51 protein-coding genes and 4 pseudogenes are annotated in these 57173 nt (G+C 59.5%); 33 read left to right on the plus strand and 22 right to left on the minus strand.

The features are described from left to right. The first annotated feature begins 110 nt into the window (after positions 1 to 110). From CES87_RS14115 to CES87_RS14155, 9 genes are all read left to right on the plus strand, one after another. The gene (locus CES87_RS14115; protein WP_128606585.1) at positions 111 to 1373 is read left to right on the plus strand and encodes an ATP-binding protein; all 1263 of its coding nucleotides are present in this window, start codon (positions 111 to 113) and stop codon (positions 1371 to 1373) included. Continuing rightward, positions 1366 to 1926 (plus strand): response regulator transcription factor, encoded by a 561-nt coding sequence (locus CES87_RS14120; RefSeq protein WP_095193936.1) that lies wholly within the window; start codon positions 1366 to 1368, stop codon positions 1924 to 1926. Before CES87_RS14115 ends, CES87_RS14120 begins: the two co-directional genes overlap by 8 nt. A gap of 97 nt (positions 1927 to 2023) precedes the next feature. Continuing rightward, positions 2024 to 3751, plus strand: coding sequence for an ABC transporter ATP-binding protein/permease (locus tag CES87_RS14125; RefSeq protein WP_128606586.1), 1728 nt, complete (start codon positions 2024 to 2026; stop codon positions 3749 to 3751). A 183-nt stretch (positions 3752 to 3934) separates the two neighbouring features. After that, complete coding sequence (locus CES87_RS14130; RefSeq protein WP_178081422.1) at positions 3935 to 4684, plus strand: FadR/GntR family transcriptional regulator; 750 nt, start codon at positions 3935 to 3937, stop codon at positions 4682 to 4684. A gap of 379 nt (positions 4685 to 5063) precedes the next feature. After that, on the plus strand, positions 5064 to 5975 hold the full coding sequence (kdgD, locus tag CES87_RS14135) for a 5-dehydro-4-deoxyglucarate dehydratase (RefSeq protein WP_007981458.1): 912 nt from the start codon (positions 5064 to 5066) through the stop codon (positions 5973 to 5975). A gap of 74 nt (positions 5976 to 6049) precedes the next feature. Continuing rightward, entirely contained in the window at positions 6050 to 7495 is a 1446-nt protein-coding gene (locus CES87_RS14140; RefSeq protein WP_128606588.1) for an aldehyde dehydrogenase family protein, read from the plus strand. A gap of 190 nt (positions 7496 to 7685) precedes the next feature. Then, on the plus strand, positions 7686 to 9056 hold the full coding sequence (locus tag CES87_RS14145) for an MFS transporter (RefSeq protein WP_128606589.1): 1371 nt from the start codon (positions 7686 to 7688) through the stop codon (positions 9054 to 9056). Between the two features lie 11 nt (positions 9057 to 9067). Continuing rightward, complete coding sequence (garD, locus tag CES87_RS14150; protein WP_128606590.1) at positions 9068 to 10621, plus strand: galactarate dehydratase; 1554 nt, start codon at positions 9068 to 9070, stop codon at positions 10619 to 10621. A 168-nt stretch (positions 10622 to 10789) separates the two neighbouring features. Next, a complete protein-coding gene (locus CES87_RS14155; RefSeq protein WP_128606591.1) occupies positions 10790 to 11731 on the plus strand; it encodes an AEC family transporter in 942 nt (313 codons plus the stop codon). Between the two features lie 111 nt (positions 11732 to 11842). Here the strand turns inward: CES87_RS14155 and CES87_RS14160 are convergent, their stop codons facing one another. The 6 genes from CES87_RS14160 to gatC all read right to left on the minus strand — a co-directional run bounded on the left by CES87_RS14160 (position 11843) and on the right by gatC (position 17057). Next, a complete protein-coding gene (locus CES87_RS14160) occupies positions 11843 to 12223 on the minus strand; it encodes a carboxymuconolactone decarboxylase family protein (RefSeq protein ID WP_007976475.1) in 381 nt (126 codons plus the stop codon). Further along, entirely contained in the window at positions 12220 to 13281 is a 1062-nt protein-coding gene (locus tag CES87_RS14165; RefSeq protein ID WP_128606592.1) for a calcium/sodium antiporter, read from the minus strand. The genes CES87_RS14160 and CES87_RS14165 overlap by 4 nt, the downstream gene beginning before the upstream one ends. Before the next feature lie 50 nt (positions 13282 to 13331). Next, a complete protein-coding gene (locus CES87_RS14170; protein ID WP_128606593.1) occupies positions 13332 to 13703 on the minus strand; it encodes a septal ring lytic transglycosylase RlpA family protein in 372 nt (123 codons plus the stop codon). Between the two features lie 142 nt (positions 13704 to 13845). After that, positions 13846 to 15291, minus strand: coding sequence for an Asp-tRNA(Asn)/Glu-tRNA(Gln) amidotransferase subunit GatB (gene gatB, locus CES87_RS14180; protein WP_128606595.1), 1446 nt, complete (start codon positions 15289 to 15291; stop codon positions 13846 to 13848). A 10-nt stretch (positions 15292 to 15301) separates the two neighbouring features. Beyond that, positions 15302 to 16753 (minus strand): Asp-tRNA(Asn)/Glu-tRNA(Gln) amidotransferase subunit GatA, encoded by a 1452-nt coding sequence (gatA, locus tag CES87_RS14185; RefSeq protein WP_128606596.1) that lies wholly within the window; start codon positions 16751 to 16753, stop codon positions 15302 to 15304. A gap of 16 nt (positions 16754 to 16769) precedes the next feature. Then, complete coding sequence (gene gatC, locus CES87_RS14190; RefSeq protein ID WP_007901429.1) at positions 16770 to 17057, minus strand: Asp-tRNA(Asn)/Glu-tRNA(Gln) amidotransferase subunit GatC; 288 nt, start codon at positions 17055 to 17057, stop codon at positions 16770 to 16772. 211 nt (positions 17058 to 17268) lie between these two features. Here gatC and mreB point away from each other — a divergent pair, with 211 nt between their 5' ends. From mreB to tldD, 8 genes and pseudogenes are all read left to right on the plus strand, one after another. After that, complete coding sequence (gene mreB / locus CES87_RS14195; protein ID WP_002555108.1) at positions 17269 to 18306, plus strand: rod shape-determining protein MreB; 1038 nt, start codon at positions 17269 to 17271, stop codon at positions 18304 to 18306. Between the two features lie 143 nt (positions 18307 to 18449). Next, entirely contained in the window at positions 18450 to 19580 is a 1131-nt protein-coding gene (mreC, locus tag CES87_RS14200) for a rod shape-determining protein MreC (protein ID WP_128606597.1), read from the plus strand. Beyond that, complete coding sequence (gene mreD, locus CES87_RS14205) at positions 19580 to 20071, plus strand: rod shape-determining protein MreD (protein WP_128606598.1); 492 nt, start codon at positions 19580 to 19582, stop codon at positions 20069 to 20071. The genes mreC and mreD overlap by 1 nt, the downstream gene beginning before the upstream one ends. Before the next feature lie 39 nt (positions 20072 to 20110). Continuing rightward, positions 20111 to 20706 (plus strand): annotated as a pseudogene (locus tag CES87_RS14210) (nucleoside triphosphate pyrophosphatase). 57 nt (positions 20707 to 20763) lie between these two features. Beyond that, positions 20764 to 22221 carry a ribonuclease G gene (rng, locus tag CES87_RS14215; RefSeq protein ID WP_128606599.1) on the plus strand — a complete coding sequence of 486 codons (1458 nt, stop codon included), beginning with the start codon at positions 20764 to 20766 and terminating at the stop codon, positions 22219 to 22221. 75 nt (positions 22222 to 22296) lie between these two features. Further along, positions 22297 to 26097, plus strand: a pseudogene (locus tag CES87_RS14220) (YhdP family protein). 178 nt (positions 26098 to 26275) lie between these two features. Further along, entirely contained in the window at positions 26276 to 27130 is an 855-nt protein-coding gene (locus tag CES87_RS14225; RefSeq protein WP_128606600.1) for a carbon-nitrogen hydrolase family protein, read from the plus strand. Between the two features lie 12 nt (positions 27131 to 27142). Further along, positions 27143 to 28585, plus strand: coding sequence for a metalloprotease TldD (gene tldD, locus CES87_RS14230; protein WP_128606601.1), 1443 nt, complete (start codon positions 27143 to 27145; stop codon positions 28583 to 28585). Positions 28586 to 28678: 93 nt separating this feature from the next. Here tldD and yjgA read toward each other — a convergent pair whose 3' ends face one another. Continuing rightward, on the minus strand, positions 28679 to 29203 hold the full coding sequence (yjgA, locus tag CES87_RS14235; protein ID WP_008018722.1) for a ribosome biogenesis factor YjgA: 525 nt from the start codon (positions 29201 to 29203) through the stop codon (positions 28679 to 28681). 108 nt (positions 29204 to 29311) lie between these two features. On the opposite strand from yjgA, the gene pmbA reads away from it, so the two are divergent. Continuing rightward, positions 29312 to 30658 carry a metalloprotease PmbA gene (gene pmbA, locus CES87_RS14240; protein WP_128606602.1) on the plus strand — a complete coding sequence of 449 codons (1347 nt, stop codon included), beginning with the start codon at positions 29312 to 29314 and terminating at the stop codon, positions 30656 to 30658. A gap of 372 nt (positions 30659 to 31030) precedes the next feature. Here pmbA and CES87_RS14245 read toward each other — a convergent pair whose 3' ends face one another. From CES87_RS14245 to CES87_RS14290, 10 genes and pseudogenes are all read right to left on the minus strand, one after another. Further along, positions 31031 to 31306 (minus strand): HPr family phosphocarrier protein, encoded by a 276-nt coding sequence (locus CES87_RS14245; protein WP_008018720.1) that lies wholly within the window; start codon positions 31304 to 31306, stop codon positions 31031 to 31033. Positions 31307 to 31321: 15 nt separating this feature from the next. Then, positions 31322 to 32179 carry an RNase adapter RapZ gene (gene rapZ, locus CES87_RS14250; protein ID WP_128606603.1) on the minus strand — a complete coding sequence of 286 codons (858 nt, stop codon included), beginning with the start codon at positions 32177 to 32179 and terminating at the stop codon, positions 31322 to 31324. A gap of 2 nt (positions 32180 to 32181) precedes the next feature. Beyond that, complete coding sequence (gene ptsN / locus CES87_RS14255; protein ID WP_128606604.1) at positions 32182 to 32646, minus strand: PTS IIA-like nitrogen regulatory protein PtsN; 465 nt, start codon at positions 32644 to 32646, stop codon at positions 32182 to 32184. Between the two features lie 12 nt (positions 32647 to 32658). Continuing rightward, on the minus strand, positions 32659 to 32967 hold the full coding sequence (gene hpf, locus CES87_RS14260; protein ID WP_128606605.1) for a ribosome hibernation-promoting factor, HPF/YfiA family: 309 nt from the start codon (positions 32965 to 32967) through the stop codon (positions 32659 to 32661). 74 nt (positions 32968 to 33041) lie between these two features. Further along, entirely contained in the window at positions 33042 to 34535 is a 1494-nt protein-coding gene (locus CES87_RS14265) for an RNA polymerase factor sigma-54 (RefSeq protein ID WP_128606606.1), read from the minus strand. 185 nt (positions 34536 to 34720) lie between these two features. Continuing rightward, positions 34721 to 35446 carry an LPS export ABC transporter ATP-binding protein gene (gene lptB / locus CES87_RS14270; protein WP_128606607.1) on the minus strand — a complete coding sequence of 242 codons (726 nt, stop codon included), beginning with the start codon at positions 35444 to 35446 and terminating at the stop codon, positions 34721 to 34723. After that, positions 35446 to 35993, minus strand: a pseudogene (gene lptA / locus CES87_RS14275) (lipopolysaccharide transport periplasmic protein LptA). Before lptA ends, lptB begins: the two are co-directional and overlap by 1 nt. Continuing rightward, positions 35980 to 36552: an LPS export ABC transporter periplasmic protein LptC gene (gene lptC / locus CES87_RS14280; RefSeq protein WP_128606608.1), complete on the minus strand. Its 573-nt coding sequence runs from the start codon at positions 36550 to 36552 to the stop codon at positions 35980 to 35982. The pseudogene lptA and the gene lptC overlap by 14 nt, the downstream one beginning before the upstream one ends. Before the next feature lie 7 nt (positions 36553 to 36559). Further along, a complete protein-coding gene (locus CES87_RS14285) occupies positions 36560 to 37084 on the minus strand; it encodes an HAD family hydrolase (RefSeq protein WP_128606609.1) in 525 nt (174 codons plus the stop codon). Further along, on the minus strand, positions 37085 to 38059 hold the full coding sequence (locus tag CES87_RS14290) for a KpsF/GutQ family sugar-phosphate isomerase (RefSeq protein ID WP_128606610.1): 975 nt from the start codon (positions 38057 to 38059) through the stop codon (positions 37085 to 37087). A 274-nt stretch (positions 38060 to 38333) separates the two neighbouring features. Here CES87_RS14290 and CES87_RS14295 point away from each other — a divergent pair, with 274 nt between their 5' ends. From CES87_RS14295 to hisC, 10 genes are all read left to right on the plus strand, one after another. Further along, complete coding sequence (locus tag CES87_RS14295) at positions 38334 to 39143, plus strand: ATP-binding cassette domain-containing protein (protein WP_128606611.1); 810 nt, start codon at positions 38334 to 38336, stop codon at positions 39141 to 39143. After that, positions 39143 to 39940: a lipid asymmetry maintenance ABC transporter permease subunit MlaE gene (gene mlaE / locus CES87_RS14300; protein ID WP_128606612.1), complete on the plus strand. Its 798-nt coding sequence runs from the start codon at positions 39143 to 39145 to the stop codon at positions 39938 to 39940. The genes CES87_RS14295 and mlaE overlap by 1 nt, the downstream gene beginning before the upstream one ends. Then, on the plus strand, positions 39940 to 40407 hold the full coding sequence (gene mlaD / locus CES87_RS14305; RefSeq protein ID WP_128606613.1) for an outer membrane lipid asymmetry maintenance protein MlaD: 468 nt from the start codon (positions 39940 to 39942) through the stop codon (positions 40405 to 40407). The genes mlaE and mlaD overlap by 1 nt, the downstream gene beginning before the upstream one ends. A gap of 10 nt (positions 40408 to 40417) precedes the next feature. After that, positions 40418 to 41071 (plus strand): phospholipid-binding protein MlaC, encoded by a 654-nt coding sequence (locus tag CES87_RS14310; protein WP_128606614.1) that lies wholly within the window; start codon positions 40418 to 40420, stop codon positions 41069 to 41071. Then, complete coding sequence (locus tag CES87_RS14315) at positions 41068 to 41373, plus strand: lipid asymmetry maintenance protein MlaB (protein ID WP_128606615.1); 306 nt, start codon at positions 41068 to 41070, stop codon at positions 41371 to 41373. Before CES87_RS14310 ends, CES87_RS14315 begins: the two co-directional genes overlap by 4 nt. A 114-nt stretch (positions 41374 to 41487) precedes the next feature. Beyond that, positions 41488 to 41727 (plus strand): BolA family protein, encoded by a 240-nt coding sequence (locus tag CES87_RS14320; RefSeq protein ID WP_128606666.1) that lies wholly within the window; start codon positions 41488 to 41490, stop codon positions 41725 to 41727. 22 nt (positions 41728 to 41749) lie between these two features. Further along, a complete protein-coding gene (gene murA / locus CES87_RS14325; protein WP_128606616.1) occupies positions 41750 to 43015 on the plus strand; it encodes a UDP-N-acetylglucosamine 1-carboxyvinyltransferase in 1266 nt (421 codons plus the stop codon). A 129-nt stretch (positions 43016 to 43144) separates the two neighbouring features. Further along, the gene (hisG, locus tag CES87_RS14330) at positions 43145 to 43780 is read left to right on the plus strand and encodes an ATP phosphoribosyltransferase (protein WP_008018703.1); all 636 of its coding nucleotides are present in this window, start codon (positions 43145 to 43147) and stop codon (positions 43778 to 43780) included. 126 nt (positions 43781 to 43906) lie between these two features. Beyond that, positions 43907 to 45232, plus strand: a complete 1326-nt coding sequence (gene hisD, locus CES87_RS14335) for a histidinol dehydrogenase (protein ID WP_128606617.1) — start codon at positions 43907 to 43909, stop codon at positions 45230 to 45232. A gap of 2 nt (positions 45233 to 45234) precedes the next feature. Then, positions 45235 to 46287: a histidinol-phosphate transaminase gene (gene hisC, locus CES87_RS14340; protein WP_128606618.1), complete on the plus strand. Its 1053-nt coding sequence runs from the start codon at positions 45235 to 45237 to the stop codon at positions 46285 to 46287. A 122-nt stretch (positions 46288 to 46409) separates the two neighbouring features. Here the strand turns inward: hisC and CES87_RS14345 are convergent, their stop codons facing one another. Further along, complete coding sequence (locus CES87_RS14345; protein ID WP_128606619.1) at positions 46410 to 47171, minus strand: DUF4198 domain-containing protein; 762 nt, start codon at positions 47169 to 47171, stop codon at positions 46410 to 46412. An 87-nt stretch (positions 47172 to 47258) separates the two neighbouring features. Next, a complete protein-coding gene (algW, locus tag CES87_RS14350; RefSeq protein ID WP_128606620.1) occupies positions 47259 to 48419 on the minus strand; it encodes a Do family serine endopeptidase AlgW in 1161 nt (386 codons plus the stop codon). A gap of 102 nt (positions 48420 to 48521) precedes the next feature. Between algW and CES87_RS14355 the strand changes: the two genes are divergently transcribed. The 3 genes and pseudogenes from CES87_RS14355 (at position 48522) to cysN (ending at position 52367) form a co-directional block, all read left to right on the plus strand. Further along, positions 48522 to 49280, plus strand: a complete 759-nt coding sequence (locus CES87_RS14355; protein WP_128606621.1) for a Nif3-like dinuclear metal center hexameric protein — start codon at positions 48522 to 48524, stop codon at positions 49278 to 49280. Between the two features lie 263 nt (positions 49281 to 49543). Next, positions 49544 to 50461 (plus strand): sulfate adenylyltransferase subunit CysD, encoded by a 918-nt coding sequence (cysD, locus tag CES87_RS14360; protein WP_010463281.1) that lies wholly within the window; start codon positions 49544 to 49546, stop codon positions 50459 to 50461. A gap of 8 nt (positions 50462 to 50469) precedes the next feature. Beyond that, positions 50470 to 52367 (plus strand): annotated as a pseudogene (gene cysN / locus CES87_RS14365) (sulfate adenylyltransferase subunit CysN). 155 nt (positions 52368 to 52522) lie between these two features. Here the strand turns inward: cysN and CES87_RS14370 are convergent. Genes CES87_RS14370 through CES87_RS14380 form a run of 3 tightly spaced genes read right to left on the minus strand, consistent with a single transcriptional unit; the run spans position 52523 to position 55911 of the window. Next, entirely contained in the window at positions 52523 to 53425 is a 903-nt protein-coding gene (locus tag CES87_RS14370; RefSeq protein ID WP_128606622.1) for an acyltransferase, read from the minus strand. Beyond that, positions 53426 to 55564, minus strand: coding sequence for a phosphate acetyltransferase (gene pta / locus CES87_RS14375; protein ID WP_128606623.1), 2139 nt, complete (start codon positions 55562 to 55564; stop codon positions 53426 to 53428). A gap of 20 nt (positions 55565 to 55584) precedes the next feature. Beyond that, positions 55585 to 55911 carry a DUF3565 domain-containing protein gene (locus CES87_RS14380; RefSeq protein WP_128606624.1) on the minus strand — a complete coding sequence of 109 codons (327 nt, stop codon included), beginning with the start codon at positions 55909 to 55911 and terminating at the stop codon, positions 55585 to 55587. Between CES87_RS14380 and CES87_RS14385 the strand changes: the two genes are divergently transcribed. Continuing rightward, positions 55880 to 56365, plus strand: a complete 486-nt coding sequence (locus tag CES87_RS14385; protein ID WP_128606625.1) for a peptidylprolyl isomerase — start codon at positions 55880 to 55882, stop codon at positions 56363 to 56365. The genes CES87_RS14380 and CES87_RS14385 overlap by 32 nt on opposite strands. A 124-nt stretch (positions 56366 to 56489) precedes the next feature. Next, entirely contained in the window at positions 56490 to 56972 is a 483-nt protein-coding gene (locus tag CES87_RS14390; RefSeq protein WP_128606626.1) for a glutathione peroxidase, read from the plus strand. Positions 56973 to 57173: the final 201 nt, after the last annotated feature.

Below are 57173 nucleotides of genomic sequence, written 5' to 3' on the forward strand. Positions count from 1 at the left end.
GGACGTGTTTCGCCGATGACCATGTGGCGGTTTGCCGCACTTTTGCCTGTCAGCCCTTGTGCTTGGTTATACTCCCTGCGATCCGCCTGGAGCGCTCATCAGGAGAGCTCATGCTCGCCCCCGTTCAAATCACTTCCGCCACTCGCCAGAATCTCTGGCGGCTGACGTTCATCCGCACGTTGGTGCTGGCCGCCCAGGCCGGTTCCGTGGGCCTGGCCTACTGGCTCGAACTGCTGCCACTGCCCTGGTTTCAACTGGCCGCGACCCTCGGTTGCTCGATGTTGCTGTGTGCTTTCACAGCGATTCGCCTGCGTACTACGTGGCCGGTCACCGAACTTGAGTACGCCGTGCAACTGGCTTGCGATCTGTTTATCCACAGCGCCTTGCTGTATTTCTCCGGCGGTTCGACCAACCCCTTCGTCTCCTACTATCTGGTGCCGCTGACCATTGCAGCGGTGACGCTTCCGTGGCGTTATTCGGTGGTTCTGTCGGGCATCGCGCTAACGATGTACACCCTGCTGCTGGCGCGGTTCTATCCGTTGCAAACCTTCCCGATCGCCCGGGAAAATTTGCAGGTGTACGGGATGTGGCTGAGTTTCGCCCTGGCGGCGGCAGTCATAACGTTCTTCGCCGCGCGCATGGCTGAAGAACTACGCCGTCAGGAAGAATTGCGGGCGATCCGCCGCGAAGAAGGCCTGCGCGATCAGCAATTGCTGGCCGTCGCCACACAGGCGGCGGGCGCCGCCCATGAGCTGGGGACGCCGCTGGCGACGATGAGCGTACTGCTCAAGGAAATGCGCCAGGATCATCACGACCCGATGTTGCAGGACGACCTCAGCGTGCTGCAGGATCAAGTCAAACTGTGCAAGCAGACGTTGCAGCAACTGGTACGCGCCGCCGAGGCCAATCGCCGATTGGCGGTAGAGATGCAGGACGTCACCGATTGGCTCGATGAAGCGCTCAATCGCTGGCACCTGATGCGCCCGGAAGCCAGTTATCGCTTCCAGCGCCTGGGCCAAGGCACGGTGCCGCGCATGGCGCCCCCGCCGGACCTGACCCAAGCGCTGCTGAATTTGCTGAACAACGCGGCGGATGCCTGTCCTGAAGGACTGCAAGTGACCCTGGACTGGAATGCCGAAGATTTGACCATCAGCATCCGCGACCACGGTGCCGGTGTGCCGCTGGCCATCGCCGAGCAGATCGGCAAGCCGTTTTTTACCACCAAGGGCAAAGGTTTCGGCCTGGGCCTGTTTTTGAGCAAGGCCAGCGTGACACGCGCCGGCGGCTCAGTGAAACTCTATAGTCATGAGGAAGGCGGCACGCTCACCGAGCTGCGCCTGCCCCACGGCGCCCGAGGAGACCAACATGAGTGACGAAATCCAGGTTGAAGGCGAAGAACTGCCGCATTTGCTGCTGGTCGACGACGATGCGACCTTTACTCGGGTGATGGCCCGCGCCATGGCTCGCCGTGGCTTTCGCGTCAGCACCGCAGGTTCCGCCGAAGAGGGGCTGACCATCGCCCAGAATGATCTGCCGGACTACGCTGCGCTGGATCTGAAAATGGACGGCGATTCGGGCCTGGTGCTGTTGCCAAAGCTGCTGGAAATGGACCCGGAAATGCGCGTGGTGATTCTCACCGGTTATTCGAGCATCGCAACCGCCGTGGAAGCGATCAAGCGCGGTGCCTGCAACTACCTGTGCAAACCGGCCGACGCCGACGACGTGCTGGCCGCGCTGCTGTCCGAACACGCCGACCTCGACAGCCTGGTGCCGGAAAACCCGATGTCCGTGGACCGCTTGCAGTGGGAGCACATCCAGCGCGTACTGACCGAGCACGAAGGCAACATCTCCGCCACGGCCCGCGCCCTGGGCATGCACCGCCGCACGCTGCAGCGCAAACTGCAGAAGCGTCCGGTTCGTCGCTGAACCTGCGCTGAACGAATGCGGGCCGTTCCTCGCGACAATCCGAACCGATCATCTATGATCGGTTCGTGCGTGTACTTTTCTTTATTGAGCCTTATCCATGAATCAGAACGCTGAATATTCCGCGGTCAACGATGCTGTGCGCGGGCAGTTTTTTCGAAAAGTCTGGGCGATGACCACGCCTTACTGGCGCAGCGAGGAGAAGGGCAAGGCCTGGACGCTGCTGATCGCGGTGATTGCATTGTCGCTGGTCAGCGTAGGGATCTCGGTGTGGTTCAACACCTGGTACAAGGATTTCTACAATGCCCTGCAGAAGAAAGACGAAGCGGCGTTCTGGCAGTTGATTCTGTATTTCTGCGCGATCGCAGCCGTCGCGATTGTCGGTGCGGTGTATCGGCTCTACCTGACGCAGATGCTGACGATTCGCTGGCGGGCGTGGCTCACCGAGAAATATTTTTCCCGCTGGCTCGGCGACAAGAATTACTACCAGCTGGAGCAGGGTGGCTACACCGATAACCCGGACCAACGGATTTCCGAAGACCTCAACAACTTCACCTCGAACACGCTGGAACTGGGCATTGGTTTACTTCGCAACATTGTCAGCCTGGTATCGTTCTCGATCATTCTGTGGGGCGTGTCAGGCAGTATCGAAGTATGGGGTTTCACCATTCCCGGCTACATGTTCTGGTGCGTACTGGTTTATGCCGTTGTGGGCAGTTGGCTGACGCATTTGATCGGTCGTCGCTTGATCGGCCTGAACAACCAACAACAACGCTTCGAAGCCGATTTGCGTTTCTCCATGGTGCGGATTCGCGAGAATGCCGAAAGTATCGCGCTGTACAACGGCGAACCCAACGAACATCGTCGGTTGAGCAGTCGCTTCGGGATGGTCTGGCATAATTTCTGGGACATCATGAAGGTGTCCAAGCGCCTGACATTCTTCACTGCCGGTTACAGTCAGGCCGCCATCATCTTTCCGTTCATCGTCGCTTCCCCGCGTTACTTGTCCGGCAAAATCGAACTCGGCGAGCTGATGCAGATCAGCTCGGCGTTCGGCAACGTGCAGGAAAGTTTCAGCTGGTTCATCAGTGCATACCAGAGCCTCGCCTCCTGGCGCGCCACCTGTGATCGTTTGCTGAGCTTCCGTCAGGCCATGAGCGACAACGAAGAACGTGCGCCAGCCATTGACGTGCAGAATCAGGGGGATGCGTTGAAAGTGCACAACCTTGGCCTCGATCTCGCGGACGGTCGTCACTTATTGACCAATGCCGACATGACCGTAGAAGAGGGCGAGCGGGTCATGCTCAGCGGTCGTTCCGGCAGCGGCAAGTCGACCCTGCTACGGACAATGGGGCACCTGTGGCCGATGGGACACGGCAGCATTCGCTTGCCAGCGGCGCGTTATCTGTTCCTGCCGCAAAAACCTTATTTGCCCATTGGCACCCTGCGTGAAGCGCTGAGTTATCCACAGGCCAGCGACACCTATCAGACCGAGCGATACGTGCACGTACTGGAAACCTGCCGCTTGCCGCATCTGGTAGCGCGTCTGGACGAAGCCAATCACTGGCAGCGCATGCTCTCGCCGGGTGAGCAACAACGCCTGGCCTTTGCCCGCGCGCTGCTTTACGCACCGCAATGGCTATACATGGACGAAGCGACATCGGCGATGGATGAAGAAGACGAGGCGTCGCTCTATCAGGCGCTGATCGATCAGCTGCCAGGGCTGAGCATCGTTAGCGTCGGCCATCGCAGCAGCCTCAAGCGTTTCCATCCGCGGCATGTTCGAATCGACAACGGCCATCTGGTGGATCAGACCGTGACCGCATAAACCCCACAGCCCCAGTAGGAGCGGGGCTTGCCCGCGAAGAACGATAACGCGCTCATAAATAGAGACCGCGTAACGGCCTTCGCGGGCAAGCCTCGCTCCTACGAGAGGGAGGTGGTGGTGATCGTACAACCGCGTTGAGCTATGATGCGGTTTCAGCCGAATTTTTCGAGACAGATGTTCACCATGGAAAACCCGATCGACGCACCACGCCTCCCTCGCAAGCGCCGCAGCCTCGCTCAGGAACTGGTGACGGTGCTGTCCGAGCAGATTCGCGACGGTCACCTCAAGCGTGGCGACAAATTGCCCACCGAGTCGGCAATCATGGACGCCCATGGCGTTAGCCGCACGGTGGTGCGCGAGGCGATTTCCCGTTTGCAGGCGGCCGGCCAGGTTGAAACCCGCCACGGCATCGGCACCTTCGTGCTCGATACCCCGAGCCCGAGCGGTTTTCGCATCGACCCGGCGACCGTGGTCACCTTGCGTGACGTGTTGGCGATTCTGGAACTGCGCATCAGCCTGGAAGTGGAGTCCGCAGGCCTCGCCGCGCAACGCCGCAGCGCCGAGCAGCTTGGTCTGATGAGGGCTGCACTGGATGCGCTGAATGAAAGTGTCTCCCACGCCAGCGATGCCGTGGCCTCGGACTTCCAGTTCCACCTGCAGATTGCGCTGGCCACCGGCAACCGTTACTTCACAGACATCATGACTCACCTGGGTACCAGCATCATCCCGCGCACCCGTCTCAACTCCGCGCGGCTGGCCCATGACGATCAGCAGCACTACATGAATCGCCTGAGCCGTGAGCACGAGGAGATCTACGACGCGATTGCCCGCCAAGACTCCGACGCCGCCCGCGCGGCCATGCGCCTGCACCTGACCAACAGCCGGGAACGGCTACGTCATGCCCATGAAGAGGCTGAGGCGCAGCGGGGGTAAGATTTCAGGCGAGGTCATTTGTCGCCTTTCAGATTGCCTTCGCGGGCAAGCCTCGCTCCTACAGGTTTGCGCCGTTCCTGTAGGAGCGAGGCTTGCCCGCGAAGGGGTCATACGTCATCCACAAAACCGTCAGCCACTCCACTGATTGTCTGGCCGAATCTCCCGACAACGTATCTCTGTAGAGCCGTTTGTCGCACCAACTCCGCCCCCCCCACTCAAAGGCCATGAAACCCGGTCTTCAAACGTTCTTGTCGAACAATTTTCACCCACAGCGATGAAATGCAGTTGACGGTTGTATTTTAAGTTGTACGATGACCTACAACTTCAGCGCAGGCTGATCAGTCTTCTCACAAACGTCGCTACCCAGGGTGTTCGAATAATGAATCCACAAGAACTGAAGTCCATCCTTTCTGCCGGTCTGCTGTCTTTCCCGGTCACCGATTTCAATGCTCAGGGCGATTTCAACCGCGCGGGCTACATCAAACGTCTGGAATGGCTGGCCCCATACGGCGCCTCGGCCCTATTCGCCGCAGGCGGCACCGGTGAGTTCTTCTCCCTGGCGGCCAGCGAATATTCGGAAATCATCAAGACCGCCGTCGACACCTGCGCTACCAGCGTGCCGATTCTGGCCGGCGTTGGCGGTTCGACCCGTCAAGCCATCGAATACGCTCAGGAAGCCGAGCGTCTGGGCGCCAAAGGCCTGTTGCTGCTGCCGCACTATTTGACCGAAGCCAGCCAGGACGGCGTTGCCGCCCACGTTGAAGCCGTGTGCAAATCGGTCAACATCGGTGTTGTGGTTTACAACCGAAACGTCTGCCGCCTGACCGCGCCGCTGCTGGAACGCCTGGCCGAGCGCTGCCCGAACCTGATCGGCTACAAGGATGGCCTGGGTGATATCGAATTGATGGTGTCGATCCGTCGCCGCCTCGGTGATCGCTTCAGCTACCTGGGCGGTTTGCCAACCGCCGAAGTCTACGCCGCGGCCTACAAGGCACTGGGTGTGCCGGTCTACTCCTCGGCGGTGTTCAACTTCATCCCGAAAACCGCGATGGATTTCTACCACGCGATCGCTCGCGAAGATCACGCCACCGTCGGCAAGATCATCGATGACTTCTTCCTGCCGTACCTGGACATCCGCAACCGCAAGGCCGGCTACGCCGTGAGCATCGTCAAGGCCGGGGCAAAAATCGCCGGCTATGACGCAGGCCCTGTGCGTGCACCGCTGACCGACCTGACCGGCGAAGAGTACGAAATGCTCGCCGCGTTGATCGACAAGCAAGGTGCGCAGTAACACATCAAATTGAACGAGGCCGCTGAGTATTCAGCGGCCTTTTGCGTAAGGCTTTTTGTTTCGAGGGCAGTCCCGTGACAGATGCAAAACGTTACGACAACTACATCAACGGTGAATGGGTCGCCGGTGCCGATTACTCGGCCAACATCAACCCGTCGGAATTGAGCGACACCATCGGCGACTACGCCAAGGCTGACCTGGCCCAGGTCAACGCTGCCATCGACGCTGCCCGTGCCGCATTTCCAGCGTGGTCCACGTCCGGTATCCAGGCACGTCACGACTCCCTGGATAAAGTCGGCACCGAAATCCTCGCCCGTCGCGAAGAGCTCGGCACCCTGCTGGCCCGGGAAGAGGGCAAGACCCTGCCCGAAGCCATCGGCGAAGTGACCCGCGCCGGTAACATCTTCAAATTCTTCGCCGGTGAAACCCTACGTCTGTCCGGCGACTATCTGCCGTCGGTGCGTCCGGGTGTGAACGTCGAAGTGACACGTGAAGCATTGGGTGTGGTTGGCCTGATCACTCCGTGGAATTTCCCGATTGCGATCCCTGCGTGGAAAATCGCCCCGGCTCTGGCCTACGGCAACTGCGTCGTGCTCAAGCCTGCGGATTTGGTACCGGGTTGCGCCTGGGCACTGGCCGAAATCATCTCTCGCGCAGGCTTCCCGGCCGGCGTGTTCAACCTGGTGATGGGCAGCGGTCGTGTGGTCGGTGAAGCGCTGGTCAACAGCCCGAAAGTCGATGGCATCAGCTTCACCGGTTCCGTTGGCGTCGGTCGTCAGATCGCCGTTAGTTGCGTGTCGCGTCAGGCCAAGGTCCAGCTGGAAATGGGCGGCAAGAACCCGCAGATCATTCTCGACGATGCCGACCTCAAGCAAGCGGTCGAGTTGTCGGTGCAGAGCGCGTTCTACTCCACCGGCCAACGTTGCACCGCTTCGAGCCGCTTTATCGTCACTGCCGGCATCCACGACCAGTTCGTTGAAGCCGTGGCCGAGCGCATGAAATCGATCAAGGTCGGCCACGCGCTGAAAGCCGGCACCGACATCGGCCCGGTGGTTTCCCAAGCGCAGCTTGAACAGGACATGAAGTACATCGACATCGGCCAGTCCGAAGGTGCACGTCTGGTCAGCGGTGGTGGTCTGGTGACCTGCGACACCGAAGGTTACTTCCTTGCGCCAACCCTGTTTGCCGACAGCGAAGCATCGATGCGCATCAGCCGCGAAGAGATCTTCGGTCCGGTGGCCAACGTCGTCCGCGTGGCTGACTACGAAGCTGCATTGGCCATGGCCAACGACACCGAGTTCGGTCTGTCGGCAGGCATCGCCACCACATCGTTGAAGTACGCCAACCACTTCAAACGCCACTCCCAGGCCGGAATGGTGATGGTCAATCTGCCGACCGCCGGCGTGGATTACCACGTTCCGTTCGGCGGGCGTAAAGGTTCATCCTATGGATCACGTGAGCAAGGCCGTTATGCGCAAGAGTTCTACACAGTCGTAAAAACCAGCTACATCGGCTCGTAATGCAACACCGCGGTATCGGCATCGATACCGCGATTCCTGTAGGAGCGAGCTTGCTCGCGAAGGTCTTGAGGTCGCGGCGGTCAACCTGATGCCCCGCGTCATCGTTGACTCCCATCGCGAGCAGGCTCGCTCCTACAAGGAGCGATAAAGATTCACCCCGCATAAAAATAATCAGTGGGAGTACATCTACATGCAATCGACCCAGAAGCCGACTCACGTCCGCTATTTGATCCTGCTCATGCTTTTCCTGGTGACCACGATCAACTACGCCGACCGGGCGACCATCGCAATCGCTGGCTCCAGTCTGCAAAAAGACCTCGGCATTGACGCGGTCACTCTCGGTTACATCTTCTCCGCATTCGGTTGGGCCTACGTGGCCGGGCAAATTCCCGGTGGCTGGCTGCTTGACCGTTTCGGTTCGAAAAAAATCTACGCGCTGAGCATCTTCACCTGGTCGGTGTTCACCGTGCTGCAGGGTTATGTCGGCGAGTTCGGAATGTCCACGGCGATCGTTGCGTTGTTCATGCTGCGCTTCCTGGTGGGGCTGGCCGAAGCACCGTCCTTCCCCGGCAACGCACGCATCGTCGCGGCCTGGTTCCCGACCGCTGAACGCGGTACGGCCTCGGCGATCTTCAATTCGGCGCAATACTTTGCCACGGTATTGTTCGCACCACTGATGGGCTGGATCGTCTACAGCTTCGGCTGGCAGCACGTGTTCATCGTCATGGGCGTGATCGGCATCATCTTCTCGCTGATCTGGCTGAAAGTTATCCACAGTCCGCGCCAGCACCCGAGGATCAATGACGCCGAGTTCAAGCACATCGCCGACAACGGCGGCATGGTCGACATGGACCAGGACAAAGGCAAAGGTAAAAAGGTCGACGGTCCGAAGTGGGACTACATCCGCCAGCTACTGACCAACCGCATGATGCTTGGCGTGTACCTGGGTCAGTACTGCATCAACGGCATCACCTACTTCTTTCTGACCTGGTTCCCGGTGTACCTGGTGCAAGAGCGCGGCATGACCATTCTCAAGGCCGGGTTCATTGCCTCGTTGCCGGCGATCTGCGGCTTTATCGGTGGTGTGCTTGGCGGCGTGATTTCCGATTACCTGCTGCGCAAGGGCCATTCCCTGACCTTCGCCCGCAAGGCGCCGATCATCGCCGGTCTGTTGGTCTCCAGCAGCATTGTGGCCTGTAACTACGTCGACATCGAATGGATGGTCGTGGGCTTCATGGCCCTGGCGTTCTTTGGCAAAGGCGTGGGCGCACTGGGCTGGGCCGTGGTGTCCGACACATCGCCGAAACAGATCGCCGGTTTGAGCGGTGGCCTTTTCAACATGTTCGGTAACCTCGCCTCGATCACCACCCCGATCGTCATCGGTTACATCATCAGCTCCACCGGTTCGTTCAAATGGGCGCTGGTGTTTGTCGGTTGCAACGCACTGGTCGCGGTGTTCAGCTATCTGGTCATCGTGGGTCCGATCAAGCGTGTGGTGCTCAAAGAGCCACCGCTCAATGGTCCAGAAACCAACAATAAATTGTCTCAAGCGCATTCCTGAGGAGCGGCGTCATGCAGTTGATTGAACATTCCGACTCGCCGCGCTACATCCGCCTGCACGAGCGGGACAACGTAGTGATCGTGGTCAATGACCAAGGCGTGCCCGCCGGCACTGAGTTTGCGGATGGCCTGGTCACCGTGGACTTCGTTCCACAGAGCCACAAGGTCACCCTGGAGGACATTCCCGAGGGTGGCCAGGTAATTCGTTACGGCCAGACCATTGGCTACGCGTTGCAGCCGATACCGCGCGGCAGCTGGGTCAAGGAAGATCAACTGCGCATGCCGACCGCGCCGCCGCTGGACAGCCTGCCGCTATCCACCGAAGTGCCGGCCGCGCAAGCACCGCTGGAAGGCTATACCTTCGAGGGTTATCGCAATGCCGACGGAACCGTCGGCACGCGCAACATTCTTGGCATCACCACCACGGTGCAGTGCGTGACCGGTGTGCTGGATCACGCGGTCAAGCGCATCAAGGACGAGTTGTTGCCCAAGTACCCACACGTCGATGACGTGGTGGCGCTGACCCACAGTTACGGGTGTGGCGTGGCAATTACCGCCACTGACGCGTACATCCCGATTCGCACTGTGCGCAACCTGGCGCGCAACCCGAACCTGGGCGGCGAAGCGTTGGTAATCAGCCTGGGCTGCGAGAAATTGCAGGCTGGGCAGGTGATGCACGAAGGCGACAGCTCGGTGGATTTGAGCGAGCCGTGGCTGTATCGCCTGCAGGATTCCAGTCACGGTTTTACCGAGATGATCGAGCAGATCATGGCACTGGCTGAAACCCGCTTGAAGAAGCTCGATCAACGCCGCCGGGAAACCGTACCGGCGTCCGAGCTGATCCTGGGCATGCAGTGTGGCGGCAGTGATGCATTTTCTGGAATCACCGCCAACCCGGCCTTGGGCTATGCCTCGGATCTGTTGTTGCGCGCCGGTGCGACGGTGATGTTTTCGGAAGTGACCGAAGTGCGCGACGCGATCTACCTGCTGACTTCACGGGCGCAAACCAGGGAAGTCGCTCAGGAGTTGGTGCGGGAAATGGATTGGTACGATCGTTACCTGGCCAAGGGCGAAGCGGACCGTAGTGCCAACACAACGCCGGGCAACAAGAAGGGCGGGTTGTCGAACATTGTCGAGAAGTCGTTGGGCTCGATCGTCAAGTCCGGCAGCAGTGCGATCACTGGTGTGCTCGGCCCTGGCGAGCGTTTCAAGGAGAAAGGTCTGATCTTCTGCGCGACCCCAGCCAGCGACTTTGTCTGCGGGACGTTGCAGTTGGCAGCGGGAATGAACCTGCATGTGTTTACTACCGGTCGCGGCACGCCTTACGGGCTGGCCATGGCGCCAGTGGTGAAGGTGTCGACCCGGACTGAATTGGCGCAGCGCTGGCCGGACCTGATCGACATCGACGCCGGGCGCATTGCTACCGGACGCGCTTCTATCGAAGACCTTGGCTGGGAGTTGTTCCACTACTACCTGGACGTGGCCAGCGGCAAGAAGCAGACATGGGCGGAGCGGCACAAACTGCATAACGACATCACCCTGTTCAACCCGGCGCCGATCACCTAAGACCGAGTCGCCTGCTTCGCGAGCAAGCCCGCTCCCACATATAATCTGCGTCGTATGGAGATCCAATGTGGGAGCGGGCTTGCTCGCGAAGGCAGACTACCAGACGCCGATGTCCTTGGTGGCTTATCATTAGCCCCTAACGACGCCCACCTCAAGGTCCTCCCCGGCATGCTGGCAATCTTCCTCGAAACCCTGAACATCACCGCACCGGTGTTTGCCATGCTGTTTCTGGGGGTGTTGCTCAAGCGCATCGACTGGATCAACGACAACTTCATCCACACCGCATCGTCCCTGGTGTTCAACGTCACCATGCCGGCATTGCTGTTCCTGGGCATTCTGCATGCCGACCTGAACGCTGCGTTGCAACCGGCGCTATTGATCTATTTCTCCCTGGCGACCCTGGTGTGCTTTGCCATTGCCTGGGTCTGGGCAATTATCAAGTGTCCGCGCGAAGACCGCGGGATCTATACGCAGGGAGCTTTTCGCGGCAACAACGGGGTGATCGGCCTCGCGCTGGCGGCGAGCATGTACGGCGACTACGGGATTTCCCTCGGCGCGATTCTCGCGGCGCTGGTGATCCTGTTCTACAACACCTTGTCGACCATCGTCCTGGCGGTGTACAGCCCGGTGATCAAGTCCGACCCGTGGAGCATCTGCAAAAGCGTATTCAGCAATCCGCTGATCATCAGTGTCATCGCGGCGGCGCCGTTCGCGTATTTCAAGATCGGCTTGCCAGGATGGCTGGAAACCTCTGGCCAGTACCTGGCGCAAACCACGTTGCCATTGGCGCTGATCTGCATCGGCGGCACGCTGTCGCTGGCGGCGTTGCGCAAAAGCGGCAGGTTGGCGCTGAGTTCAAGCCTGGTGAAAATGCTCGGCCTGCCAGTGCTCGCAACACTGGGTGCGTGGCTCTGGGGCTTTCGCGGGGCGGAGCTGGGGATTCTGTTTCTGTACTTCGGCAGCCCGACCGCCGCGGCGAGTTTCGTCATGGCCCGGGCGGCGAATGGCAACCATGAGCTGGCGGCGGCGATCATCGTCATCACCACGCTGATGGCGGCGATCACCACCAACATCGGGATCTTTTTGTTGCAGTGGGGTGGGTGGATCTAGCTTCAGAATCATCAGTGTTCTTTAGATCCATTCGCGGGCAAGCCTCGCTCCTACAGGGATCTGCGCAATCCTTGTAGGAGCGAGGCTTGCCCGCGAAGGCGATGGGCCTGCTTACTCCGGCTTCTGGTAGCTATCAATCACTTCCTGAGCCGCCCGAAATGCATCGATCGCCGCCGGCACGCCGGCATACACCGCGCAATGCAGCAGCGCCTCGCGAATCTCTTCCACAGTGCAGCCGTTGTTCAGCGCACCACGCACATGACCTTTCAACTCCTGCGGACACTTCAACGCCGTCAACGCGGCAAGGGTGATCAGGCTACGGGTTTTCAGTGGCAACCCTTCACGATTCCACACACCGCCCCAAGCATGCTCATTGACGAAATCCTGCAGCGGCTGGGTGAATTCGGTGGCATTGCCCAATGCGCGGTCGACGAAGGCGTCACCCATCACTTGGCGACGTACTTCAACGCCGGTTTTTTTATTTTCGGTCATGGCAATTCCCTCTTGTGGTGTTGGCGACGCCAGGCGCGCAGCGAGGTGAATAGCAAGTACGCCACCAGCGCCGGCAGGACGAAAAACAGCATCAGATGTTCAAGCTTGCCCGCCAGCGGCATGCCGGTGGTGAACGACACCACGTGCAGACCGTAAGCCAGGTACAAGCCCAAAAACAGCAGACCTTCGGCGCGGGTCACCCGGTAACCGGAATAGAACACCGGCAGGCACAGCGCAGCGACGCCGAGCATCACCGGCAGGTCGAAATCCAGGGCGTTGGGCGATACCGACAGCGGCGATGGCGCGATCAACGCTGTGACGCCCAGCACACCCAAGAGGTTGAACAGGTTGCTGCCGATCACGTTGCCCACGGCAATCTCCCGCTCACCGCGCAACGCGGCGATCAGCGAGGTAGCGAGTTCCGGCAGCGACGTGCTGATGGCGACGATGGTCAGACCGATGATCCGCTCCGACAGCCCGAGGTCGGTGGCGACCGATACCGCCGCACCCAGCAGCAAATGCCCGGCGTATACCAGCATTGCCAAACCGACGGCCATCATCAGCAAGCTGCTGATCCACGGTGCTTGCTCCATCTGGTCATGACTGGATACCGGACGCACCGAATGCCGCGACTGGCGCAGCAACAAGGCGAGATATAGCAGCAGTGCTGCCAACAGCATCACACCGTCAGCTCGGGTCAGTTGTTCATTCCACGCCAGCACGAACACCAGCAGGCTGGCGCCGATCATCAGGGGAATGTCCAGGCGCACCAATTGCCGTGAAACCCGCAGCGGGATGATCAGCGCCGACAACCCGAGGGTGACGAGGATGTTGAAGATGCTGCTGCCGATCACGCTGCCGACGGCGATGTCGGCGTTGTGCGCCAGGGTCGCTTGCAAGCTCACCGCCATCTGCGGTGCGCTGCTGCCGAGGGCGACGATGGTCAGGCCGATGATCAGCGGTCGCACATGCAGGCGCGCGGCCAGGCGCACCGCGGCGCGCACCATCATTTCGGCGCCGGCAATCAACAGCACCAGCCCGCTGAGCAATTCGATCACGCTGATCAGGGGTAAATCGGCTAGTCCGAAAATGGTCGGGGCTCCGTCTTTCAGTCGAGGGCTTGCACGCGAACTCGTGCGGTGCCGCTCTTGAGCATGCCCAAACGTTCGGCGGCTTCATGGGACAGGTCGATCAGGCGCCCACGGGTGTGTGGCCCACGATCATTGATGCGCACCACGCAGGACTTGTCGTTGTTCAGATTAGTGACTTTCACCCGCGTGCCGAAGGGCAACTGGCGATGGGCGGCGGTCAGGGTATTCTTGTCGAAACGCTCGCCGCTGGCGGTGCGTTTGCCTTGGTGTTTGGCGCCGTAATACGAGGCCATGCCGGTTTTATCGTATCCGTGTGGATCGATGGTGTCGGTGCTGGCGCAACCGGCCAGCAGAGAGAGCAGGGCGCTAGCGATGAGCAGACGCTTCATAGAAAGATTTCCCGAAACAATTGTAGGAGCGAGCCTGCTCGCGATGGTGTGTCAGCTACATTGATGCCGGCTGACACTCCATCGCGAGCAAGCTTGCTCCTACAAGGGGTTGAGCCAGGCGTAATATCTGGCTCCATTCTCATCAGCCTTCGAGCTTGCTTTTGAGCAGTTCGTTGACCTGTTGCGGGTTGGCCTTGCCTTTGGAGGCTTTCATGGCCTGGCCGACGAAGAAGCCGAACATCTTGCCGCGTTTGGCTTCGTCTGCCGCGCGATATTGCTCAACCTGTTCGGCGTTGGCCGCCAGCATTTCGTCCAGCACGGCCGAGATCGCACCGGTGTCGGTCACTTGCTTGAGGCCGCGCTTGTCGATGATCTCGTCCGCGCTGCCTTCGCCGTTGGCCATGGCTTCAAACACTACCTTGGCGATCTTGCCGGAGATGGTGTTGTCCTTGATGCGCAGGAGCATGCCGCCCAGAAGCTCTGCGGAAACTGGCGACTCTTCGATGTCCAGGCCTTGCTTGTTCAACAGGCTGCCCAGTTCAACCATGACCCAGTTGGCCGCCAGCTTGGCGTCGCCGCCGATGCTTGCGACTTTTTCGAAGTAATCGGCTTGCTCGCGGCTGGTGGCCAGGACGCTGGCGTCGTAGACCGACAGACCGAACTGCTCCTGGAAGCGCTCGCGTTTCTGCGGCGGCAACTCAGGCAGGGTGGCGCGCACGTCATCGAGGAACGAGTTCTCAATCACCACCGGCAGCAGGTCCGGATCGGGGAAGTAACGGTAGTCGTTGGCTTCCTCTTTGCTGCGCATCGGACGGGTTTCGTCCTTGTTCGGATCGTACAGGCGAGTCTGCTGGATCACCTTGCCGCCGTCTTCGATCAACTCGATCTGACGCTGAATTTCAGTGTTGATCGCCTTCTCGATGAAGCGGAACGAGTTGACGTTCTTGATCTCGCAGCGGGTGCCGAACTCGACCTGACCTTTCGGACGGATCGACACGTTGCAGTCGCAACGCAGCGAGCCTTCGGCCATGTTGCCGTCGCAGATGCCGAGGTAGCGCACCAGGGCGTGGATCGCCTTGACGTAAGCCACGGCTTCCTTGGCGCTGCGCATGTCCGGTTCGGAGACGATTTCCAGCAGCGGTGTGCCGGCACGGTTCAGGTCTATGCCGCTGGCACCGCTGAATTCTTCGTGCAGGCTCTTGCCGGCGTCTTCTTCCAGGTGCGCACGGGTGATGCCGACGCGTTTGACCGTGCCGTCTTCCAGAGCGATGTCCAGGTGGCCCTTGCCGACAATCGGCAATTCCATCTGGCTGATCTGGTAGCCCTTCGGCAGATCCGGATAGAAATAGTTTTTACGGGCGAACACGTTGTGCTGGCCGATCTCGGCGTCAATTGCCAGACCGAACATCACCGCCATGCGCACCGCTTCCTGGTTCAGCACCGGCAATACACCAGGCATGCCCAGGTCAATCAGGCTGGCCTGGGTGTTCGGCTCGGAACCGAAAGTGGTGGAACTACCGGAAAAGATTTTCGACCGGGTGGTGAGCTGGGTGTGAATCTCCAGCCCGATCACGACTTCCCATTGCATGTGTGTCTCCTCAGAAGCCGGTTGGGGTGCGGGTGTGCCAGTCAGTGTTCAACTGATACTGGTGGGCAACGTTCAACAGGCGGCCTTCCTGGAAATACGGGGCTAGCAGTTGCACGCCGACCGGCAGACCATCGACAAACCCGGCAGGCATGGACAAGCCCGGCAGGCCGGCGAGGTTGGCGGTGATGGTGTAGACGTCTTCCAGGTACGCAGCGACCGGGTCGCTGTTCTTGGCGCCGAGCTTCCAGGCCGGGTTCGGCGTGGTCGGGCCGAGGATGATGTCGACCTCATTGAAGGCTGCCATGAAGTCGTTCTTGATCAAGCGACGAATCTTCTGCGCCTTCAGGTAGTAGGCGTCGTAGTAACCGGCCGACAGCGCGTAGGCACCGACCATGATCCGGCGCTGCACTTCCGGGCCGAAACCTTCGCCACGGGAACGCTTGTACAGGTCTTCCAGGTTTTTCGGGTTTTCGCAGCGGTAGCCGAAACGCACGCCGTCGAAACGCGACAGGTTCGAAGAGGCTTCCGCCGGGGCGATCACGTAGTACGCAGGAATCGCGTGCTGCATGTTCGGCAGGCTGATTTCCTTGACCACGGCACCGAGCTTTTCCAGTTCCTTGACGCTGTTATGGATCAGGTCGGCGATACGCGGGTCGAGGCCGGCACTGAAATACTCTTTAGGCACACCGATACGCAGGCCTTGCAGCGAACCGTTCAGGCTGGCGCTGTAGTCCGGTACGGGTTCGTCGATGCTGGTGGAGTCGTTCGGATCGAAGCCGGCCATACCTTGCAACAAAATTGCGCAGTCTTCGGCTGTGCGTGCCAACGGACCGCCCTGATCGAGGCTGGAGGCGTAAGCGATCATGCCCCAGCGCGATACACGACCGTACGTCGGTTTCAGGCCAGTGAGGTTGGTCAGTGCCGCGGGCTGACGAATGGAGCCCCCGGTGTCGGTGCCGGTGGCCGCAGGTAACAGACGAGCGGCAACCGCAGCAGCGGATCCACCCGACGAACCGCCCGGAACGTGCTCCAGGTTCCACGGGTTTTTCACCGCGCCGTAATAGCTCGACTCGTTGGCCGAGCCCATGGCGAACTCGTCCATGTTGGTCTTGCCCAGGGTCACGGCCCCGGCAGCGGCCAGCTTGGCGACGACGGTGGCGTCGTACGGTGCTTTAAAGTTGTCGAGCATCTTCGAGCCGCAGCTGGTACGGATGCCCTGTGTGCAGAACAGGTCTTTGTGGGCGATCGGTACGCCGAGCAGGGCGCCGCTCTCACCATTGGCCCGGCGTGCGTCAGCGGCTTTCGCCTGCTGCAGCGCCAGGTCTTCGGTGATGCTGATGAAACTGTTGAGCTGAGGATCGAGCTGGGCGATGCGCGCCAGCAGGACTTTGGTCAGTTCTTCGGAAGAAAATTTTTTATCGGCGAGTCCGCGGGCGATCTCGGCCAGAGTCAAATGATGCATTGCAGGCTCTTTCCCTTTAGTCGATGACTTTCGGAACCAGGTACAGGCCGTTTTCGACCGCTGGTGCGATGGACTGGTAAGCCTCGCGATGATTGGTCTCGGTCACGACGTCCGCACGCAGGCGCTGGCTGGCTTCCAGTGGGTGGGCCAGCGGTTCGATACCGTCGGTATTGACCGCCTGCATTTCGTCGACCAGTCCGAGAATGCTGTTGAGGGCCGAAGTGATATGTGGAAGATCGGCATCATTGAGGCCAAGACAGGCCAGATGAGCGATTTTTTCCACGTCGGAGCGTTCTAGTGCCATCGGGATTCTCCAGTGGAAAACAAAACGGACGGCGTCCGTGTGTTAGATTGTCGGAACACTACCGCACTTCTACGGTCATAAGGCCGCGATTGTGGGGCTTGGTGCACAGAAAAGCGGTCAATTTAACATATTGGCGCCTTGCCCAAAATCCCTGTCGTTGTTAGAGTTTGCCGCACTTTTTTACCCACGCGTTGCCTAGGGTCCCTTTCCCATGTTCAAGAAACTGCGTGGCATGTTTTCCAGCGATCTTTCCATTGACCTGGGCACTGCCAACACCCTTATTTACGTGCGCGAGCGCGGTATCGTCCTGAATGAGCCATCGGTTGTGGCCATTCGGACACACGGTAACCAGAAAAGTGTTGTTGCTGTCGGCACCGAAGCCAAGCGCATGCTTGGTCGTACGCCGGGCAACATTGCTGCCATTCGTCCGATGAAGGACGGCGTGATCGCCGACTTCAGCGTCTGCGAAAAGATGCTGCAGTACTTCATCAACAAGGTTCACGAAAACAGCTTCCTGCAGCCTAGCCCTCGCGTGTTGATCTGCGTTCCTTGCAAATCCACCCAGGTTGAGCGTCGTGCCATCCGTGAGTCGGCCCTCGGTGCCGGTGCCCGTGAGGTATTCCTGATCGAAGAGCCGATGGCCGCTGCGATCGGTGCCGGCCTGCCGGTGGAAGAAGCTCGCGGTTCGATGGTGGTGGATATCGGTGGCGGTACCACCGAAATCGCGCTGATCTCCCTGAACGGTGTGGTTTACGCCGAATCCGTACGGGTTGGCGGCGACCGCTTCGACGAAGCGATCATCACTTACGTTCGTCGCAACTATGGCAGCCTGATCGGCGAGTCCACTGCCGAGCGCATCAAGCAGGAAATCGGTACTGCCTACCCGGGCGGCGAAGTTCGTGAAGTTGACGTTCGTGGCCGTAACCTGGCCGAAGGCGTTCCACGCGCATTTACCCTGAACTCCAACGAAGTGCTGGAAGCTCTGCAAGAGTCCCTGGCTACCATCGTTCAGGCCGTGAAGAGTGCACTGGAGCAATCGCCTCCGGAGCTGGCGTCCGATATCGCCGAACGTGGTCTGGTACTGACCGGTGGTGGCGCCTTGCTGCGTGACCTCGACAAGTTGCTGGCCCAGGAAACCGGTCTGCCGGTGATCGTCGCCGAAGACCCGTTGACCTGCGTTGCTCGCGGCGGTGGCCGTGCATTGGAAATGATGGATAAACACACCATGGATCTGCTTTCCAGCGAATAAGTCGCCGGATCGCCTTCATGCTGTTGAGCGCGCAGGCGGCACTTTGCAGTGCTGCCTGTTCGCGTTTATCTTCTGTCAGTCTGCATCCAGGCCGGTTTGATGCCGTATGAATAAAGAGAACATTTGCCTGGGAGGAGCGGCTTATTAAACCGCTTTTCACCAAGGGTCCCTCACTGGGCGTGCGCTTGTTGGTGCTGGTCGTGCTTTCGGTCGCGCTGATGGTGGTCGACGCCCGCTTCACACTGCTCAAGCCAGTGCGTAGCCAGATGTCGCTGGTGCTGATGCAGTCTTACTGGATCACCGACCTGCCACAGCGGCTATTCCAGGGTGTGGCCAGCCAGTTTGGCAGCCGCACCGAACTCGTCGCCGAAAACGAAAAACTCAAAAGCGAAAACCTGCTGTTGCAGGGGCGCATGCAAAAGCTTGCCTCCCTGACCGAGCAGAACGTTCGGCTGCGCGAGTTGCTCAACTCGTCGGCACTGGTCAACGAAAAGGTTGAAGTGGCCGAGTTGATCGGCATGGACCCCAACCCCTTCACCCATCGCATCATCATCAACAAAGGTGAGCGTGACGGCGTAGTCCTCGGTCAGCCGGTACTCGATGCCCGTGGCCTGATGGGTCAGGTGGTCGAGTTGATGCCCTACACTTCCCGCGTCTTGCTGTTGACCGATTCCACCCACAGCATTCCGGTGCAGGTCAACCGCAATGGTCTGCGGGCGATTGCCAGCGGCACCGGTAATCCGGAGCGCCTTGAACTGCGTCACGTGGCGGATACCGCCGACATCAAGGAAGGCGATCTGCTGGTCAGTTCCGGCCTCGGTCAGCGTTTTCCGGCGGGCTACCCGGTGGCCACGGTCAAGGAAGTGATTCACGACTCCGGCCAGCCGTTTGCCATCGTCCGCGCGGTGCCAACCGCGGCCCTGAATCGCAGCCGTTATCTGCTACTGGTGTTCAGCGACAACCGCACGGCTGAAGAACGTGCCAACGACGCCGCGCAGGCTCAGGAATCCCTGGATGCTCAGGGCGGTGGGCCGATCATCCCCGCGACCGTGCCGAAACCTGCGATTGTTCCGGCCGCCGTTGCGGCGCCCGCAACTCCAGTTGCTCCAGCGACTGCCCCTGCTGCTGCCGCCCCGGCCAAGCCTGCCGCCACACATCCCGCCGCAGCCAAGCCGTCTGCGGCCAACAAACCAGCGGCGGCTAAACCCGCTGCCGTGAAACCTGCTGCCAAACCGCCTGTCTCCGCGCCGGCTACTACTGGGGGACGAGAATAATGGTCGGTGTCAAAGCCTCCCGAAACGGCTGGATAGTCTGGCTGACGTTTGCCATCGGCATGCTGCTCAGCGTTTCGCCGCTGCCGCAATTCATGGAAATCCTTCGCCCGCTGTGGCTCGCCTTGCTGCTGGCGTTCTGGGCGTTGGCCCTGCCGCAGAAAGTCGGGATGGTCACTGCGTGGTGCCTGGGCCTGGCTGAAGACGTGCTGTACGGCACGTTGCTGGGCCAGAACGCATTGATCCTGACCCTCATCACCTATCTGGTGCTGGCGCTGCAACAACGCTTGCGGATGTTCCCGATGTGGCAGCAGAGCCTGGTGCTACTGGTGATCTTCGGCCTCGCGCAGCTTGTTCAACTATGGCTGAGCGCCCTGACTGGCAATCGTCAGCCAACGCTGGCACTGGTATTGCCGGCACTGGTCAGCGCGTTGCTCTGGCCGTGGGTCAGCTTCGGTTTGCGCGGATTGCGCCGACGCTACAAAATCAATTAATTCGGTCAGGCATTTGCCCATACCACGACAGGGAGATGTCTGATGAAACTTTACCTCGCCTCAGGCTCGCCGCGTCGGCGTGAACTGCTCACGCAGATCGGCGTGCCGTTCACCGCCATCAGTGCGGACATCGATGAAGCCCCCTCACTAACGAATCCCCTTCGGCCTATGTCGAGCGTCTCGCACGCGGCAAGGCTGCGGCTGGGCGCGATGCTGTGGTGTCCGATGCTCCGTTCTGCGTACTGGGCGCCGATACCGCCGTCGTGCTCGACGGCAAAATTCTCGGCAAACCGGTTGATGAAGCTGACGCTTGCGCCATGCTGAAGATGTTGTCCGGGAATGAACATGAAGTCCTGACGGCCATTGCGCTGCTCGACGGTGAGCGTTGCGAGTCGCGAGTGGTGCGCAGTGTGGTGCGTTTTCGCCCCATCGGCAGCGACGAAGCGGTGGCCTACTGGGCTAGCGGCGAGCCGCAGGACAAGGCCGGTGGTTATGGAATTCAAGGACTGGGTGCGGTGTTTGTCGCCGGGCTCGATGGAAGTTACTCGGCGGTGGTTGGACTGCCGCTTTGCGAAACCGCGCAACTGCTGGGCCATTTCGGCATACCCTGTTGGCAAACCCTTAACGCGCGCTGAGCGTCGTACTGACAAGATGCGGCCATTATCGTGAACATGCCTGAACGAGACCCTGCCATGAGTGAAGAGATCCTGATCAACATCACGCCGATGGAATCACGCGTGGCGGTGGTCGAAAACGGTGTCCTGCAAGAGGTCCATGTCGAGCGCACGCAAAAGCGCGGGATCGTTGGCAATATCTATAAAGGCAAAGTCGTGCGGGTATTGCCGGGCATGCAGGCGGCGTTCGTCGATATTGGCCTGGATCGCGCTGCATTCATTCATGCCTCGGAAATTTCCCTGCGTGAAGGTCCTGCGGTAGAGAGCATCAGCTCTCTGGTGCACGAAGGCCAGAGCCTGGTGGTGCAGGTCACCAAGGACCCGATTGGCTCCAAGGGCGCGCGCCTGACCACTCAGTTGTCGATCCCGTCGCGCTATCTGGTGTACATGCCGCGCACCGCACATGTCGGCATTTCGCTGAAGATCGAAGACGAAGCCGAGCGCGAACGCCTCAAGCAAGTGGTCAGTGACTGTGTTGCCAAAGAAGGCATCAAGGAGGCCGGCGGTTTTATCCTGCGTACAGCGGCTGAAGGCGCCGGGGCAGACGAAATCCTCATGGACATTCGCTACCTGCGCAGACTCTGGGATCAGATCAACGCCCAAATCCTGACCATCAGTGCGCCGAGCGTGATCTACGAAGACCTCGGCTTGGCGCTGCGCACCCTGCGTGACCTGGTAAGCCCGAAGATCGAGAAGATCCGAATCGACTCACGGGAAACCTTTCAGAAAACCACGCAGTTCGTCGCCGAACTGATGCCGGAGATTGCCGATCGTCTTGAGCATTACCCCGGCGAGCGGCCGATTTTCGACCTGTACGGCGTCGAAGACGAAATCCAGAAAGCCCTGGAACGCAAAGTCCCGTTGAAGTCCGGCGGTTATCTGGTGGTCGATCCGGCGGAAGCCATGAGCACCATCGACGTCAACACCGGGGCGTTCGTCGGTCATCGCAACCTTGAGGAAACCATCTTCAAGACCAACCTCGAAGCCGCGACCGCCATCGCTCGCCAACTGCGCCTGCGCAACCTGGGCGGGATCATCATCATCGACTTTATCGACATGGAAGATGAGGAGCACCAGCGCCAGGTGCTGCGCACATTGGAGAAACAGCTCGAGCGTGATCACGCCAAGACCAACATCATCGGCATCACCGAGTTGGGCCTGGTACAGATGACGCGCAAACGCACCCGCGAAAGCCTCGAACAAGTGTTGTGCGAGCCGTGCTCCAGTTGCCAGGGCCGTGGCAAGTTGAAGACTCCGGAAACCATTTGCTACGAAATCTTCCGCGAAATACTCCGGGAAGCTCGCGCCTATCAGGCGGAAGGCTATCGTGTATTGGCGAACCAGAAAGTCGTCGACCGCCTGCTCGATGAGGAGTCGGGCAACGTCGCCGAACTGGAAGTATTTATCGGACGCACCATTCGGTTTCAGGTAGAAACCATGTATTCCCAGGAACAATACGACGTGGTGCTGCTCTGATTCGCCATGTCTTAATTTTTCCTGCACGGCTGGCCTCAGCTTTTTGCAAAACTTTTGCCATGGGAGCCAACTGACATGGAGCGTCTGACACGCATTTTGGCTGCACTGACCCGCTGGGGTCTGGGCCTGTGCGCGTTGGTTTTGGTCTTGATGGCGTTGTACGTCAGTCTTGGTCGGGAACTCGCGCCGTTGGTGGCCGAGTACCGTGCCGAAGTCGAAACCCGGGCCAGCGAGGCCCTTGGCATGCCACTGCAGATTGGCGAGCTGGAAGGCAGCTGGAGCGGATTCGCACCTGTTCTGTCGGCACACGATGTGACGGTTGGCGAGGGCGCCAATGCCCTGCACCTGGAAAATGTGCGCGCGGTGCCGGACCTGTGGGCCAGCCTGTTGGCCCGTGAAGTGCGCATCGCCCATCTGGCGTTCAGTGGCCTGAAGATCAGCCTCAAGCAGGGCGATGACGGTCAGTGGGCGCTGGAAGGCTTGCCGGTCCAGGACGAGCAGCCTTTGGACCCGGAGCAGTTACTCAATCGCATGCAAATGATCCGGCAGTTGTCGGTGCTCGACAGCCAGGTCACTTTGCAGCCGTGGGGAGCGTCACCGCTGACCCTGACATACGTCGGCCTGAATCTGAAAATCGGTGCCACTCGTCAGCGACTCGATGCCCGGTTGACCCTGCCCGATGGCCAGCCGGTGGCCATGAGCCTGCGGACCCGCATTCGTGCCAGTCAGTGGAAGGACGGTGAGGCCCAGGTTTACTTGAGCCTGCCGCAAAGCGATTGGTCGAAATGGTTGCCTGAGAGCATCAGCCAACAGTGGAATTTTTCCGAGATCAAGGCCGGTGGCGAGTTGTGGGCGACCTGGGGTCAGGGCGTGTTGCAAAGCGCTGCGGTACGTGTGAATGCGCCGCAACTCAAGGGCTCCTATACCGATCGAAAGCCGGTCAAGATCGACAATCTGGCGCTCAACGGCTATTTCCAGCGCAGCGACGACGGCATGTTGGTGACGGTGGATTCCCTGGCCATGAGCCTCGGCGAAACCCGATGGGAATCACATCTGCAAGTCAAGCAAACGGCGGCTTCCGACAAATCGCAAGAGCTCTGGCATCTGCAGGCCGACCGTATCGACCTCACTCCACTTACACCATTACTTAACGCCCTGGCACCCTTGCCTGAAGGCTTTGCCACGGTTGTAGAGCGACTCAAAGTCACGGGTGGACTTCGCAATGTGCTGATCGACGTGCGGCCCAATGCCACCGACGAAAGCAAGTTCAGCTTCGCCGCCAACCTCGATCGAGTCGGTTTCGACGCCTATCATGGCGCTCCGGCGGCACGAAACGTCACGGGCAGCATCAGCGGCGACCTTGGACACGGCGAATTGCGCATGGACAGCAAGAATTTCATGCTGCACCTGGACCCGATTTTCGCCAAACCCTGGCAATACATTCAGGCCAATGCTCGCCTGACCTGGAAGCTCGACAACGAAGGCTTCACCCTGATCGCGCCCTACCTGAAGGTGCTGGGCGAAGAGGGCAAGATCGCCGGCGACTTCCTGATTCGCCTGCATTTCGATCACACCCAGGAAGACTATATGGACCTGCGGGTCGGTATGGTGGACGGTGACGGTCGCTACACCGCCAAGTACTTGCCGGCAGTCCTCAGCCCGGCGCTGGACGAATGGTTGCGCACGGCGATTCTCAAAGGTGCGGTGGACCAGGGGTTCTTCCAGTACCAAGGGTCGTTGAACCATGACGCAACAGATACGGCGCGCAGCATCAGTCTGTTTTTCAAGGTGCACGATGCCGAGTTGGCGTTCCAGCCCGGTTGGCCACACGTCAGCAAGGTCACGGGTGATGTGTTCGTTGAAGACAGTGGCGTGCGGGTTCTGGCCAGCAAGGGGCAATTGCTCGATACCCAGGTCAGCGACGTTTACGTCAATATTCCCCACGCGCCGGAGGGGCAGAGTACTCACCTGTTTCTCGATGGCGGGTTCGCCGGGGGCTTGGGCGATGGCTTGAAAATCCTTCAGCAAGCGCCAATCGGCACCGCAGACACCTTTGCCGGTTGGGAAGGCGAAGGTGACCTGCAAGGCAAACTCAAGCTGGATATCCCGCTGGTCAAGGGCGAGCAGCCGAAGATCCTGGTCGACTTCAAGACCGCAAAGGCCCGCCTGAAACTGGCCGAGCCACCCTTGGAGCTTATTCAGCTAAAAGGCGATTTCCGTTTCGACAGCGCCAAGGGGCTGAGCGGGCAGAACATCACCGCGCGCGCGTTCGATAAACCAGTGAGCGCGCAGATTTTCGCCGATGGTCGCGAGGGCAAGCTCAACACCCGGGTCACCGCTTCGGGGCAGGTCGAGGTCAAGAAACTCGCCGACTGGCTGAACGTCACCCAGCCGTTGCCGGCGAGCGGCGTGATTCCCTATCAATTGAAACTGACCCTGGATGGCGCCGATAGCCAGTTGATGGTCAATTCCAATCTCAAAGGCGTCACCGTTGATTTACCGGCACCTTTCGGCATGGCGGCGGATGCGGGGCGCGATACGACGTTGCGCATGACCTTGCAGGGTGCGGAGCGCCGCTATTGGGTGAACTACGGCGAGTTGGCCAACTTCACCTTTGCCGCACCGGCCGGAAATTTTTCCGACGGTCGTGGTGAGTTGTTCCTGGGTAATGGTGAAGCCGTGCTGCCCGGCGCCAAGGGCCTGCGGTACGTGGCGTGCTGTCGGAACTGGACGTCGGCCCATGGCAAGATCTTGTAAGCAAGTATGCCGGCAAGACCCGGGTGGCAGCGCCAAACAATTGCTCAGTGGCGCGGATTTCAAGGTAGGCAAGCTCAGTGCGCTGGGCACAACGCTCGATCAGGCATCGGTACAGTTGACGCGCAAACCGTCCGCCTGGGCTTTGCAACTCGACAGTCAGCAGGTCAAGGGCAGCGCCAGCATCCCTGATGCGAAAGCCGCACCGATGGTGATCAATTTGCAAACCGTGCGTCTGCCCGCACCTGACCCGACGGTACTGGCTGATGAAAACTCGCCGGACCCACTGGCCTCGGTGGATCCGACCAAGATCCCGGCGCTGGATATAACCATCAACCAGTTGTTCCAGGGCAACGACCTGGTCGGTGCCTGGTCGCTGAAGGTACGTCCAACGGCCAAGGGTATCGCTCTTAATTCGCTGGACATGGGCCTCAAAGGCATCCTGTTGCAGGGCAGCGGCGGCTGGGAAGGCACGCCGGGGCCAGCACCAGCTGGTACAAAGGCCGGATCAGCGGCAAGAACCTCGCGGATGTGCTCAAGGGCTGGGGCTTTGCGCCAAGCGTCACCAGCCAGGAGTTCCATATGGATGTCGATGGCCGCTGGCCCGGCTCACCGGCCTGGCTGGCCTCCAAGCGTTTCTCCGGCACTCTCGACGCTTCGATGAAGGAAGGCCAGTTTGTTGAAGTCGAAGGCGGCGCTCAGGCGCTGCGAGTCTTCGGTTTGCTCAACTTCAACTCCATTGGCCGGCGATTGCGCCTGGACTTCTCCGACCTGTTCGGCAAAGGCCTGAGCTATGACCGGGTCAAGGGCCTGCTGGTGGCGACCAATGGCGTGTATGTCACCCGCGAACCGATCCAGATGACGGGGCCTTCAAGCAATGTTGAACTCAACGGCACCTTGAACCTGGTGGGCGAACAGATCGATGCCAAATTGATGGTGACCTTGCCTGTGACCAACAACTTGCCGATTGCCGCACTGATCGTCGGTGCACCGGCCATTGGCGGGGCACTGTTTCTGATCGACAAGTTGATCGGTGATCGCGTGGCCCGTTTCGCCAGTGTGAAATACACCGTCAAAGGGCCGTGGAAAGATCCGAAAATCACCTTCGACAAGCCGTTTTGAAACGCCATCCTTCGGACCTATGGAGTAGCATGGCCCCTACGGTGCCGCCTATTCCTGTAGGAGCGAGCTTGCTCGCGATGGACGCGAACGATGAAGCGTGCTGCCTGGTTGAATGCGGTGTCATGACATTCTTCGCGAGCAAGCTCGCTTCTACAGGTCTGTATTAAGGATTAAGTCCATGTCTGTTGCGGTGATTCAAATGGTCAGCCAGAGCGATGTGCTGGCCAACCTGGCCCAGGCCCGTCGTCTGCTTGAACAGGCTGCGGCCGCGGGTGCCGTGCTAGCCGTGCTGCCGGAAAATTTCGCCGCCATGGGCCGGCGGGATATTGCCGATATTGGTCGTGCCGAAGCACTGGGAGAAGGTCCGATCCTGCCCTGGTTGAAACAGACCGCACGTGACCTCAAGTTATGGATAGTGGCCGGCACCTTGCCCTTGCCGCCGGTGGATCAACCGACGGCCAAAGTGCATGCCTGCTCGTTGCTGGTCAATGATGAGGGCGAAATGGTGGCGCGCTACGACAAGTTGCATCTGTTCGACGTGGACGTGGCTGACAATCGTGGCCGTTATCGGGAATCCGATGACTATGCTTATGGCAGTGGAGTCGTGGTTGCGGACACGCCGGTAGGGCGAGTCGGCCTGACGGTCTGTTATGACTTGCGTTTCCCTGAGCTATACAGCGAATTGCGTGCTGCCGGCGCGGAACTGATTACCGCACCGTCGGCCTTTACCGCCGTGACCGGCGCTGCGCACTGGGACGTGCTGATTCGCGCGCGGGCCATCGAAACCCAGTGTTATGTGCTCGCGGCCGCCCAGGGTGGGACGCATCCGGGGCCGAGGGAGACCTGGGGCCATGCGGCTATCGTCGACCCATGGGGGCGTGTGTTGGCGCAACAGGATCAAGGCGAGGCCGTGCTGTTGGCCGAACGTGACAGCAGCGAACAGGCGTCCATCCGGGCGCGGATGCCGGTGTCCAGTCACCGGCGCTTTTTCTCGCAGGGCGCCCAGCGACCTGCATCAGAACGACGAATTTAAGGCGTAAAGCATATGAGCGAGTTGTTGTCCTCAGTCAGTGAACACCTCCTGGCGCCCGGCGGCGTAACGATCGAAAGCCTGCAAGGTGTACTCGGCGATCTGGCCGGCCCGGGTATCGATGCTGCCGACCTGTATTTCCAGGGGCAGATCTCCGAGTCCTGGGCGCTGGAAGACGGGATCGTCAAGGAAGGCAGCTTCAACCTCGATCAGGGTGTGGGCGTGCGGGCGCAATCCGGTGAAAAAACCGGTTTTGCCTACAGTAACGCGATCACCCTGGAAGCCTTGGGCGCGGCGGCCCGTGCCGCCCGTTCGATTTCCCGCGCCGGGCAAAATGGCACAGTGCAAGCGTTCACCACTCAGGATGTTGCGCAGTTGTACGCGCCAGACAATCCTCTGGAAGTGCTGACCCGTGCCGAGAAAGTCGATCTGCTCAAGCGAGTCGATGCTGCCACTCGCGCGCTCGATACGCGAATCCAGCAAGTCACCGTGAGCATGGCTGGTGTCTGGGAGCGGATTCTGGTGGCGTCCACCGACGGTGGGCTGGCGGCGGATGTGCGGCCGTTGGTGCGCTTCAACGTCAGTGTGATCGTCGAGCAGAATGGCCGTCGCGAACGCGGGGGTCATGGCGGTGGCGGTCGGACCGATTACCGTTATTTCCTCGGTGAAGACCGTGCCATGAGTTATGCCCGTGAAGCGCTGCGTCAGGCGCTGGTCAATCTGGAAGCCATTCCTGCGCCGGCCGGTACCTTGCCGGTGGTACTCGGTTCCGGCTGGTCGGGCGTGCTGCTGCACGAAGCTGTCGGCCACGGTCTGGAAGGCGATTTCAATCGCAAGGGCAGTTCGGCCTATAGCGGGCGCATGGGCGAGATGGTTGCGTCCAAGCTTTGCACCATCGTCGATGACGGCACCCTGTCCGGTCGTCGTGGCTCCTTGAGCGTCGATGATGAAGGCACCCCGACCGAGTGCACCACGCTGATCGAAAACGGCGTGCTCAAAGGTTACATGCAGGACAAGCTCAATGCGCGCCTGATGGGCGTGGCCCGTACCGGTAACGGTCGCCGCGAATCCTACGCGCATCTGCCGATGCCACGCATGACCAACACCTACATGCTGGCCGGCGAAAGCGACCCGGCGGAAATCATCGCCTCGGTGAAGAGGGGTATCTACTGCGCCAACCTCGGCGGCGGTCAGGTCGATATCACCAGTGGCAAGTTCGTGTTCTCCACCAGCGAGGCGTATCTGATCGAAGACGGCAAGATCACTGCCCCGGTCAAAGGCGCGACATTGATTGGCAACGGCCCGGAGGCGATGAGCAAAGTGTCGATGGTCGGCAACGATCTGGCGCTGGACAGCGGAGTGGGGACGTGCGGCAAGGACGGGCAGTCGGTGCCGGTGGGTGTCGGCCAGCCAACGCTGAAAATTGATGCGATTACCGTGGGAGGCACGGGCGCATAAGATGACAGGCGTAGGAGCTGCCGCAGGCTGCGATCTTTGCTTTTTTCAAAGATCAAAAGATCGCAGCCTGCGGCAGATCCTACAGGGCGTTACTTAACGCAAACCGCGTTGAGTCTCGTCCAGCTCACGGATGTACTTGAAGATTTTACGGCTGGAAGCAGGAGGCTTGTTTTGCGCAACCTCGTGCTGGGCCTGACGGATCATGGAACGCAATTGCTGGCGATCGGCGTCCGGGTAGTCGACGACGAATTTTTCCAGAACGGCATCGTCACCGGCAATCAAGCGATCACGCCAGCGCTCCAGATTATGGAAGCGCTCGTTGTACTGGCGAGTGGAGGCATCGAGTTGATCGAGCAAAACCAGAATGGCGTCAGTGTCCTGATCGCGCATCAGTTTGCCGATGAACTGAAGGTGCCGTTTACGCGCGATATTCGCGGTGTGCTTGGGCGCATCGGCCAGGGCCCGGCGCAGGGCGTCGGTCAAGGGCAGTTTTGCCACCAAGTCAGGCTTGAGTGTTGTAAGGCGCTCGCCAAGGTCAACCAGAGCATGCAGCTCGCGTTTAACCTGGGATTTGCTTTTTTCTCCCGTATCGAGGGAGTCGTCGTAAGAATCAACCATGGTGGCCGTCCGCAAGAAAACGCCGCCATGATAACCAGTCGGGGGCCGCTTGTCCGGCCCGGTCGCTCGATGACCGTTACCGAAAGCAGAATTTGAGTGGAGAACAGCATGAGTGCAGTTGAAAGCGTCGGCCCACAAGCATTGCCGGCACTGCAAGAGCAAGTCGAGCAGATCATCGCTGAAGCCAAGCGCCAGGGTGCCAGTGCCTGTGAAGTGGCGGTGTCCCTGGAACAGGGGCTGTCGACCTCGGTACGCCAGCGTGAAGTCGAAACAGTCGAATTCAACCGCGATCAGGGCTTTGGCATCACCTTGTACGTGGGCCAGCGCAAGGGCTCGGCCAGCACATCGGCCAGTGGTCCGGACGCCATCCGCGAAACCGTCGCCGCCGCGCTAGCCATCGCCAAACACACCTCGGAAGACGAAGCCTCGGGCCTGGCGGATGCCGCGTTGATGGCTAGGGATCTGTTAGATTTCGATCTGTTCCACGAATGGGACATCACACCTGAGCAGGCCATCGAAAAGGCCTTGCTCTGCGAAGCCGCGGCATTCGATGCCGATGCAAGGATCAAGAACGCCGACGGCACCACTTTGAGCACCCATCAGGGCTGCCGTGTTTACGGCAACAGCCACGGCTTCATCGGCGGCTACGCTTCGACCCGACACAGCCTGAGTTGCGTGATGATCGCCGAGGCCGACGGCCAGATGCAGCGCGATTACTGGTACGACGTGAACCGTCAGGGCAATTTGCTGGCCGACCCGGTGAGCATCGGCCAGCGTGCTGCGCAACGCGCCGCGAGCCGCCTGGGCGCGCGTCCGGTGCCGACCTGCGAAGTGCCGGTGCTGTTTTCCGCGGAGCTGGCCGGTGGTTTGTTCGGCAGTTTCCTGTCGGCGGTATCCGGCGGCAGCCTGTATCGAAAATCGTCGTTCCTCGAAGGCACTTTGGGCCAGAAGCTGTTTCCGGAATGGCTGACCATCGACGAGCGTCCGCATTTGATGCAGGCCATGGGCAGTGCGGCGTTCGATGGTGATGGCCTGGCAACCTACGCCAAACCGTTTGTCGAAAAAGGCGTATTGGTGTCCTACATTCTCGGCACTTACTCCGGTCGCAAACTCGGGATGCCGAGCACTGCGAATGCCGGCGGTGTGCACAACCTGTTCGTCACCCACGGTGATGAAGATCAGGCTGCCTTGCTGCGCCGCATGGGGCGCGGCCTGCTGGTCACCGAACTGATGGGCCAGGGCCTGAACATGGTGACCGGCGATTACTCCCGCGGCGCGGCGGGGTACTGGGTGGAGAACGGCGAAATCCAGTTTGCGGTCCAGGAGGTGACCATCGCCGGCAACATGCGCGATATGTTCAAGCAGATCGTAGCCGTGGGTAATGACCTGGAACTGCGCAGCAACATTCGTACAGGTTCGGTATTGATCGAGCGGATGACAGTCGCTGGCAGCTAACCGCCAGCCGCTGCACAAAAAGGCGCGCCACCCATCGGGTGGCGCGCCTTTTTTATGATCGCTACGCCGTCCCCTGTGGGAGCGGGCTTGCTCGCGAAGGCGGCGTATCAGCCAACCCATCTGTTGAAGGTGATGGCCTCTTCGCGAGCAAATCGAATCGTCGTCAGGCTTGGTCGAGCCGGTATTCGCCCGTTGGATACAGCGTTGGGCTGAAGGGCGGACGCAGATTTTGTAGCAGCTGGCGCAGCCTGCGTCCGGCTGCGGAGCAGTCGTAAAATCAGGCAATGTGGTGTGTCAGGCAGATCGCGGTTGCAGGATTTACGACTGCTGCGCAGCCGGACGCCGCCTTCGGCGGCTGCTACAGGGCGAGCATTACTCGCCTTCGTCGAAGTAGTTGTTGATCAACGCCACCAGCGCATCCATCGCTTCCTGTTCCTGCTCGCCTTCCGTGCTCAGATGGATTTTGGTGCCCTTGCCGGCGGCGAGCATCATCATGGCCATGATGCTTTTACCGTCGACGGTGGATTCCGGCGTGCGTCCTACCCTGATCGTGCAATCCTTGAATTGGCCGGCAACCCCAACGAATTTTGCAGACGCCCGGGCATGCAGGCCCAGTTTATTGATGATTTCGATTTCCAGAGCAGGCATCGCGATGTGAATCCTTTAGCTGAGGTCGCGGTGGCGGACCTGGACGTTCTTCAGGGATTGTTGCAGGGTCTGGCCCAGGCGTTCCGTCAGGTAGACAGAGCGGTGATGCCCGCCAGTGCAACCGATGGCAATAGTGACATAGGCACGGTTACTGGCAGCAAAGCGGGGTAACCATTTGAGCAGATAGGTGGAGATATCCTGGTACATCTCTTCGACATCCGGCTGGGCCGCCAGATACTCGGCAACCGGTTGATCGAGTCCGGACTGCGCGCGCAACTCCGGCTTCCAGTAGGGATTGGGCAGGCAGCGCACATCGAACACCAGGTCGGCGTCCACCGGCATGCCTCGCTTGAAACCGAAGGACTCCACCAGGAACGCTGTACCGGGCTCCGGCTGGTTCAGCAGGCGCAACTTAATTGTATCGCGCAGCTGATACAGGTTCAGGTTGGTGGTATTTACTTTGAGATCCGCCAGGTCGGCAATGGGGCCGAGCAGGTTCGTTTCATCGTTGATCGCCTCTGCAAGCGAACGATTGGCGTTGCTCAGCGGATGGCGGCGTCGGGTTTCCGAAAAGCGTTTGAGCAGGGTCTCTTCGTCGGCATCCAGATACAGGACATCGCACTGGATGTGACGGCTGCGGACTTCTTCCAGCAGCTCCGGGAACCGCGACAAATGACTTGGCAGGTTGCGGGCATCGATGGATACGGCAACCAGTGGTTGTGACAGCTCGGTATGAATCAACGCGCGTTCGGCCAGTTCCGGCAGCAACCCGGCAGGCAGGTTGTCGATGCAGTAGTAGCCGTTGTCCTCAAGAACATCAAGGGCGGTACTTTTACCTGAGCCGGAGCGGCCGCTGACGATGATCAAGCGCATGATTAGTGCCCGTTTTGCTCGTCCAGGACAACCTGATACAAGGCTTCATTGCTCGGGGCGCTGCGCAGTTTGTCGCGCACGTCCTTGCGGTCGAGCATGCTGGCGATCTGGCGCAACAACTCAAGGTGCGCATCGGTAGCGGCTTGCGGGACCAGTAACACGAACAGCAGGTCAACCGGGGCGCCGTCGATAGCGTCGAAATCGATAGGGGCGTCCAGGTGCATCAAGGCACTGATGGGCGAGTCGCAACCCTTGAGACGACAGTGAGGAATGGCGATGCCGTTGCCAAAACCGGTGGAGCCGAGTTTTTCGCGGGCAATCAAAGCTTCGAAGACATCTTGCATCTCCAGATCCGGCACTTCGCGATGGATGAGGTTGGCAATTTGCTCGAGGGCTTTCTTTTTGCTGCCGCCCGGCACGTTCACCAGGGAACGGCCGGGGGTCAGGATACTTTCAAGTCGGATCATGGGTTGGGAGTGTTAACGACCGGTAGCGCCCTGGAGGAGGCTCAGGGTCTTTTCCTTATGCTTTTTGAGTTGTTTATCCAGCTTGTCAGTCAGTGCGTCGATCGCCGCGTACATATCAGTATGTTCCGCGTTGGCGACCACTTCATTGCCGGGAATATGCAGCGTGGCTTCGATTTTCTGCTTCAGCTTTTCGACTGTCATCGTGACCTGCACGTTGGTGATCTTGTCGAAATGTCGCTCTAATCGTTCGAGTTTTTCGCCGATGTAGGTGCGAAGAGGTTCGGTCACTTCCAGTTGGTGTCCACTGATGTTGACTTGCATACAGCTTCTCCTTCGTTGCCAGTGCATAAAGCGGTAGATCAGATGATCTACCACTGGAACGCTGTGGCGTGGCTCTACATCAACCGCTTACGTTCGCTCGAAGGCGCGATCCCCAGAGATTCGCGGTACTTGGCGACGGTGCGGCGAGCCACCTGAATGCCTTGTGCCTCCAGTAAACCAGCGATCTTGCTGTCACTCAACGGCTTTTTCTGATTTTCCGCAGCAACCAGTTTTTTGATGATCGCGCGTATCGCCGTGGACGAGCATTCGCCGCCTTCGGAGGTGCTGACGTGGCTGGAAAAAAAGTATTTCAGTTCATAGATGCCCCGAGGGGTATGCATGAATTTCTGTGTGGTCACCCGCGAGATCGTCGATTCGTGCATGCCAACCGCTTCAGCGATGTCATGCAGGACCAGCGGCTTCATGGCTTCATCGCCGTACTCCAGGAAGCCGCGCTGATGCTCGACGATCTGGGTGGCTACTTTCATCAGGGTTTCGTTGCGACTTTGCAAACTCTTGATGAACCAGCGGGCTTCCTGCAACTGATTGCGCATGAATGTGTTGTCGGCGCTGGTATCGGCGCGGCGTACGAAACCGGCGTACTGGGCGTTGACCCGCAGACGTGGCACCGACTCCTGATTGAGCTCCACCAGCCAGCGCTCGTTGTCCTTGCGCACGATCACGTCGGGGACGACGTACTCGGCTTCGGTGGACTCGATCTGCGAACCTGGGCGCGGGTTGAGGCTCTGGACCAGTTCGATCACCTGGCGCAGTTCGTCTTCCTTTAGCTTCATACGGCGCATCAGCTGGCTGTAATCACGGCTGCCAAGCAGGTCAATGAAATCGGTGACCAGGCGCTTTGCTTCGGTCAGCCATGGCGTCTTGGCTGGCAACTGGCGCAACTGCAGCAGCAGGCATTCGCCCAGATTGCGGGCGGCGATGCCAGCGGGTTCGAATTGCTGGATGCGATGCAGGACGGCTTCGATTTCGTCCAGTTCGATGTCCAGTTCCGGATCGAAGGCTTCGAGGATTTCCTCGAGTGTTTCGTCCAGATAGCCCTGATTGTTGATGCAGTCGATCAGGGTCACGGCGATCAGGCGGTCGGTGTCGGACATCGGCGCCAGGTTCAACTGCCAAAGCAGGTGGCTTTGCAGGCTTTCGCCGGCCGATGTGCGAGTGGTGAAATCCCATTCGTCGTCATCGTTGCTCGGCAGGCTGCTGGCGCTTGTCTGGTAGACGTCTTCCCAGGCGGTGTCGACGGGTAGTTCGTTGGGGATGCGCTCGTTCCAGTCGCCTTCCTCGAGGTTATCAACCGTCGGCGCGCTTTCCTGGTAGGAGGGTTCCTGAATGTCGGTGTTGGGCTTCTGTTCAGCGTTGTCGGCCAAAGGGTCGGCGTTATCGAAGTCGTCGCCTTCTTCCTGGCGCTCGAGCATCGGATTGGACTCCAGGGCCTCCTGGATTTCCTGTTGCAGGTCCAGGGTCGACAATTGGAGCAGGCGGATGGCCTGTTGCAGCTGCGGTGTCATCGTCAGCTGCTGGCCCATTCTCAAGACTAGCGATGGTTTCATGGCAGGGGCTTAACACCTTATTCGCCGGCGCACATGCGCCATCCACTCTGGGGCGCCGGAGCGCCAAACATAAGCAAATTATATGCCCGAAGTTACAGGGTTTGCCTAGAGCGCCGTAACAATAAAAAAGTGTTGATTTTTTATCGAGACAAGCGCTCGGTCGACCAAGTCAGGCATCTCAGCGCTTACAGGCGGAACTCATGGCCCAGATACACTTCCTTGACCAGGTCATTGGCCAGGATGGTGTCCGAGTCGCCTTCGGCGATCAGCTGGCCATCGTTAACGATATAGGCGGTTTCGCAGATGTCCAGAGTTTCACGGACGTTGTGGTCAGTGATCAGCACGCCAATGCCCTTGGCCTTGAGGTGGTGGATGATCTGTTTGATGTCGCCCACTGAAATGGGGTCCACGCCGGCGAATGGTTCGTCGAGCAGGATGAATTTTGGGTTGGTCGCCAGCGCACGGGCGATTTCCACGCGGCGGCGTTCGCCACCGGAAAGGCTCATGCCGAGGTTGTCGCGGATGTGGCTGATGTGGAATTCCTGCAGCAGGCTCTCCAGTTCCTTGCGACGACCGGCCTTGTCGAGTTCCTTGCGGGTCTCGAGGATAGCCATGATGTTGTCGGCCACCGAGAGTTTGCGGAAAATCGATGCTTCTTGCGGCAGATAGCCAATACCGGCCTTCGCACGACCGTGCATTGGCTGGTGGCTGACGTCCAGGTCGTCGATCAGGACGCGGCCCTGATCTGCTCTTACCAAGCCGACAATCATGTAGAAACAGGTGGTTTTGCCGGCACCATTGGGGCCAAGCAGGCCGACGATCTGACCGCTGTCGATGGACAGGCTGACGTCACGCACGACCTGGCGGCTCTTGTAGCTCTTGGCCAGATGCTGAGCTTTCAGAGTTGCCATTACTGGGCCTTTTGCTCGTCGGTTTTCTTTTTCGGCTGGATCACCATATCGATGCGCGGACGCGCCTCGGTGACCTTGTTACCCGTCGCGCGACCGGCGCTCGCAAGCTTCTTGACCGTGTCATAGACGATTTTCTCGCCTTGGGTGTGTTGTTGTCCTTGTCGATGACTTTGGCGCGATCAATCAGTACGACGCGGTTCTGCGTGGCGTGGTACTGGATAGTCACTCCCCAACCCTGGACGGGCTTGGTGTCACCTTGGGTTTGCAGTTGCTCGAAGTAGGCCAGGTTGCCCACCGATGTCATTACGTCGATATCGCCCGCAGGGGTGCGGGTGATGGTCACGGTATTACCGGTCACCTTCATCGAACCCTGGGTAATGATCACGTCACCTTTATAGGTGGCAATGCCATTCTTGTCGTCCAGTTGGGCATCGTCGGCCTGGATGCGGATAGGCTGCTCTTGATCGTTTGGCAGAGCCCAGGCGCTCACGCTTCCCAGTGCTGCGCCCAGACTGAGCAAAATAGGGAGGGTTTTAACGAGCCTCATACTGTCCTCTTACGTTCGAAAGCAGGTGTATCCTGCTTTCTTTCAAATACGCTTTCATTCCAGTGCCAGTCGATACACCGCCAGCGCCGTCGATTCTAACGGGTTGCTCGGTCTGCGCATATTGCTGCTGCGGGAACACCGTCATGCGAGTGGTGGTGATCAGGGTTTTGCGGTTTTTCTCGTCGAAACGCGTGATGCGTACCGAATCGATCAGTTCGACCTGTGTGCCGTCCGGGTTGACTTCACCCTTCTCGCTCTGGACATGCCACGGGAATTCGGTGCCGCGGAACATGTTCAGGTCGGGATTGGTCAGCAATGTAACTTCGCTCGCTTTCAGGTGTTCTACCTTGTCCGAAGTCATCTCGTATTGCAGTTTTCCGTCCGGCAGGAACTGTACGCTGTGGGCGTTTGTGGCGTAATAGTCGATCGCGCTGTTGTCGACTTGCACAACCGGCTTGTCGAGGAAGCGTTCCGGGCTGATATTCCAGTAGCCGACCGCGGCGAAAATAGCCGCGATGCAACCGAACACCAGGAATTTGCGAAACTTTTTGCTCAGCATGTTTGGCTCACAGGTACGCGGCGTTGGCCGCATCGAGGCGGCCCTGGGCGCGCAGGATCAATTCGCAGAATTCGCGGGCGGCACCTTCGCCACCACGGGCCTGGGTAATGCCATGAGCGTGTTCACGTACGAAACTGGCAGCGTTGGCCACCGCCATGCCCAGGCCCACGCGGCGAATTACCGGCAGGTCAGGCAGGTCGTCACCCAGGTAGGCGACCTGTTCATAGCTTAGGTTGAGTTGGTCAAGAAGCTCGTCGAGCACTACCAGTTTGTCTTCGCGTCCTTGATACAGATGCGGGATGCCGAGATTCTTCGCGCGTCGCTCGACCACCGGGGTCTTGCGGCCGCTGATGATGGCCGTCTGCACGCCGGCGGCCATCAGCATCTTGATGCCCTGGCCGTCAAGAGTGTTGAACGTCTTGAATTCGCTACCGTCTTCGAGGAAGTAAAGGCGCCCGTCTGTAAGAACGCCGTCGACGTCGAAAACCGCCAGTTTGATCTGTTGACCACGTTGCAGCAGGTCGTTACTCATTTACATTACTCCGGCACGCAGCAAGTCGTGCATGTTCAAGGCGCCGACCGGGCGGTCTTCGCTGTCGACCACAACCAGCGCGTTGATTTTATGGTCTTCCATGATTTTCAGGGCCTCGGCGGCGAGCATCTCGGCGCGGGCGGTCTTGCCGTGGGCGGTCATGACCTGATCGATGGTGACACTGTGAATATCGATGGTGCGGTCCAGCGTGCGGCGCAAATCGCCGTCGGTGAAGATCCCGGCGAGCTTGCCATCGGCCTCAAGGATCACTGTCATGCCCAGGCCCTTGCGGGTCATTTCCATCAGCGCATCCTTGAGCAGGGTGCCGCGCTGAACCTGCGGCAACTCTTGACCTGCGTGCATGACGTTTTCCACTTTCAGCAACAGGCGTCGGCCCAGTGCGCCACCAGGATGGGAAAAGGCGAAGTCTTCGGCGGTAAATCCGCGGGCTTCCAGCAGTGCGACGGCCAGGGCATCGCCCATGACCAGCGCGGCGGTAGTCGAAGAGGTGGGCGCCAGGTTCAGCGGGCAGGCCTCATGCTCGACGTGAACATTGAGGTTGACCTCGGCGGCCTTGGACAGCGGCGAATCGGGATTGCCGGTCATGCTGATCAACTGAATGCCCAGGCGTTTGATCAGTGGCAGCAGGGTCACGATTTCATTGGTCGAGCCAGAGTTCGAGAGCGCCAGGATGATGTCGTCGCGGGTGATCATGCCCATGTCACCATGGCTGGCTTCAGCTGGGTGGACGAAAAATGCCGGGGTGCCGGTGCTGGCCAGGGTGGCGGCGATCTTGTTGCCGATATGCCCTGACTTGCCCATGCCGACCACGACTACGCGGCCTTTGCTGGCCAGAATCATCTCGCAAGCGCGTATGAAATCTGCGTCGATATGCGACAGCAAACCTTGTACGGCTTCCACTTCGAGGCGGATGGTGCGCTGGGCAGATTGAATCAGGTCGCTGGATTGGCTCATGTCAGAAATCATTTAGCCTGATGAAAAGGCGGCGATTATAACGGTTATGATCGAAACCCTCACGCAAGTTCGTCGCGCATCGTCATTCCCTGTTACCGAATCCTCTAAATGGAGCTTTTTGCTCGTCATGCCGCACAACTTGGTCCGGCAATGACCTTGGGCGCGTGGCGTTTGCAGTGATATAGTTCGCCGCCAGTTCGGCCCGCCCGGGAGGTATGTGCTTTCGTCAGAAAGTCAGGCGTCCGAGTGAGAGGCTGCATCGCAAGGAGTTTAGATGAGTGCCGATAACGCCTACGCGGTCGAGCTGAAGGGACTGTCCTTCAAGCGCGGTGCGCGCAGCATTTTCAATAACGTCGATATCCGTATTCCCCGCGGCAAGGTCACCGGCATCATGGGACCTTCCGGGTGTGGCAAGACTACGCTGTTGCGGTTGATGGGCGCACAGTTGCGACCTTCCAGGGGTGAAGTCTGGGTCAACGGTCAGAACCTGCCGAAGCTCTCGCGCAGTGATTTGTTCGATGCGCGCAAGCACATGGGCGTGCTGTTTCAGAGTGGAGCACTGTTTACCGATCTCGATGTGTTCGAGAACGTGGCTTTTCCACTGCGCGTTCACACCGAACTGCCCGAAGAAATGATCCGCGATATCGTCCTGCTCAAGTTGCAGGCCGTGGGTTTGCGGGGTGCTATCGACCTGATGCCCGACGAACTGTCCGGTGGCATGAAGCGTCGTGTCGCACTGGCACGGGCAATTGCGCTCGATCCGCAGATTCTCATGTATGACGAACCCTTTGTCGGCCAGGACCCTATCGCCATGGGCGTACTGGTGCGCCTGATCCGCCTGCTCAACGATGCGCTGGGTATCACCAGTATCGTGGTTTCCCACGACCTGGCCGAGACCGCGAGCATCGCCGATTACATCTATGTGGTGGGCGACGGGCAAGTCCTGGGGCAGGGTACGCCTGAAGAATTGATGAATTCGGACGAGCCGCGAATCCGTCAGTTCATGACCGGTGAGCCTGATGGTCCGGTCGCGTACCACTTTCCAGCGACGGATTACCGCGCAGATCTTCTGGGGAAGCGTTGATGCGCAAGATTTCACTATTAGAACGAGTGCGTCGCTTCGGTCACGCCGGCATTGATGTGCTGGCGGTGTTCGGACGTTCGACGCTGTTCCTGTTTCACGCGCTTATGGGTCGCGGCGGCATCGGTGGTGCTTTTGGTCTGCTGGTCAAGCAACTGCATTCCGTGGGTGTGATGTCGCTGGTGATCATCGTGGTCTCCGGCGTTTTCATCGGCATGGTGCTGGCGCTGCAGGGCTTCAATATCCTGTCCAGTTACGGTTCGGAGCAGGCGGTAGGGCAGATGGTTGCGCTGACACTGTTGCGCGAATTGGGGCCGGTGGTGACGGCTTTGCTGTTTGCCGGGCGTGCCGGTTCGGCGTTGACGGCCGAAATCGGCAACATGAAGTCCACCGAACAACTGTCCAGTCTGGAAATGATCGGGGTCGACCCGCTCAAGTACATCATTGCCCCGCGCCTTTGGGCCGGCTTCATTTCCCTGCCGGTGCTGGCGATGATTTTCAGTGTGGTGGGTATCTGGGGCGGCTCGTGGGTGGCCGTCGACTGGCTGGGTGTCTATGAAGGTTCCTACTGGTCGAACATGCAGAACAGCGTGACCTTCGCTGACGATGTGCTCAACGGCATCATCAAAAGCATGGTTTTTGCCTTCGTCGTGACCTGGATCGCCGTATTTCAAGGCTATGACTGCGAGCCCACTTCCGAGGGGATCAGTCGTGCCACTACCAAGACCGTGGTGTATGCCTCTCTGGCTGTGCTCGGCCTGGACTTTATTCTGACCGCCTTGATGTTTGGAGATTTCTGATGCAAAACCGCACCCTGGAAATCGGTGTCGGCCTTTTCTTGCTGGCTGGCATCCTGGCTTTGCTGTTGCTGGCGCTGCGGGTCAGTGGCTTGTCCCCGAGCCCGAGCACCGACACCTATAAACTTTATGCGTATTTCGACAATATCGCCGGATTGACGGTCAGAGCTAAAGTGACCATGGCCGGTGTGACCATCGGCAAGGTCACAGCGATCGATCTGGATCGCGACAGTTTCACCGGTCGAGTGACCATGCAGCTGGAAAAGCGCGTAGATAATCTGCCGGCCGACTCCACTGCATCTATCCTGACCGCTGGCCTGTTGGGCGAGAAGTACATCGGGCTTAGCGTGGGCGGGGAAGAAACCCTGCTCAAGGATGGCGGGACTATTCATGACACGCAGTCGTCGCTGGTGCTTGAAGACCTGATTGGTAAGTTTCTTCTCAATACCGTTAGCAAAGAAGCCAAATGAGGATTGTTAAATGATCTCTACCTTGCGACGTGGCCTGTTGGTGTTGCTCGCGGCCTTGCCGTTGGTGGCTAACGCAGTGGCGGCGCCTTCCGCGCACGAGCTGGTACAGGACACCACCAACCGTATGCTGGCCGATCTGGCAGCCAACAAAGAGAAGTACAAACAGGATCCGAAGGATTTTTATGCGGCGCTGAACAGCATCGTCGGGCCTGTTGTGGATGCCGAGGGCATTTCGAAAAGCATCATGACGGTCAAATACTCGCGCAAAGCCACGCCTGAGCAAATGAAGACCTTTGAAGAAAACTTCAAAAAGGGTCTGTTCCAGTTCTATGGCAATGCCTTGCTCGAGTACAACAACCAGGGCATCACTGTTGATCCTGCCAAGGACGAGTCGGGCGACCGGACGAGCGTCGGCATGACCGTCAAGGGCAGCAGCGGCGCGATCTACCCCGTGTCCTACACCCTGGAAAAGGTCGGTGGCGAGTGGAAGCTGCGCAACGTCATCATCAACGGCATCAACATCGGCAAGCTGTTCCGCGATCAGTTCGCCGATGCGATGCAGCGCAATGGCAACGACCTGGACAAGACCATCAATGGTTGGGCCGGGGAGGTTGCCAAGGCCAAGGAAGCCACCGACAAGAAGCCAGGGCAGCAAGCCCAATGAGTGAGTCGGCCGTTCAGATGGGCGAAGCTGGCGAGCTGCGGCTCAGCGGTGTGCTGGATTACCGCACCGGCCCTGGTCTGCGCGAGCAGGGGCAGGCGCTGATCAAGGCGAGTAATGCCGCGGCACTGGTGGTCGATTGTTCAGCGGTGACGAAGTCCACCAGCGTCGGTCTGTCGTTGTTGCTGTGCTTCATGCGCGATGCGCAGGCGACCGGCAAGGCGCTGAGCATCCGAGGGATGCCAGAAGACATGCGCGAAATCGCTCAGGTCAGTGAGCTGACGGAGCTGTTGGCGCATCCCTAACCCGCATCGATAAATAAGCCCCCCGTCAGAGTCCTGCTCCGCGGGGTTCGCAGGCGCGGGGCTTTTTTGTATGATGTCCGACCCGCGCGCACATGGCGCCGATTGAGGTTGAGCATGCAGGCCGTAGAAGTGAAAAGCTTCCTTGAAGCAAAGCTGCCAGGAACGAAGGTGGAAGTTGAGGGCGAAGGCTGCAATTTCCAGCTGAACGTGATTAGCGATGAACTGGCGGCATTGAGCCCGGTCAAGCGCCAGCAGCAGATCTATGCCCATTTGAACCCATGGATCACCGATGGCAGCATCCATGCGGTCACTATGAAATTTTTCAGCAGCGCGGCCTGGGCCGAGCGCACCTGAGCCCAAGGGCGTCGAGATTCTTATGGATAAATTGATTATTACTGGCGGTGCTCGTCTTGACGGCGAAATCCGCATCTCCGGGGCAAAGAACTCTGCCCTGCCGATCCTGGCCGCCACGCTGCTGTGCGATGGTCCGGTGACCGTTGCCAACCTGCCACACCTGCACGACATCACCACCATGATCGAATTGTTCGGTCGCATGGGGATCGAGCCGGTGATCGACGAGAAACTGTCCGTCGAAATCGACCCACGCACCATCAAGACCCTGATCGCTCCGTACGAACTGGTTAAAACCATGCGTGCGTCGATTCTGGTACTGGGCCCGATGGTTGCCCGTTTCGGTGAAGCCGAAGTTGCGCTGCCTGGCGGTTGCGCCATCGGTTCGCGTCCGGTTGACCTGCACATCCGTGGCCTGGAAGCCATGGGCGCGGTCATCGACGTCGAAGGCGGCTACATCAAGGCCAAGGCCCCTGAAGGCGGCCTGCGCGGTGCGCACTTCTTCTTCGACACCGTCAGCGTGACCGGTACCGAAAACATCATGATGGCCGCTGCGCTGGCCAAGGGCCGCAGCGTTCTGGCAAACGCCGCTCGCGAACCTGAAGTCGTCGACCTGGCGAATTTCCTGAACGCCATGGGCGCCAAGGTTTCCGGCGCTGGCACCGACACCATCACCATCGATGGCGTTGAGCGTCTGCACACCACCACTTACAAAGTGATGCCTGACCGTATCGAAACCGGCACCTACCTGGTTGCCGCTGCCGTGACCGGCGGTCGCGTGAAGGTCAAGGATACCGATCCAACCATCCTCGAAGCCGTTCTGGAAAAGCTTCGTGAATCAGGCGCTGAAATTACCTGCGGTGAAGACTGGATCGAGCTGAACATGCACGGCAAGCGGCCTAAAGCCGTCAACGTGCGGACCGCTCCGTACCCGGCGTTCCCGACCGACATGCAGGCGCAGTTCATCTCCCTCAACGCCATTGCCGAAGGCACCGGTGCGGTGATCGAGACGATCTTCGAAAACCGCTTCATGCACGTTTACGAACTGCACCGCATGGGCGCCAAGATCCAGGTCGAAGGCAACACTGCCATCGTCACCGGTACCGAAAAGCTCAAGGGCGCGCCAGTCATGGCCACCGACCTGCGTGCTTCGGCCAGCCTGGTGATCTCGGCGCTGATCGCCGAAGGCGACACCCTGATCGACCGCATCTACCACATCGACCGTGGTTACGAGTGCATCGAAGAGAAACTGCAGATGCTGGGCGCCAAGATCCGTCGCGTTCCGGGCTAGTTTCTGCTGCATGGGCATAAGGACATGCCCGTTGAATTGTTCGAAGTCGAGGGTGGTTGACACCCTCGATGTGTGTCCGGCGCCGTTTGCGTCCGGGCATGAGTACCTTGATAAGGACTGACGTTTCCCATGCTGACTATCGCACTGTCCAAGGGCCGCATCCTTGACGACACCCTGCCGCTTCTGGCTGAAGCGGGCATCGTGCCGACCGAGAATCCGGACAAGAGCCGCAAGCTGATCATTCCCACGACCCAGGAAGATGTACGCCTGCTGATCGTGCGTGCCACCGACGTGCCGACTTACGTCGAGCATGGCGCCGCCGATCTTGGCGTCGCCGGTAAAGACGTGCTGATGGAATATGGCGGCCAGGGCCTGTACGAGCCTCTGGACCTGCAAATTGCCCAGTGCAAACTGATGACCGCCGGCAAGGTCGGCGCGGTCGAGCCCAAGGGCCGCCTGCGTATCGCGACCAAGTTCGTCAATGTTGCCAAGCGCTACTACGCCGAACAGGGCCGCCAGGTCGACATCATCAAGCTGTACGGCTCTATGGAGCTGGCGCCGCTGATCGGTCTGGCCGACAAAATCATCGATGTGGTCGACACCGGCAACACGCTGCGGGCCAACGGCCTGGAGCCACAGGATTTCATTGCTGCCATCAGCTCTCGCCTGATCGTCAACAAAGCTTCGATGAAAATGCAGCACGCCCGTATCCAGGCGTTGATCGACACCCTGCGCAAGGCAGTGGAGTCTCGACACCGCGGCTGATTCACTTGCGCGACCGCAAGGCGCGCCCGTCTATCCGCCTCATAGCCAGAATTCTCAGGTGCCCAAGCGGAAACGACTGCTAAGTTAGGGCGCCTGAGTTTTTGCCAATTCTATGAGGCTCTCGCTATGACCGCACCGACTGCAATTCGCCGACTCAACGCTGCTGACCCGGATTTCGCACATCATCTGGATCATCTGCTGAGCTGGGAGAGTGTGTCTGACGACTCGGTCAATCAGCGAGTGCTGGAGATCATCAAAGCCGTGCGCGAGCGTGGCGATGCGGCGCTGGTGGAATTCACCCGTCAGTTCGACGGGCTGGACGTCGCGTCCATGGCTGACCTCATCCTGCGGCGCGAACGCCTGGAACTGGCGCTCACGCGCATCACCGTGCCTCAGCGCGAAGCCCTGGAAAAAGCCGCGGCGCGCGTGCGCAGCTACCACGAAAAGCAGAAACAGGATTCCTGGAGCTACACCGAAGCAGACGGCACTGTGTTGGGCCAAAAGGTCACGCCGCTGGATCGCGCCGGTCTGTACGTGCCGGGCGGGAAGGCATCGTACCCGTCGTCGGTACTGATGAACGCGATCCCGGCCAAGGTCGCAGGCGTGACCGAAGTGGTCATGGTAGTGCCAACGCCGCGTGGTGAAATCAATGAACTGGTGCTCGCTGCGGCCTGCATCGCCGGCGTCGACCGCGTGTTCACCATCGGCGGCGCTCAAGCCGTTGCCGCGCTAGCCTACGGTACCGAAAGCGTGCCGAAGGTCGACAAAGTAGTGGGCCCGGGCAACATCTACGTGGCCACCGCCAAACGTCACGTGTTTGGCCAGGTCGGTATCGACATGATCGCAGGTCCGTCGGAAATTCTCGTGGTGTGTGACGGCAAGACCGACCCGGACTGGATCGCCATGGACCTGTTCTCCCAGGCCGAGCACGACGAAGACGCACAGGCGATTTTGGTAAGCCCGGATGCTGCGTTTCTCGACCAGGTTGCCGCAAGTATTGCCAAACTGCTACCGACCATGGAACGCGCCACCATCATCGAAACCTCGATCAATGGCCGTGGGGCGTTGATTCAGGTGCGTGACATGGAGCAGGCCATCGAAGTCGCCAATCGCATCGCGCCGGAGCACCTGGAGTTGTCGGTCGCTGACCCACAAGCCTGGTTGCCACAGATCCGTCACGCTGGCGCAATCTTCATGGGTCGTCACACCTCTGAAGCCCTCGGTGACTACTGCGCAGGTCCTAACCACGTACTGCCAACTTCCGGCACCGCACGGTTCTCTTCGCCACTGGGTGTGTACGACTTCCAGAAACGCTCGTCGATCATTTTCTGCTCCGAGCAAGGCGCGTCGGACCTGGGCAAAACCGCTTCCGTGCTGGCTCGCGGCGAGTCGCTGACCGCCCACGCCCGCAGCGCCGAATACCGCATCATTGACGAAAAGCAGGGGAACTGATCATGAGTAAATTCTGGAGCCCGTTCGTCAAGAATCTGGTGCCTTACGTACCTGGCGAGCAGCCGAAACTGGCAAAACTGGTGAAGCTCAACACCAATGAAAACCCGTACGGGCCATCGCCGAAAGCCTTGGCGGCGATGCAAACCGAACTGAACGACAACCTGCGCCTGTACCCTGATCCGAACAGCGACCTGCTGAAAAACGCAGTCGCCAAGTACTACGGTGTACAGAACAATCAAGTCTTCCTCGGCAACGGTTCCGACGAAGTTCTGGCACACATTTTCCACGGCTTGCTGCAGCATGATCAGCCGCTGCTGTTCCCGGACATCAGCTACAGCTTCTATCCGGTTTACTGCGGGTTGTACGGCATCAAGTTCGATGCTGTGCCGCTGGACGAGCAGTTCCAGATCAACCCGGCGGACTACGCCAAACCGAATGGCGGGATCATCTTCCCCAACCCGAACGCTCCGACTGGTTGCCTGTTGGCGCTGGACGCCGTTGAGCAGATCCTCAAGGCCAGTCCCGATTCGGTGATCGTGGTGGATGAGGCTTACATCGACTTTGGTGGGGAAACGGCGATCACTTTGGTGGACCGTTATCCGAACCTGCTGGTGACGCAGACCCTGTCCAAATCCCGTTCGCTGGCCGGCTTGCGGGTCGGCCTGGCGGTAGGGCATCCCGACCTGATCGAAGCGCTGGAGCGAATCAAGAACAGTTTCAACTCCTATCCGCTGGATCGCATGGCGAATGTCGGTGCTGCGGCGGCGTTCGAGGATCGTGAGTATTTCGACAAGACGTGTCGTCTGGTGATCGAAAACCGTGAATGGGTCATCACGCAGTTGCAGGCCAAGGGTTTTGAAGTGCTGCCGTCGGCGGCGAACTTCATTTTTGCGCGTCATCCGAAGCACGATGCGGCGGGTCTGGCGGCGAAACTGCGCGAGCAAGGTGTGATCGTCCGGCACTTCAAGCAGGAGCGGATCGCGCAGTTCCTGCGGATCAGCATTGGCACGCCTGAGCAGAATCAGGCGCTGATCGACGGCCTCGGCGACCTATAAACCGCTTTCGCGAGCAAGCCCGCTCCCACACTTGAACTCTGTCGGACACATATTCTGTGTTCACTAGAGATCAAATGTGGGAGCGGGCTTGCTCGCGAATGGAGCACCACCGACTTGAAGCCTTATTCGTGATGCGGTTCGCCCAGGAACGTCAGCGAACTGAACAATCCGCGACTGCTCACGTCAGCGCTGTCTGTCACTGGCACTTCCACCTGCGCCGAAATCACATTTAACCCTTCATTACGCACCAGCACCTGCGCCCGACCATCAGCATCGGTCTCGGTACTCAAGGTGTTCGGCGCGTTGCGATAGTCGCCAACCAACTTCACGCCCGCCGCCGGTTTGCCATCCAGTAGCACGCGGACCGGTAGCGAGTTGCCCGGCCCGACGGTCAGTGGATCAACCTCGGGCAGTATCAGCAACTTCAGCTGATCAAGTTTCGGCAGCTTCGCCCCCGGCTGATCAATTGCCAGGCTGTACTTGAACGTCTGTGTCGATTCGATCGCCCCCGGCACTTTGCTGCGCCCTTCGTTGATCCACTTCTTGTCCGCGGTTTGCGACCACATGCCGTTATCCAGCGCCACGGCCATCACCGCCGGTGGTTTCAGTGGTTGCAGGCGTGCGTGATCGGCCAGGCGCTGAACCGTCACCGGAATCATTTTTCCGTTGCCGTCATAGGCCCAGGCGCCGCTGATTTTTTTCGCTTTGAAAGCGTTGTCCTCAGCGCCGTGGCCGTAGACCACTTCGATGTTGCCGCGGCGTTCTTCGGTCCACAGGCCATGGGCCGAGACCTGTGTGGCGAACAGCAGGCCGAGCAGGGCCAGGGGGTTCAGAGGGTAAAAAAGCCTGGCGCAGGCGAGAGATGCATTTGTTCGAGACGACATGTTATGTTGTTCCAATTGCTAGAATTGAAACAATATAACATGTCTAATGAGAATGTCTTCCAATAGCTCGAGATTCTCGAGCCAGGCTTAGTTCTCTTCTTTTTCCTTGACCGGCGCGGGCGGTGGACGCAAGCCGATTTCCGCCGTGAGCTTGAGTTCCTTGCCGTTGCGTATCACCTGGACCGTGACCTTATCGGTTGGTTTGATACGTGCGACCTGGTTCATCGAACGGCGGCCATCACCGGCCGGTTCACCATCGATGGAGAGGATCACGTCGCCCAATTGCAGGCCGGCTTTCTGCGCTGGACCATCACGGAAAATCCCCGCGACGACGATGCCCGGACGCCCCGACAGGCCGAACGATTCCGCCAGTTCCTGGCTCAGCGGTTGCACCTCGATACCCAGCCAGCCGCGAATCACCTGGCCGTGCTCGATGATCGACTTCATCACCTCCATTGCCAGTTTGATCGGGATCGCAAAGCCGATGCCCTGTGAGCCGCCGGACTTGGAGAAAATCGCGGTGTTAATGCCCGTCAGGTTGCCGCTGGCGTCTACCAGCGCACCGCCAGAGTTACCGGGGTTGATCGCGGCGTCGGTCTGAATGAAATCTTCGTAGTTGTTCAGGCCCAGCTGATTACGCCCGGTGGCACTGATGATGCCCATGGTCACGGTCTGGCCGACGCCGAACGGGTTGCCGATGGCCAGCGCGACATCGCCGATGCGGATATTGTCGGAGCGGCCGACAGTGATCGAAGGAAGATTTTTCAAGTCGATCTTCAATACCGCGAGGTCGGTTTCCGGGTCGCTGCCGATCACCCGGGCCAGGGTTTCACGACCGTCCTTGAGTGCTACTACGATCTGATCTGCGCCGGTGGTCACGTGGTTATTGGTCAGGATGTAACCTTCGGGGCTCATGATCACGCCGGAACCGAGGCTCGACTCCATCCGTTTCTGCTTGGGCGAGTTGTCGCCGAAGAAACGCCGGAACTGCGGGTCTTCAAACAGTGGATGGTTGGGTTTGTTGATGACTTTGGTGGTGTACAGGTTCACCACCGACGGCGCGGCGGTGATCACCGCGTCGGAATAGGACACCGGACCTTGCTGCATGCTCGTGGTTTGTGGGGCTTGTTGCAGATTGACGTCGAGGCTTGGAAGCCCGACCCACTGCGGGTAACGCTGGATGATTAACAGAGCGACAAGCACGCCGGCCAACAACGGCCAGCCGGAAAAACGCAGCGCCTTGAGCATTAAGCACGTCCTGAAAGGTTGCAGGCGGTTAGGGACCGCCCATAATGTCGCGCATTATACGAGGCCGCGCGTGCCTCTGAACGGGATATTTAGGAGTCTTTTATGGCCGTCGCCCTGAGCACACTCGTCGAAGAAGCCGACCGTTACCTGAACAGTGCAAAGATTGCCGATTATTGCCCCAACGGCCTGCAGGTCGAAGGCCGGCCGCAGGTGATGCGCATCGTCAGCGGCGTCACCGCCAGCCAGGCCTTGCTTGATGCCGCGGTTGAAGCCAATGCCGATCTGGTGCTGGTGCACCACGGCTACTTCTGGAAGGGCGAAAACCCGTGCATTACCGGCATGAAGCAACGCCGGCTGAAGACTCTGCTCAAGCACGACATCAGCCTGTTGTCCTACCACCTGCCGCTGGATCTGCACCCGGAGGTTGGCAACAACGTGCAGTTGGCACGTCAGCTCGACATCACCGTCGAAGGCCCGCTGGATCCCGACAACCTGAAAATCGTCGGTCTGGTCGGCTCGTTGAGCGAACCGGTGACGCCTCGGGATTTCGCCCGCCGCGTGCAGGAGGTCATGGGCCGCGAGCCGTTGCTGATTGAAGGCAGCGCGATGATTCGCCGCGTCGGCTGGTGCACCGGTGGCGGCCAGGGCTATATCGATCAGGCGGTCCTGGCCGGTGTCGATCTGTATCTCAGCGGCGAAGCGTCCGAACAAACCTTCCACAGCGCCCGTGAAAACGACATCAGCTTCATCGCCGCCGGTCACCATGCCACCGAGCGCTATGGCATTCAGGCGCTGGGGGATTACCTGGCGCGGCGGTTTGCTCTTGAGCACATTTTTATCGATTGTCCGAATCCCATCTGACTGCCGCACCTTGATCCTGTAGGAGCGAGCATGCTCGCGATGAACCTGAGTACGCCGCTGGCTGTCAGGATTCCCGCGTTATCGTTGACGACCATCGCGAGCATGCTCGCTCCTACAGGGGGCGATTGCACCCAAACGCGGAGGCATATTCATATGCCCTTTCGATCTAGCTGGCGTCCTGATTAGAAGAGGGTCGCTGTGCTAGGATTCCCCGCTCGAACACGGCCCGCTGGCCGTTCCTAAGAAAGATTTCGTGAGTAGCCATGGTCGACAAACTGACGCATCTGAAACAGCTGGAGGCGGAAAGCATCCACATCATCCGCGAGGTCGCCGCCGAGTTCGACAACCCGGTGATGCTGTACTCCGTCGGTAAAGATTCCGCCGTAATGCTGCACCTTGCACGCAAAGCATTCTTCCCGGGCAAACTGCCGTTCCCGGTAATGCACGTCGACACCCGGTGGAAGTTCAAGGAAATGTACGCGTTCCGCGACCGCATGGTCGAAGAACTCGGCCTGGATCTGCTGGTGCACGTCAACCCCGATGGCGTGGCGCAGGGTATCAATCCGCTGACCCACGGCAGTGCCAAGCACACGGACATCATGAAGACCGAAGGCCTCAAGCAGGCCCTCGACAAGTACGGCTTCGATGCCGCTTTCGGTGGCGCCCGCCGCGACGAAGAGAAATCCCGTGCCAAAGAGCGCGTGTATTCCTTCCGCGACACCAAGCACCGCTGGGATCCGAAAAACCAGCGTCCAGAGTTGTGGAATGTCTACAACGGCAACGTCAACAAGGGTGAATCGATCCGCGTTTTCCCATTGTCGAACTGGACCGAACTGGACATCTGGCAGTACATCTACCTCGAAGGCATTCCGATCGTGCCGCTGTATTTCGCCGCCGAACGCGACGTCATCGAGATGAATGGCACCTGGATCATGATCGACGACGAACGCCTGCTCAATCACCTGAGCGATGAAGACAAGGCGCGTATCGTCAAGAAGAAGGTCCGCTTCCGTACGCTTGGCGACTACCCGCTGACCGGTGCGGTCGAGTCCGAGGCCACCAGCCTGACCGACATCATTCAGGAAATGCTCCTGACGCGAACTTCCGAACGCCAGGGCCGGGTCATCGATCACGATGGCGCAGGCTCGATGGAAGAAAAGAAACGTCAGGGTTATTTCTAAGGGTTGTCATGTCGCACGTATCTGATTTGATCAGCGAGGACATCCTCGCCTACCTGGGCCAGCACGAACGCAAGGAAATGCTGCGCTTTCTGACCTGTGGCAACGTCGACGACGGCAAGAGCACCCTGATCGGGCGCCTGCTGCACGACTCCAAAATGATCTACGAAGATCATCTGGAAGCCATTACCCGCGACTCGAAAAAGTCGGCACCACGGGCGAAGACATCGATCTGGCATTGCTGGTCGACGGCTTGCAAGCCGAGCGTGAGCAGGGCATCACCATCGATGTCGCGTACCGCTATTTCTCCACCGCCAAGCGCAAATTCATCATCGCCGACACCCCTGGCCATGAGCAGTACACCCGCAACATGGCCACCGGTGCGTCCACCTGTGACCTGGCGATCATCCTGGTCGACGCCCGTTACGGCGTGCAGACCCAGACCCGTCGCCACAGCTTCATTGCCTCGTTGCTCGGCATCAAACACATCGTGGTCGCCATTAACAAGATGGACCTTAACGGCTTCGATGAAACGGTTTTCGAGTCGATCAAGGCCGATTACCTGAAGTTCGCCGAGGGCATAGCCTTCAAGCCGACCACCATGGCTTTCGTGCCGATGTCGGCACTCAAAGGCGACAACGTGGTGAACAAGTCCGAGCGTTCGCCGTGGTACACCGGCCAGTCGCTGATGGAAATTCTGGAAACCGTCGAAATCGCCAGCGACCGCAACTTCACCGACCTGCGTTTCCCGGTGCAGTACGTCAACCGTCCCAATCTGAACTTCCGTGGTTTCGCTGGCACACTGGCCAGCGGTATCGTGCACAAGGGCGACGAAGTCGTTGTGCTGCCGTCGGGCAAAAGCAGCCGCGTGAAATCGATCGTAACTTTCGAAGGTGAGCTCGAGCACGCCGGTCCAGGTCAGGCTGTCACGCTGACCATGGAAGACGAGATCGACATCTCCCGTGGCGACTTGCTAGTGCACGCCGACAACCAGCCGCAAGTGACCGACGCCTTCGACGCCATGCTGGTGTGGATGGCGGAAGAGCCGATGCTGCCGGGCAAGAAATACGACATCAAGCGCGCCACCAGTAACGTGCCGGGTTCGATCACCAGCATTGTCAACCGCGTTGACGTGAACACCCTGGAAGAAGGTCCGGCCAGTTCGTTGCAGTTGAACGAGATTGGTCGGGTCAAGGTCAGCCTCGACGCGGCTATCGCGCTGGACGGTTACGCGAGCAACCGCACCACCGGTTCGTTCATCGTTATCGACCGTTTGACCAACGGCACCGTCGGCGCCGGCATGATCGTCGCGCAACCGGTGGCGCATGGCACCAGCACGCACCACGGTAAACTGGCCCACGTCGCCACCGAAGAACGCGCACAGCGCTTCGGCCAGCAACCGGCGACCGTGTTGTTCAGCGGCCTGTCGGGCGCGGGCAAAAGCACCCTGGCCTACGCCGTTGAACGCAAGCTGTTCGACTTGGGCCGTGCGGTGTTCGTGCTCGATGGCCAGAACCTGCGTCACGACCTGAACAAAGGTCTGCCACAGGATCGCGCCGGGCGTACCGAGAACTGGCGTCGTGCCGCGCACGTGGCGCGTCAGTTCAACGAAGCCGGTCTGTTGACCCTCGCGGCGTTCGTAGCACCAAGTGCCGAAGGTCGTGAACAAGCCAAGGAACTGATCGGCAAGGAGCGTCTGGTGACGGTCTACGTCCAGGCCTCGCCGACGGTCTGCGCCGAGCGTGATCCACAAGGTCTGTACGCGGCGGCCGGGGATAACATCCCGGGCGAGTCTTTCCCGTACGACGTGCCGCTGGATGCCGATCTGGTGATCGACACCCAGTCCGTGTCGCTGGAAGAAGGCGTCAAGCAAGTGCTGGAATTGCTGCGCAAGCGTGGCGCGATCTAAGCGCTAGCCGGTAAAAGAAACCCGCCGATGAGTGATCATCGGCGGGTTTTTTTGTGTCCGGTAGGGCGCCTTCGCGGGCAAGCCTCGCTCCTACTGAAGCACCACAATCCGTAGGAGCGAGGCTTGCCCGCGAAGAGGCCGGAACAGGCGCCTGTTTACTTCGCTGGATACTCGCGATGCATCTGCCCCAACAAAGCATCCTTGTCCTGCCACATCTGATTGATCCAGCCCTGGAACTGCAAGCGGTACTCACCATCCTGGTCGTAGTTCTTGCCAATGAACTGTGGTGGAATCTTCAGCTCTTGAAAATGCACCACCACATCCTTCACGTCCCCGCACAGCAAATCCCAGAAGCCTGGACGCCCTGCCGGGTAATGGATGGTCACGTTGACGATCGATTCAAGCTGCTCGCCCATCGCGTCCAACACAAAGGCAATGCCGCCAGCCTTGGGTTTGAGCAGGTAACGGAACGGTGATTTCTGCTGCACATGCTTGCCTTCGGTAAATCGCGTGCCTTCAACAAAGTTGAAAATGCCTACCGAGTCGTTGCGAAACTTCGCGCAGGTATTGCGGGTGGTTTCCAGGTCCTTGCCTTTTTTCTCCGGGTACTTTTCCAGATACGCCTTGGAGTAGCGCTTCATGAACGGAAAGCCGAGCGCCCACCATGCCAGTCCAATCACCGGCACCCAGATCAGCTCCTGTTTGAGAAAGAACTTCAGCGGCTGGATACGTCGGTTGAGCACGTATTGCAGCACCAGAATATCGACCCAGCTCTGGTGGTTGCTGGTGATCAGGTATGAGTGCTGGTAGTCGAGGCCTTGCAAACCGCTGACGTGCCAGCGAGTGCGACGGACCAGGTTCATCCAGCCTTTGTTGAGACTGATCCAGGCTTCGTGGGTATGGCCCATCAGCCAGTGCGCGATACGCTGGGTGAGGGCGAACGGCAATGCCTTGACGAGCGCCACGCAGAACAGAAACGAGCAGAGCAAAATCGTGTTCAGTGCCAACAGCAGCGCGGCGATCACGCCGCGCACGGGGGCAGGTAGAAAATCCAGCATTTATACATCCATAGGTCGGTTGGCAGCCTGGATCGCGGTCAACGCGATGGTGTAGACGATGTCATCGACTTGCGCGCCGCGCGGCAAGTCGTTCACCGGTTTGCGCAGGCCTTGCAGCATCGGACCGAGGCTGACGCAGTCGGCACTGCGCTGCACGGCTTTGTGGGTGGTGTTGCCGGTGTTGAGATCGGGAAACACGAACACCGTGGCGCGACCGGCCACCTGACTGTTCGGTGCCAGTTGCCGAGCCACGGTTTCGTTGGCGGCGGCGTCGTACTGCAACGGGCCGTCGATCAGTAGCGAGTTTTGCTGTTCATGGGCGAGCAACGTCGCTTCGCGCACTTTCTCGACTTCTTCGCCGCTGGCCGATTCACCACTGGAATAGCTGATCATCGCCACACGTGGGGTGATGCCGAAAGCCGCCGCCGAATCGGCGCTTTGCAGGGCGATCTCGGCCAGTTCGCTGGCGCTCGGGTGCGGGTTCATTACGCAGTCGCCGTATACCAGCACTTCTTCGGGAAACAGCATGAAGAACACCGACGACACCAGGGTGCAGCCTGGCGCTGTTTTGATCAGCTGAAGGGCCGGGCGAATGGTGTTGGCTGTGGAGTGAATGACGCCGGATACGAGGCCGTCGACTTCATCCAGCGCCAGCATCATGGTGCCGATTACCACGGTGTCTTCCAGTTGCTGCTCGGCCATCGGCGCGTTGAGGCTTTTAGTCTTGCGCAGCTTCACCATCGGCTCGACGTAGCGCTCGCGGATCAGGTCCGGATCGAGGATTTCCAACCCCGGTGGCAGTTCGATGCCCTGGGCGCGAGCGACCGCTTCGACGTCGGCCGGTTTCGCCAGCAACACACAGCGAGCGATGCCGCGAGCCTGACAGATCGCCGCGGCCTGTACGGTCAATGGCTCGCTGCCTTCTGGCAGGACGATGCGCTTGTTGGCGGTCTGGGCGCGCTGAATCAATTGATAGCGGAACACGGCCGGCGACAGGCGCATTTCCCGAGGTGTGCCGCAGCGTTGGTGCAGCCAGTTGGCGTCCAGATGGCTGGCAACGAAATCGGTGATGATCTCCGCGCGCTCGCGGTCGTCGATCGGGATTTCCTTGTTCAGGCCGTTCAACTGGTTGGCGGTGTCGTAGGAGCCGGTGCTCACCGACAGCACGGGCAGGCCAGCCTGCAAGGCGCCACGGCACAGATCCATGATGCGCGGGTCGGGCAGGGTGTCGCTGGTCAGCAACAGGCCAGCCAGGGGCACGCCGTTCATTGCCGCGAGGCTCACGGCCAGGATGATGTCGTCGCGGTCGCCGGGGGTCACCACCAGCACGCCGGGCTTGAGTAGCTCCACGGTGTTGCGCATGGTGCGCGCGCAAATGATGATTTTGGTCATGCGCCGCGTTTCATAGTCGCCGGCGTTGAGCACCTGGGCGCCCATCAGGTCGGCCACGTCGCGGGTGCGCGGTGCGTTCAGTTCCGGCTGGAACGGGATACAGCCCAGCAAGCGGAAATCGCCACTGCGCAACAGCGGCGAATGTTCTTTGAGGCGCGCGGCGAAGGCCTCCATGCTCTCGTCGGTCTTCACCTTGTTCAGAATCACGCCGAGGACTTTCGGGTCTTTCGGGCCGCCAAACAATTGCGCCTGCAACTCCACGCGACCGGACAATTCGGTCAGCACTTCGTTTTCCGGCGCTGACACCAGGATCACCTCAGCGTCGAGGCTCTTGGCCAAATGCAGATTGACTCGTGCGGCATAACTGGCGCTGCGGGTCGGCACCATGCCTTCGACGATCAGCACGTCTTTGCCAATGGCAGCCTGCTGATAGAGGGTGATGATCTCTTCGAGCAACTCGTCCAGCTGACCGTCGCCGAGCATGCGCTCGACATGGGCCAGGCCCAGCGGTTGTGGTGGTTTCAGGCCGTGGGTACGAGCCACCAGTTCGGTGGAACGCTCGGGGCCGGTATCACCCGGATGCGGCTGGGCGATCGGTTTGAAAAAGCCGACCTTGAGGCCGGCCCGCTCGAGGGTACGCACCAGCCCGAGGCTGATGGAGGTCAGGCCCACGCCAAAATCGGTGGGAGCGATAAAAAAGTTTGCATGCGGATTCTCTAAGGGAGCATGGCAATGGCGAACGCCTATGGCTGGCGATCTACCTAAATTCAGTCGCCAAGGTTATCGCTAACCGAGCCTTGTGCGCACCAACCGCAATCAAAGGGCTGGCCTATTTTTTCATGACGCTGCACAGGATCCATGACCCAGGCCCGGGATTGCCAGGGCGGCTGGTGGCGCAGGTGTTGGGTGTGACCGCAGGAAAGTTCGGCCACCCAGTGCCCGTCCTCGTCCTGATGAAAGCCTGTGACCGTCGAATTCCGTCTGTCCGGGTTGTGTTCGCTTTCGGGCGATTGCTTCGCTAAACTGGGTCTTTCATTATTCTTTTGCAAAAGGTCTCGCCCCATGCTGATCGCCGCCAATAAGGCTGTCTCCATCGACTATACCCTGACCAACGACGCTGGTGAGGTCATCGACAGCTCCGCCGGCGGCGCGCCGCTGGTCTACCTGCAAGGCGCAGGCAACATCATCCCGGGCCTGGAAAAGGCTCTGGAAGGCAAAGCAGTCGGCGACGAGCTGACCGTAGCCGTTGAACCTGAAGATGCCTACGGCGAATACGCTGCCGAACTGGTCAGCACCCTGAGCCGCAGCATGTTCGAAGGCGTCGATGAGCTGGAAGTGGGCATGCAGTTCCACGCTTCCGCTCCGGACGGCCAGATGCAGATCGTTACCATCCGCGATCTGGACGGCGACGACGTTACCGTTGATGGCAACCACCCGTTGGCCGGTCAGCGCCTGAATTTCCAGGTCAAGATCATCAGCATCCGTGACGCCAGCCAGGAAGAAATCGCCCATGGTCACGTCCATGGCGAAGGTGGCCATCACCACTGATTTCTGCGCTAAGCTTTCCGATAACTGGAGAGGCGCCCCGAGGGCGCCTTTTTAGTCTGCGGCTGTCCCAGGCGACACCGCCAAGTAGTTGTTTCGAGAAAAACACGGGAATCTGGAGTACGTCATGAGTGCTTTTCACGACCTTAATTTGACAGCCCTGAATGGTCAGACGCTACCTCTGGCGCCTTTCAAGGGGCACGTCGTGCTGGTGGTCAACGTTGCCTCCAAATGTGGCTTGACCCCACAGTACGCGGCGCTGGAAAACCTCTACCAGCAATACAAGGGTAAGGGTTTCAGCGTACTTGGCCTGCCGTGCAATCAGTTTGCCGGGCAGGAGCCGGGTTCCGAAAAAGAGATCCAGGAGTTTTGCAGCCTCAACTATGGCGTGACTTTTCCGTTGTCCAGCAAGCTGGAAGTCAACGGGCATGAGCGGCATCAGCTGTACAAACTGCTGGCGGGCGAGGGCGCCGAATTCCCCGGCGACATTACCTGGAACTTCGAAAAGTTCCTGTTGGGTAAAGACGGGCGTGTGCTGGCGCGGTTTTCACCACGTACGGCGCCGGACGATCCGAGCGTGGTTCAGGCGATTGAAAAAGCGCTGCGCTGATATCCCCCTCTCTCTGTAGGAGCGAGCTTGCTCGCGATGGTGGTAGGAACACCGCGGGGTATCAGACCGCCAGCGTTATCGTTGACCACCATCGCGAGCATTCGAGCGTCGACCGGCTGCTCCTACATCACCAAAATCAATAGTGCTGTTCAGCGCGCGCCGACCTCCATATTATCGCCGTCATAAAGTCTATTCCCGTGG

Source organism: Pseudomonas sp. ERMR1:02, assembly GCF_002277815.1.
Taxonomy (GTDB): Bacteria; Pseudomonadota; Gammaproteobacteria; order Pseudomonadales; family Pseudomonadaceae; genus Aquipseudomonas.

What these genes read in the sequence shown, in the direction of transcription:
- CES87_RS14385 (WP_128606625.1), top strand. Translation starts at nt 55,880, where the DNA reads ATGCTGATCGCCGCCAATAAGGCTGTCTCCATCGACTATACCCTGACC.
- garD (WP_128606590.1), top strand. Translation starts at nt 9,068, where the DNA reads ATGCAGTTGATTGAACATTCCGACTCGCCGCGCTACATCCGCCTGCAC.
- CES87_RS14380 (WP_128606624.1), bottom strand. Translation starts at nt 55,911, where the DNA reads ATGGAGACAGCCTTATTGGCGGCGATCAGCATGGGGCGAGACCTTTTG.
- ptsN (WP_128606604.1), bottom strand. Translation starts at nt 32,646, where the DNA reads ATGATCCGACTTGAAAGTATCCTGACCCCCGGCCGTTCCCTGGTGAAC.
- CES87_RS14265 (WP_128606606.1), bottom strand. Translation starts at nt 34,535, where the DNA reads ATGAAACCATCGCTAGTCTTGAGAATGGGCCAGCAGCTGACGATGACA.
- hisG (WP_008018703.1), top strand. Translation starts at nt 43,145, where the DNA reads ATGCTGACTATCGCACTGTCCAAGGGCCGCATCCTTGACGACACCCTG.
- CES87_RS14320 (WP_128606666.1), top strand. Translation starts at nt 41,488, where the DNA reads ATGCAGGCCGTAGAAGTGAAAAGCTTCCTTGAAGCAAAGCTGCCAGGA.
- CES87_RS14310 (WP_128606614.1), top strand. Translation starts at nt 40,418, where the DNA reads ATGATCTCTACCTTGCGACGTGGCCTGTTGGTGTTGCTCGCGGCCTTG.
- rapZ (WP_128606603.1), bottom strand. Translation starts at nt 32,179, where the DNA reads ATGCGCTTGATCATCGTCAGCGGCCGCTCCGGCTCAGGTAAAAGTACC.
- CES87_RS14355 (WP_128606621.1), top strand. Translation starts at nt 48,522, where the DNA reads ATGGCCGTCGCCCTGAGCACACTCGTCGAAGAAGCCGACCGTTACCTG.
- CES87_RS14315 (WP_128606615.1), top strand. Translation starts at nt 41,068, where the DNA reads ATGAGTGAGTCGGCCGTTCAGATGGGCGAAGCTGGCGAGCTGCGGCTC.
- CES87_RS14145 (WP_128606589.1), top strand. Translation starts at nt 7,686, where the DNA reads ATGCAATCGACCCAGAAGCCGACTCACGTCCGCTATTTGATCCTGCTC.
- algW (WP_128606620.1), bottom strand. Translation starts at nt 48,419, where the DNA reads ATGCTCAAGGCGCTGCGTTTTTCCGGCTGGCCGTTGTTGGCCGGCGTG.
- CES87_RS14285 (WP_128606609.1), bottom strand. Translation starts at nt 37,084, where the DNA reads ATGAGTAACGACCTGCTGCAACGTGGTCAACAGATCAAACTGGCGGTT.
- pmbA (WP_128606602.1), top strand. Translation starts at nt 29,312, where the DNA reads ATGAGTGCAGTTGAAAGCGTCGGCCCACAAGCATTGCCGGCACTGCAA.
- mreD (WP_128606598.1), top strand. Translation starts at nt 19,580, where the DNA reads ATGGTCGGTGTCAAAGCCTCCCGAAACGGCTGGATAGTCTGGCTGACG.
- CES87_RS14130 (WP_178081422.1), top strand. Translation starts at nt 3,935, where the DNA reads ATGGAAAACCCGATCGACGCACCACGCCTCCCTCGCAAGCGCCGCAGC.
- CES87_RS14170 (WP_128606593.1), bottom strand. Translation starts at nt 13,703, where the DNA reads ATGAAGCGTCTGCTCATCGCTAGCGCCCTGCTCTCTCTGCTGGCCGGT.
- CES87_RS14290 (WP_128606610.1), bottom strand. Translation starts at nt 38,059, where the DNA reads ATGAGCCAATCCAGCGACCTGATTCAATCTGCCCAGCGCACCATCCGC.
- cysD (WP_010463281.1), top strand. Translation starts at nt 49,544, where the DNA reads ATGGTCGACAAACTGACGCATCTGAAACAGCTGGAGGCGGAAAGCATC.
- CES87_RS14370 (WP_128606622.1), bottom strand. Translation starts at nt 53,425, where the DNA reads ATGCTGGATTTTCTACCTGCCCCCGTGCGCGGCGTGATCGCCGCGCTG.
- gatA (WP_128606596.1), bottom strand. Translation starts at nt 16,753, where the DNA reads ATGCATCATTTGACTCTGGCCGAGATCGCCCGCGGACTCGCCGATAAA.
- kdgD (WP_007981458.1), top strand. Translation starts at nt 5,064, where the DNA reads ATGAATCCACAAGAACTGAAGTCCATCCTTTCTGCCGGTCTGCTGTCT.
- hisC (WP_128606618.1), top strand. Translation starts at nt 45,235, where the DNA reads ATGAGTAAATTCTGGAGCCCGTTCGTCAAGAATCTGGTGCCTTACGTA.
- CES87_RS14295 (WP_128606611.1), top strand. Translation starts at nt 38,334, where the DNA reads ATGAGTGCCGATAACGCCTACGCGGTCGAGCTGAAGGGACTGTCCTTC.
- mlaE (WP_128606612.1), top strand. Translation starts at nt 39,143, where the DNA reads ATGCGCAAGATTTCACTATTAGAACGAGTGCGTCGCTTCGGTCACGCC.
- CES87_RS14125 (WP_128606586.1), top strand. Translation starts at nt 2,024, where the DNA reads ATGAATCAGAACGCTGAATATTCCGCGGTCAACGATGCTGTGCGCGGG.
- CES87_RS14225 (WP_128606600.1), top strand. Translation starts at nt 26,276, where the DNA reads ATGTCTGTTGCGGTGATTCAAATGGTCAGCCAGAGCGATGTGCTGGCC.
- murA (WP_128606616.1), top strand. Translation starts at nt 41,750, where the DNA reads ATGGATAAATTGATTATTACTGGCGGTGCTCGTCTTGACGGCGAAATC.
- CES87_RS14390 (WP_128606626.1), top strand. Translation starts at nt 56,490, where the DNA reads ATGAGTGCTTTTCACGACCTTAATTTGACAGCCCTGAATGGTCAGACG.
- rng (WP_128606599.1), top strand. Translation starts at nt 20,764, where the DNA reads ATGAGTGAAGAGATCCTGATCAACATCACGCCGATGGAATCACGCGTG.
- gatB (WP_128606595.1), bottom strand. Translation starts at nt 15,291, where the DNA reads ATGCAATGGGAAGTCGTGATCGGGCTGGAGATTCACACCCAGCTCACC.
- CES87_RS14155 (WP_128606591.1), top strand. Translation starts at nt 10,790, where the DNA reads ATGCTGGCAATCTTCCTCGAAACCCTGAACATCACCGCACCGGTGTTT.
- mlaD (WP_128606613.1), top strand. Translation starts at nt 39,940, where the DNA reads ATGCAAAACCGCACCCTGGAAATCGGTGTCGGCCTTTTCTTGCTGGCT.
- lptB (WP_128606607.1), bottom strand. Translation starts at nt 35,446, where the DNA reads ATGGCAACTCTGAAAGCTCAGCATCTGGCCAAGAGCTACAAGAGCCGC.
- mreB (WP_002555108.1), top strand. Translation starts at nt 17,269, where the DNA reads ATGTTCAAGAAACTGCGTGGCATGTTTTCCAGCGATCTTTCCATTGAC.
- CES87_RS14120 (WP_095193936.1), top strand. Translation starts at nt 1,366, where the DNA reads ATGAGTGACGAAATCCAGGTTGAAGGCGAAGAACTGCCGCATTTGCTG.
- hisD (WP_128606617.1), top strand. Translation starts at nt 43,907, where the DNA reads ATGACCGCACCGACTGCAATTCGCCGACTCAACGCTGCTGACCCGGAT.
- CES87_RS14115 (WP_128606585.1), top strand. Translation starts at nt 111, where the DNA reads ATGCTCGCCCCCGTTCAAATCACTTCCGCCACTCGCCAGAATCTCTGG.
- CES87_RS14160 (WP_007976475.1), bottom strand. Translation starts at nt 12,223, where the DNA reads ATGACCGAAAATAAAAAAACCGGCGTTGAAGTACGTCGCCAAGTGATG.
- yjgA (WP_008018722.1), bottom strand. Translation starts at nt 29,203, where the DNA reads ATGGTTGATTCTTACGACGACTCCCTCGATACGGGAGAAAAAAGCAAA.
- gatC (WP_007901429.1), bottom strand. Translation starts at nt 17,057, where the DNA reads ATGGCACTAGAACGCTCCGACGTGGAAAAAATCGCTCATCTGGCCTGT.
- hpf (WP_128606605.1), bottom strand. Translation starts at nt 32,967, where the DNA reads ATGCAAGTCAACATCAGTGGACACCAACTGGAAGTGACCGAACCTCTT.
- CES87_RS14245 (WP_008018720.1), bottom strand. Translation starts at nt 31,306, where the DNA reads ATGCCTGCTCTGGAAATCGAAATCATCAATAAACTGGGCCTGCATGCC.
- tldD (WP_128606601.1), top strand. Translation starts at nt 27,143, where the DNA reads ATGAGCGAGTTGTTGTCCTCAGTCAGTGAACACCTCCTGGCGCCCGGC.
- CES87_RS14345 (WP_128606619.1), bottom strand. Translation starts at nt 47,171, where the DNA reads ATGTCGTCTCGAACAAATGCATCTCTCGCCTGCGCCAGGCTTTTTTAC.
- lptC (WP_128606608.1), bottom strand. Translation starts at nt 36,552, where the DNA reads ATGCTGAGCAAAAAGTTTCGCAAATTCCTGGTGTTCGGTTGCATCGCG.